This is a genomic window from Pseudomonas sp. F2, assembly GCF_057174385.1.
In genome coordinates this window covers 5,613,418-5,671,088 of record NZ_CM169904.1, presented here as the reverse complement: position 1 = coordinate 5,671,088, position 57,671 = coordinate 5,613,418, and the positions used below count along the sequence as shown (strand labels likewise).

Here is a 57,671-nt window from a genome sequence, read left to right as displayed (position 1 = left end):
GCTGGCGCGGGTGCATGCGACCCGCTCGGGGATGGGGGGCTTCGTCGAAGGCTGGGCACCGGGCGAGCATTACCCGCCGGTCTGGGCACGACGCTTTGCCGTGGACTTCACCGGCGGAGGCCTGGATCGTCTGCCGCAAGGTACCGGGATCGAACCGGTGGTCACCTGCTCCAACGGCAAGGTGCAGGACTTCAGCGTGCTGGTGCTCGATGACATCAAGGGTTACCGGATCCTGTTCGACTGGTACCCGACCAGCGACAGCGTCGACCCGGTGGAACTGCGCCTGTTCATCCGCACCAATGACCGCACGCTGAGCGAGACCTGGTTGTACCAGTACTTCCCGCCGGCGCCGGACAAGCGCAAGTATCCTTGAGGGTTGTCTAGCGTCTGATCGGGCCTCATCGCTGGCAAGCCAGCTCCCACAAGTTCGGTGCCGTACACACATTTCGTGATCGACACCGACCACTGTGGGAGCTGGCTTGCCAGCGATGGCGTCCGTCAGGTCAGCGGCAAATACAAATGGATGTCGCGGGGTTCCAGAGCGAATAACTCCGGATCCGGTTGATCAACCAACCGGCAACCCTGTCGCTGATAAAACTCCACAGTGTTGCGCGATTCAGTCGCTGAGACATACAACGCCTCGGCACCGAACCGCCGCCCCTGTTCACAGGCCAATGCAAACAGTTTCGCCCCCAGTCCCTGCCCCCGGTAGTCGCGGCTGATGTGCAGAAACGTCAATTGCCGCATGCTCAGCCCCTGATTGAGGATAACCCGGTTATCCACAACCACCGCCGCGACCAGCGCCTGCCCGTCGAAAACGCCATACAGCCAACCTCCGCGCCGCAAACACTTTTCCAGCACCCACGCGTTTTCTTCGGCCTCCCCTTCCGGCCAACCACGCATGTCGACATGCACCGGGTACAGAATCAGCGCACCGTTTTCCAAACGATAGTTCGCCTCAACCCGCTCACTGCGGTCGATCTGCGCCAGCAACGGCAAGTCGTGTTCGCTCAGTTCTCGTTCGATCAACATGCTCGACTTCCTTGGCAAATGGCAGGCAAGAAAAAACCCGCCGGTTCAATGGCGGGTTTTATAGACCTTACGCGGTTTTGAAATCAATCGCGCAGGTCAGACTCATGGATCGGCTGATCACGATGGGTTGCGCGCTGATACTGCGCCGGCCACACCGCTTTGCGCCCGCCCAGGTCATCGTCGGCGTGCAGCGGCCAATAAGGGTCACGCAGCAGTTCGCGGGCGAGGAAGATGATGTCAGCCTGACAGGTGCGCAGAATGTGCTCGGCCTGCGCCGGCTCGGTAATCATGCCGACGGTGCCGGTGGCGATGCCTGACTCCTTGCGCACCCGTTCGGCGAAGCGTGTCTGATACCCCGGCCCTACGGGAATCTCGGCGTTGGCGGCGGTACCACCAGACGAGACATCAATCAGATCCGCGCCCAGTGCCTTGAGGCGACGCGCCAGTTCGACGGTTTCATCCGGGTTCCAGCCATCTTCGACCCAATCGGTGGCCGAGACCCGGACAAACACCGGCAACTCTTGCGGCCAGACCTCGCGCACGGCCTCGGTGACTTGCAAGACCAGCCGAATACGGTTTTCGAACGAACCACCGTATTGATCGCGGCGCTGATTGCTCAATGGCGACAGAAACTGATGCAGCAGATAACCGTGGGCGGCATGCACCTCGACCACGCTGAAACCTGCGGTCAGTGCGCGTTTGGCCGCGGCCACGAAGGCCTGGATGACGTCGGCGATCTGCGCTTCATCGAGCTGTTTCGGTTGCGTGTGTTGCGGATCGAAGGCTATCGGCGATGGCCCGACCGGGGTCCAGCCGCCATCCTCCGGTTTGACGCTACCGTGTTTGCCGATCCATGGCCGATGGGTACTGGCCTTGCGCCCGGCGTGGGCCAGTTGAATGCCAGCAACCGCGCCCTGGGCCGTGATGAAACGGGTGATGCGTTGCAGCGGTTCGATCTGTTTGTCGTTCCACAAACCGAGGTCTTCGGCGGTGATTCGCCCGTCGGCGGTGACCGCCGTGGCCTCGGTGAAAATCAGTCCGGCACCGCCCACCGCGCGGCTGCCCAGGTGCACCAGATGCCAGTCGTTGGCCAGACCGTCGACGCTGGAGTACTGGCACATCGGTGACACGGCGATGCGGTTGGGTAGGGTCAGTTGGCGAAGGGTAAAGGGTTCGAGCAGCAGACTCATGGGGCACCTCTCAAATCAGTGGGCAGGCTCCAGGGTTCTGTTTGAAAAGTCGACGAGTGACAAAAAAGGCGCAGCACCCGCCCCCGCGGGCAAAAAATTCGACAAGACGTCACAAGGCCAATCAAGCAGTGCTTAGAGCCTAGTCGACAACGGGGGTTCTCGGGGGGTTCCTGAAAAGATCGCAGCCTGCGGCAGCTCCTGCAATGGAATGCGATCCCCTGTAGGAGCTGCCGCAGGCTGCGATTTTTTGATTTCAGCGTGGTTCGATGTGGGCAATCATCAACTGCACCGTCTCGTTGCCCCGAAACTCGTTGACGTCGAGCTTGTAAGCCAGCTCGACCCACTGAATGGTCGGGTTCGGCCATACATCGCGGTCAATGCCGAAAGCGATGCCATCCAGCTTCACCGACCCGCACTCGCTTTTCAGCACTACTTTCAGATGGCGCTCGCCGACCACGCGCTGCTCGACCAACTGGAACACACCATGGAACAGCGGCTCCGGGAAATGCTGGCCCCAAGGCCCGGCATGGCGCAGGGCGCGGGCCAGTTCGAGGTGGAATTCCTCGACGGCGAGCGTGCCGTCGGAGAGCATCCGCCCGGTCAGGTCTTCTTCGCGGAGTTGCCGACGCACTTCGGCATCGAAAGCCTCGGCGAACAGCGCAAAATTCTCCTGCGGCAAGGTCAGGCCCGCCGCCATCGCGTGACCACCGTATTTGGCAATCAGGTTCGGATGCTGCGCGGCCACCACGCTCAGCGCATCACGAATGTGGAAGCCTTGCACCGAACGCCCAGAGCCCTTGAGCAGCCCGTCGCCAGCATCGGCGAAGGCAATGGTCGGACGGAAATAACGTTCTTTCATGCGCGAGGCGAGAATGCCGATCACGCCCTGGTGCCATTCGGGATCGAACAGGCACAGGCCGAACGGCATCGACTCCACCGGCAAATCCTTGAGCTGGGCCAGCGCCTCGCGCTGCATGCCCTGCTCGATGGATTTGCGGTCCTGGTTCATGCCGTCCAGTTGCGCGGCCATTTCTCGCGCCAGATTGGCGTCGGCGGTGAGCAGGCATTCGATGCCCAGGCTCATGTCGTCAAGGCGCCCCGCCGCGTTCAGGCGCGGGCCGACAATAAAACCCAGATCGGTGGAGGTAATCCGCGCCGCGTCACGCTTGGCCACTTCAAGAATCGCCTTGATCCCCGGCCGTGCGCGCCCGGCGCGAATCCGTTCAAGGCCCTGATGCACCAGAATCCGGTTGTTGGCGTCAAGCGGCACCACGTCGGCGACGCTGCCCAGTGCCACCAGATCCAGCAGTTCACCGATGTTCGGCTGTGGCTTGCTCTCATACCAGCCGAGGCTGCGCAGGCGCGCGCGCAAGGCCATCAGCACGTAGAAAATCACCCCGACCCCGGCCAGCGCCTTGCTCGGAAACTCGCAGCCTGGCTGATTCGGGTTGACCAGTGCATCGGCCAGCGGCAGTTCATCGCCGGGCAAGTGGTGGTCGGTGATCAACACCTTCAATCCCGCGCGCCTGGCAGCAGCCACGCCTTCGACGCTGGAGATGCCGTTGTCGACAGTAATCAACAATTGCGGCTCACGGGTCAGGGCGACTTCGACGATTTCCGGGGTCAGGCCATAGCCGTATTCGAAGCGGTTCGGCACCAGATAATCGACATGTGCCGCGCCCAGCAGACGCAAGCCGAGCACGCCGACCGTACTGGCCGTCGCCCCGTCCGCATCGAAGTCACCGACGATCAGAATCCGTTGACGCTGCTCCAGCGCCGTCACCAGCAGATCCACCGCCGCCTCGATGCCCTTGAGCTGCTGGAACGGAATCAGCCGCGCCAGACTTTTATCCAGCTCTGCCTCGGATTGAACGCCTCGTGCCGCGTACAAACGGGTCAGCAGAGGTGGCAGGTCACCGAGAAACGGCAGCGTGGCAGGCAACGGTCGAGGATCAATACGCATGGGGTAACGGAAACTTCTCTTGAATACGTGGGATTAATCAGCGGACGACGCGGGATCAGCCGCGCTCGCCTGCCAGCCATTCCAGCTGGACTTCGTGCTGACCACGGTCGTCGGTGACGAAAATCGTGCCTTCGCTGATCATCACATCCCACTTGATGACACGCGGCATGTCCTTGGCCAGGGTTTCCAGCACCTCTTGCGGCACGGCGGCGATGTTGACGTTTTTCAGGTTCTTCGCCACCGGCACCACTTTGCCTTCCCATACGCGCAGGCTGCCATAGGCCAGCAGGCTGGTGCGTTCAGTGCGACGCGAGCACCAGGTCAGGCGATCGGCATCCGGCTGGCCGACTTCGATCCAGTGCAGAACGCGGTCGTCCAGGCTTTTTTCCCACAGCGCAGGTTCATCCACATCCGACAGACCACGGCCAAACGACAGCAGTTCGTTGTACCAGAGGGCGTAGGCCAGCAGCCGCACGGTCATGCGCTCTTCAGTTTCCGAAGGGTGACGGGCGATGGTCTGCTTGACGCTCTCGTAGACACCACGGTCGAGGTCAGTGAGGTTCAGTTCGAATTTGTAAGTGGTAGACGGCTGGGCCATGAACGGGCTTCTTGATACGAGGAAAGTCGGCAAGTCTAACCGATGCGGTAGGCAATCATCGAATTGATGGCGATCAAGCTGCGGCGTCTGACAGCCGGCTATGTTAAAACGCTGTATCTGCTCAGCCTTGTCCTACAGGATTCAGTATGCCGTTCGCCAACAAACCGCTCAGCGGTGTGAAAGTCATTGAATTGGGTACGTTGATTGCCGGGCCGTTCGCCTCACGCATTTGCGGCGAGTTCGGCGCCGAAGTGATCAAGGTCGAATCGCCCGACGGCGGCGATCCGTTGCGCAAATGGCGCAAATTGTATGAAGGCACTTCGTTGTGGTGGTTCGTCCAGGCGCGCAACAAGAAGTCGCTGACGCTGAACCTCAAGCACCCCGAGGGTCTGGCGATCCTGAAAAAACTGCTGGGCGAAGCCGACATCCTGATCGAGAACTTTCGCCCCGGCGTCCTGGAAAAACTCGGGCTAAGCTGGGAAACCCTGCATGCCCTGAACCCGAAACTGGTGATGGTGCGTCTCTCGGGCTTCGGCCAGAGCGGGCCGATGAAGGATCAACCGGGTTTCGGCGCGGTCGGTGAATCCATGGGCGGTTTGCGCTACATCACCGGTTTCGAGGATCGGCCACCGGTGCGCACCGGCATTTCCATCGGTGATTCGATTGCCGCGTTATGGGGCGTGATCGGTGCGCTGATGGCCCTGCGTCACCGCGAGGTCAACGGCGGTCTCGGCCAGGTCGTCGATGTCGCGTTGTACGAGGCGATTTTCGCCATGATGGAAAGCATGGTGCCGGAGTTCGACGTGTTTGGCTTCATCCGCGAACGCACCGGCAACATCATGCCGGGTATCACGCCGTCATCGATCCACACCAGTGCCGACGGCAAGCATGTGCAGATCGGCGCGAATGGCGACGCGATCTTCAAACGTTTCATGCTGATCATCGGCCGCGAGGATCTGGCCAACGACCCGACGCTGGCGAGCAACGACGGGCGCGACACTCGCCGTGACGAGCTGTATGGGGTGATCGACCGCTGGGTCAATTCGCTACCGCTGCAAAGCGTGCTCGACCTGCTCAACCAGGCGGAAGTGCCGGCCAGCCGGATCTTCAGTGCCGAAGACATGTTCAGCGATCCGCAGTACCTCGCCCGGGAAATGTTCCTGCAGGCGAAACTGCCGGACGGCAAACCTTTCAAGATGCCGGGCATCGTGCCGAAACTCTCCGAGACGCCGGGCACTTCCGAATGGGTCGGGCCACAGCTCGGTGAACACAATGCGCAGGTGCTGCACGATCTTGGCTACGACGAACAGCAGATCGCCCGGTTGCGCACAGACGGAGCCATTTAAGCTGAAACATCGCCAGACATCGGCCGCCAACCGCGCCCACCCATGGTGGACGTGGCGGCTGTTCGGCCTACTGTTTCTGCTGGCCCTGCCCGCCTGGGCGCAAGCGAAACCCACGCTGATCTGGTTGTTGCGCGACCTGCCGCCCCTGACCATTTTCGAAGGCCCGAAAAAGGGCCAGGGCGTGATCGATCAACTGATGCCGATGCTGATCGCCGGCATGCCGCAATACGAACACACACTGATGCGGGTCAATCGCGCCCGGGGCATGCAGATGCTGCACGAGCCGACCTTCACTTGCGATCCGTCGCTGATCTGGAGCAAGGAGCGCACGCAATGGATCGCCTTCTCTATTCCGGCGTTTCGCGCTGTCAGTAATGGTCTGGTGGTGCGTCAGCAAGATCGCGAGGTACTGGCGCCATACCTGGTCGACGGTGAAGTTGATCTGACGGCATTTCTGGCCAACGGCGAAATCAAGGTCGGCGTCGTCGCAGAACGCAGTTACGGCGAGTATCTCGACACGCTGCTCAAGCAGGCCCCGGACGGTGCGCTGACGCCGCATTATGGCAACGACGCCCTGAGCAGCCTGCTATCGATGCAGCGCCTGGGGCGTCTGCAAGTGGTGTTGGGTTACTGGCCGGAGATCCGCTATCAGGCGCATCAGGCGCAAATCGCCGAAGACCAACTGGTGTTCTATCCGATTCGTGGCACCGGCAAATATCTGTCCGGCTATGTCGGGTGTTCCGATACGCCTCAGGGCCGTCAGGCGATCAGTGAGATCAACCAACTGCTGCGTACCCTGCCCCATGAGCAACTTAACCAGTCGTATGCCGACTGGCTGGACCCCGAAATGCGCACGGATTACCTGCATCAGGCACGGATCTTTTTCGAACAACAGGCCGCGCAATAAAAACCTGCGGGCAAAAAGAAACCCCGAGAAGTGGGGAGACGACTCGGGGTTAAACGCGGTCTACATAAAGACCCGTAGCAGCAAGCGACAAGCACCGGAGCACAATGCTTGATCCTGCTGTTACGGGGTCTGACTGACGGGGATGCAGGAAGGTTCCCACAAAAAATATTTCATCTTTACAGTGCCGCACGCTTATCCAGCGCCGCATTGCGCAAAGCCGCGATGACACAGGGCTCCAGCCGCCCTTCAGCGATCAAGACGTCGCGGTGCAACCCGTCGACCACATCGGTCAGCAGACGTTTGTCGCTCAACTGCGCCTGATTGAATTCGCGCTCGACCACAAGGGCGCCGTTGCTGTTCTTCAGCGTCACCAGGCATTCGCCATGGGCGCCACACGGAGTCAACGTCACCTGATACGGGCTCAGAGCCTCACCGAGCAATAGACTGATACTTTCCATCTCGATCTCCACTCAATAGTCCGAAAACATTGTGCCTGGGGCGTGTTCACATTAAGTGACCACCGGCCCGAGAAGAAAGTTCTGCATGCCGCGCTGCTCACGAAGCCGTTAGCGGTCTGTCAGAGCATGCACGGTGAAGATGACAGAAACATAACCGTCGGTTCAGGCACCGGCCGGATGGGCTGCCGTTTGCAGGTAGCGATCCAGCAGCCCGCGCATCAGCACTGCCGAAACCGGCGTTTGCAAACGCCCCAGCAGCATCAACTCCTGCGTTTGCAGCAGGCTTTCGAGATCGCTCAGCAGGCCCGGTGCTACTCGCCCCAGCAGAATGAGGGCACTGGCCTCCCGCTCGGCCGCCAGATGCCGGATCAGCGCCAGACCCTCCCCGCCTTTCAGTTGCGGATCGCAGATCGCGATGTCGACCCGGGTGCGACGCTCCAGCGAGCAGCGTGCCGCGGCCAGCGATGGCGCCGTGAGTACGTCGTAGATACCGAACGCGTTGAGCATCTGGTGCAACGCCATCATTCGATAAGGATCTGGTTCGAGAATCAGGACTTTTAGCGAGCGCATGGGCGACCTCGGAAACGGCAATCGCGGACTCGTCCGCAGTGGTTGCTCACTTTAGGGGAGCCTCCTTCAGCCCCCCATCGGAAAAAGAGACGTGTGACATAGGAAATTTCCCTATGTCAGTGCGAACCTTATTCCGCCGCCGCATCGCGCTGGGTAATATCTGTCCAGCCCCCGAGCAGGCCGCGCAATTCCCCATTGGCGCTGTAGAACGGCACAGTCCACTGGTAGATTTCCCGACTGCCATCATTGAATTGCAAACGGCGTTTGCTGAAGCGGGTCCTGCGTGTTCTCAACTGGATCATGAACTCCTCATGCAGCGCGGCGGCGGTAGCGCGCGGGAGCGCATCGACATCAATCAACCGGCATCCCTGCACCTGCTCAAAGCGCAGCGACAACGCCTCTTCGTAGCTTTTGTTGCACAGGATCAGGCGCCCTTCCAGATCACGGACGAACACCGGATCAGGCATCGCATCAATCAATGCGCGCTGAAAAACCAGCCGATCGTCGAGCTCGCTTTGCACGTCTCGATGCCGCTTGATCACAGCCGCCATTCGTCGATTCCATAACAGCGACATCACGCAAAAGCCCCCCACCAAAACCACCCCCCAGCAGCTCGAGCGAAGCCAGTGCTGCCAACCGGCGGCTGGTTTAGGTCCGATGCCGCCCAGCCATTTCAGGCGAATGGCGCGCAGCTCGGAGGCAGGGAATGCTTCAAGCGCTTTGTTCAGAATGCTCAATAATTGCGGCTGGCCTCTGCGCACCGCCAACAGATCGGCCTCCCATTTGCCTTCCAGCAGTTCGCCGACTTTCAGCAGACCAGAGGGATAGAGTTGCGCACCGATTTCATTTTCGATGGTGGCATAGGCCTCACCGCTTTCGACCAGCGCCCGCGCCTCGGCATAGGTTTTCACCGAACGTAATTCGATGGACGGATAATCGCGCCGGATCACCCCCTCCAGCGCATGCCGACCCGGCAATACCAGCACCCGTTTGGCCAACTGCTCCAGCGACTGCACCTGCGGCTCGCCGGCGCGGCCGACAAATACCCAACCGGCACCGCCAAAGGCATGACTGAAATCCAGGCTCAATCGGCGTTCATCATTCATCGCCAGGGTTGTGCTGATGTCCGCAGCACCGGTTTCCAGGCGCTCAAGCATTTGCGCGGTGGAAAAGGATTCCCGGTAGATGAACTGCAAGCCGGTCATGGCGCTGATGCGCTTGAGCACATCGCTGTTGAGGCCGCTCCAATGACCGTGCTCGTCGAGAAACAGGTACAACGGGTACTGCTCCGCGGCCACAATCACTGTCGGATTATCGCGAATCCATTGCTGCTCTTCCTCATCCAGCACCACGGTGCCGATGTTCAACTTCTCTTCCTCATACGCCAGATGCGCCGCCGCGCTCATGCGCCAGCCGTACAACAGGCACAACAGCAGAACCTGCTTCAGGGTGTGTTTCCATCCTCTTTCAAACAGCATTGCCACTTCCTTCGTGATCGACTCACCCGTCCTTCATGGGCGGTAACCCGAGCAGTGTGGCAGCAGAAACAAAAAAGCCCGTCAGGAGACGGGCTTCAAAATGTGACAGCTTTTCAGGCTTACAACGGCTTGCCGCGGTTGCCATGCTGGCTGACAAAGGCCTGTACGGCTTTCAGTTCGTTCGGCAGAACGGTGCAACGCTCGTTTCGCTCAAACAAATCAGAAAGATGTGCAGGCAGTTCGAGAGCTTTTCCTACACCAGCTTTCTCCACGGCATCCGGGAATTTCACCGGATGTGCAGTGCCCAGAATCACCATCGGGATGTCCAGGCTGCGACGGCATTCGCGGGCGGCCTTGACGCCGATAGCGGTATGCGGGTCCAGCACTTCACCGCACTGTGCGTAAACTTCAGCGATGGTTTCGCAGGTTTGTGCATCGTCCACGGCCAGTGAGTCGAACAGCTTGCGGGCTTCGGTCCAGCGCTCTTGCTCGACGCTGAAACCACCGCCCTGTTTGAACGAATCCATCAACCCGGCAATCGCCGCACCGTTGCGACCGTGCAAGTCGAACAGCAGGCGTTCGAAGTTCGACGAGACCATGATGTCCATCGACGGCGACAGCGTGGCGTGCAGGGTTTCCTTGACGTACTGATTGCCGCTCATGAAGCGGTGCAGGATGTCGTTGCGATTGGTGGCGACGATCAACTGGTTGATCGGCAGGCCCATGTTGCGCGCCAGGTACCCGGCGAAGATGTCGCCGAAATTGCCGGTTGGCACCGAAAACGCCACCGAACGCGCCGGACCGCCCAGTTGCAGGGCGGCGTGGAAGTAGTAAACGATCTGAGCCATGATCCGCGCCCAGTTGATCGAGTTCACCGCCACCAGGCGCGTGCCCTTGAGGAAGCTCTGGTCGGCGAAGCTGTTCTTGACCATTTCCTGGCAGTCATCGAAGTTGCCTTCGATGGCGATGTTGTGGATGTTCTCGCCGACAATGGTGGTCATCTGCCGACGCTGCACTTCGGACACGCGGTTGTGCGGGTGCAGGATGAAGATGTCGACGTTTTCGCAGTGCTTGCAGCCTTCGATGGCGGCCGAACCAGTGTCACCGGAGGTGGCGCCGACGATCACCACGCGCTCGCCGCGCTTTTCCAGCACGTAATCGAGCAGACGACCAAGCAGTTGCAGGGCAAAATCCTTGAACGCCAGGGTCGGACCGTGGAACAGCTCCAGCACCCATTCATTGCCGTTGAGCTGACGCAGCGGCGCCACGGCGCTGTGCGAGAACACGCCGTAGGTTTCTTCGAGGATCTTTTTGAAATCCGCGTCAGGAATGCTGCCGGTGACAAACGGGCGCATGACCCGGAAAGCCAGCTCGTGATACGGCAGGCCGGCCCAGGAAGCGATTTCTTCCTGGGTGAAACGTGGCAGGTTTTCCGGGACGTACAGACCGCCGTCGGTCGCGAGACCCGCCAGCAGGACGTCTTCGAAATTCAGGGCCGGTGCCTGGCCGCGGGTACTGATGTAACGCATGACTGACTCCAATGCAGAGTGTTCGCAATGCCGGACCCGCGCACGGGCCCGGTCAATGATGGCGACTTAGTTCAGGTGCTCGACGCGGATCCGCACAACCGGACCGTTGACGCCCGCCAGCGCTTCGAGGGCAGCGATCGCGTCGTTGATGCGCTGCTCGACCACGCGGTGGGTCAGCAGGATCATCGGCACCAGACCGTCATGCTCTTCGACTTCCTTCTGCATGATCGACTCGATGTTGATACCGCGCTCCGAGAGGATGCTTGCCACCTGAGCCAGAACGCCCGGATGGTCTTTGGCCTGGATGCGCAAGTAGTAGGCGCTTTCGCAGGCTTCGATCGGCAGGATCGGATGGGCCGACAGCGAGTCCGGCTGGAAGGCCAGGTGCGGTACGCGGTTTTCCGGATCGGAGGTCATCGCGCGAACCACGTCCACCAGGTCGGCGATCACCGACGAAGCGGTCGGCTCCATGCCGGCGCCAGCGCCGTAGAACAGGGTCGAGCCGGCAGCGTCACCGTTGACCATCACGGCGTTCATCACGCCGTTGACGTTGGCGATCAGACGATCGGCCGGGATCAGCGTCGGGTGTACGCGCAGCTCGATACCGGCAGCGGTGCTGCGCGCTACACCGAGGTGCTTGATGCGGTAGCCCAACGCTTCGGCGTAGTTCACGTCAGCGGTGGTCAGCCGGGTGATGCCTTCGGTGTAGGCCTTGTCGAATTGCAGCGGGATGCCGAACGCGATCGACGCCAGAATCGTCAGCTTGTGCGCCGCGTCGATGCCTTCGACGTCGAAGGTCGGATCGGCTTCGGCGTAGCCCAGCGCTTGCGCTTCGGCCAGCACGTCTTCGAAGGTGCGACCCTTCTCGCGCATTTCAGTGAGGATGAAGTTACCGGTACCGTTGATGATCCCGGCCACCCAATTGATGCGGTTGGCGGACAGACCTTCACGGATCGCCTTGATCACCGGAATGCCACCGGCCACGGCCGCTTCGAACGCCACGATCACGCCTTTCTCGCGTGCCTTGGCGAAAATCTCATTACCGTGAACGGCAATCAGTGCCTTGTTCGCGGTGACCACATGCTTGCCATTCTCGATGGCCTTGAGTACCAGCTCGCGGGCAACGGTGTAGCCGCCCATGAGCTCTATGACGATGTCGATCTCAGGGTTCGTGGCCACTTCGAAGACATCGTTGGTAATCGCAATACCGGTCGTCTGGAACTGAGGCTTTGGCGTGCGCATGGCAATTTGTGCCACTTCGATCCCACGCCCGGCACGACGAGCAATTTCCTCGGCGTTGCGCTGAAGTACGTTGAAGGTACCGCCACCGACGGTCCCTAACCCACAGATGCCTACTTTGACCGGATTCACTGTGAACTCCCCATGAAACGGCCGACGCAAGGTCGGCCGGAAAACAACCGCGCATTCGCGGCTCTCTATTAATGGCCCGGCGATGCTGCTGCCGGACCATGATCGTCAACGGCGGACCGTGACGATGCGAATTACTTGGCGCCCAGCGCCAGTTTGGCGACTTGTGGCGCCGGCTGGTAGCCCGGAATGACTTGTCCGTCGGCCAAAACGATGGCCGGTGTACCGTTCACGCCAATCGACTGGCCCAAAGCGAACTGTTTGGAAACCGGGTTGGCGCACTTGGCGGCTTTGATTTCCTTGCCATCGACCATTTTGTCCATGGCGGCTTTCTTGTCGGTCGAGCACCACACGGCCTGCAGTTGCTCGTCACCCGGCGAGCCGAGGCCCTGACGCGGGAACGCCACGTAACGCACTTCGATACCGCGCTTGTTCAGCTCGGGCACTTCGGCGTGCAGTTTGTGGCAGTACGGGCAGGTGGTGTCGGTGAACACGGTGATGTGCGATTTGGTCTCGCCGACAGCCGGATACACCACGGTTTCGGCCACTGGAATGGCATTGATCAGTTTGGAGATGCCCAGGCGTTCGGTTTTCTCGGTCAGGTTGACCGGTTTGCCGTCCTTGAGCTGGAACAGGTAGCCCTGAACGATGTACTGGCCGTCGGCGCTGGCGTACAGCACGCGGCTGCCCTTGAGCTTGACTTCATACATGCCCGGCAACGGGCTGGCACTGATGCTTTCTACCGGAACCTCGAGTTCGAGCTTTTCCAGGCTTTGACGAATGGCTTTGTCGGCCGCGTCATCGGCGACGGCAAAGGTGCTGACCAACGCAATGGCTGCGGCGGCGAAAATCTGGGTCAGACGCATGAGAACTCCTGAAGGCGGACAAATGAAACGGTCAGAACGCCCGTGCCGGAACACCGGGTCATAACCGTCCATCGTGCAAACCGGCAAAGCCTAACACATAAGGTCACGGTGGCCGAATGCGCCTGACACAAGACATGCAGGAGCTGCCGAAGGCTGCGATCTTTTGACTTTGCTTTTGGAATCACAAGCAAGATCAAAAGATCGCAGCCTTCGGCAGCTCCTACAGGGGGGGGCAATCAGCCTCTTGGATGATGTTTGGCATGCAGGTCTTGAAGACGAGCCCGCGCCACATGGGTGTAAATCTGCGTGGTCGACAGATCACTGTGCCCCAGCAGCATCTGCACCACCCGCAGGTCGGCGCCGTGGTTGAGCAGGTGCGTGGCAAACGCGTGACGCAAGGTGTGCGGCGACAGTGATTTGCCGATCCCGGCGACCTTGGCCCAATGCTTGATCCGGTGCCAGAAGGTCTGGCGCGTCATCTGTTCGCCGCGCTGGCTGGGGAACAGCACATCGCTGGGGCGTCCGCCCAGCAGCTCGCTGCGGCCATCACGCAGGTAGCGCTCGACCCAGACAATCGCCTCCTCGCCCATCGGCACCAGGCGTTCCTTGCTGCCCTTGCCCATCACCCGCAGCACGCCCTGACGCAAGTTGACCTGCTCCAGCGTCAGGCTCACCAGTTCGGTCACGCGCAGCCCGCAGGCGTACAGCACTTCAAGCATCGCGCGATCACGCTGACCGATGGCTTCGCTCAGGTCCGGCGCCTTGAGCAGCGCTTCGACGTCCGCTTCCGACAACGATTTGGGCAGTGGTCTGCCCAGTTGCGGCATGTCGACGCGCAAGGTCGGATCGACCGTAATCAGCTTCTCCCTCAGCAGATAGCGATAAAAGCCACGCACACCGGAGAGAAACCGGGCGGTGGAGCGCGGTTTGTAATTCTGCTCCAGACGCCAGGACAGGTGATCGAGGATCAACTCGCGACCAGCATTGATCAGCTCGAGGTTTTTCTCCTGCAGCCAGCCATTGAACAGCGCCAGATCGCTGCGGTAGGCGCCGCGGGTATTGTCGGACAGGCCCTTTTCCAGCCACAGGGCGTCGAGGAATTGGTCAATCAGCGGGTGGTCGATGGCAGGCATGGGCGCTCAAGACACACAACCTCCGGGGCTGCGCGCAAATGTCGAGTGAACTGTAGGAATGGCCGCTAGTCTTTCATAGCCCGCCATTTCAAGGAACAAGGAGCTTCAATGAACGAACAACAAATTCTCTTGGCATTTGGCGGGATCGGCGCCGCTGCGCTGGGTTGCCAGTGGCTGGCGTGGCGCCTGAAGCTGCCGGCCATTCTGTTTTTGTTGCTGACCGGGATTCTCGCAGGCCCTGTGCTCGGCTGGCTCGACCCGCAGGAAATGTTCGGCCCGTTGCTGATGCCGCTGGTGTCGCTGGCGGTCGCGTTGATCCTGTTTGAGGGCAGTCTGACCCTGCATCTGTCGGAATGGCGCGAGATCGGCAGCGTCGTGCATCGCCTGGTGACTATCGGCGCGCTCACGACCTGGGTGGTGATTGCCGTCGCGACTCACTACTTGCTCGGCTTCGACTGGTTGCTGGCAATTCTGTTCGGCAGCCTGACGCTGGTGACCGGGCCGACAGTGATCGTGCCGATGCTGCGGGTGGTGCGACCGAAAGCCTCGATCGCCAACATTCTGCGCTGGGAAGGCATCGTCATCGACCCGATCGGCGCCCTGCTTGCGGTGGTGGTCTACAGCTTCATCATCGCCCGCTCCGAGGGTAACGGCCTCGAACAGAGCCTGTTGACCTTCGGCGGCGTGATTGCCTGCGGCAGCGTATTCGGAGTGGTCGGCGGCTGGGGGCTCGGCACCATCATCCGTCGCCAATGGCTGCCGGAATACCTGCACAACCTCGCCTCGCTGGCAGCCGTGCTGGGGATTTTCATTGCCGCCAATCAGGTGATGCATGAGTCCGGTCTGTTGGCGGTGACGCTGATGGGCATGTGGCTGGCGAACATGAAGGGCGTGGATGTGCGGCACATCCTGCACTTCAAGGAAAACCTCAGCGTGCTGCTGATTTCCGGACTGTTCATTCTGCTCGCAGCGCGGCTGGATCTGCATGCACTGATCAGCCTCGGGCCGTTGGTGCTGATTCTGCTGCTGGTGATTCAACTGATCGCGCGCCCGCTGAACGTGCTGCTGAGCACTGCCGGCTCCAGCCTGAGCTGGCGTGAACGCGCCTTGCTGTGCTGGATCGCCCCGCGCGGGATCGTGGCGGCGGCGGTGTCGGCGATTTTCGCGATTCGCCTGGATCAAGCCGGACACGAAGGCGCGTTGCTGCTGGTACCACTGACTTTCGCGGTAATCATCGGCACTGTGGTGCTGCAAAGCGCAACAGCACGACCCTTGGCACGTTTGCTGAACGTTGCCGAACCGGCGCCGAGCGGCTTCCTGATCGTCGGCGCCAACGGCCCGGCGCGTCTGCTGGGCAAATCGTTGCAGCAACTGGGCAGCCGCGTGCTGTTGACCGATTCGAGTTGGGAAAATATTCGTGCAGCACGCATGGAGGGTTTGCCGACGTACTTCGGTAACCCGGCGTCGCAGCATGCCGATGCGCATCTGGATCTGGTGGGGCTGGGGCATCTATTGGCGCTATCGCCCTCGGGCGAACTGAATACTTTGGCGGCAATGCGCTTTCGCCACGACTTTGGTCACCAGCGTTTGTTCGGTCTGGCCAGCGGTCAGGAAACTCGTCGCACTGACAAGCATCGCGCGAGTCTGGAGCATCGCGGTAATCAGCTGGGCAGCGAGGCGCTGACCTATGCCAAGCTGGCCAGCCTGATCAGCAACGGCGCCGAACTGTACAGCACGACGCTGACCGACGGTTTTGGCTGGGAGGATTACCAGGCATTGCATGGCAATCGGGCGACCCTGCTGTTCATGCGTGATGACAGCGGCTGGGTGCATGTGGTGACGCCGGAGACTGCTGTGAAACCAGGATCAGGATGGACCTTGTTGGCATTGATTCAGCCGGAGGCCAGCGGCGTCTGAGCTGACACCTTCGCGAGCAGGCTCGCTCCCACTGTGATCGGAAATTGTGTCCGAAACAAAACCTGTGGGAGCGATCCTGCTCGCGAATGGCGCGACTCGGTTCCGGATCAGGCAGGAAATCCGGGTAGCACCGGCACCGGCCGCTTGTCATCATCAATTGCCACAAAGCTGAACTGCCCGTGGATCGCTTTCTCGCGGCCGTCACAACTCATGCTCTCGACGAACACCTCAACCTCGACCTTGAGGCTGGTGTTGCCGACTTTGATCACCCGCCCTACCAGCTCGACGATCGAACCAGCCGGGATCGCATGATTGAAGTCAATCCGGTCGGTGGACACAGTCACCAATGGCAGACGGCAGAAGCGTGTGGCGGTGATGAACGACACTTCGTCCATCCACGCCAGCGCGGTGCCGCCGAACAGGGTGTTGTGATGGTTGGTGGTCGGCGGGAAGACGGCTTTGGTCACGCGGGTTACCGAGAGTTCGGTACGGCGCTGGATTTCCTGGTCGCGGGTGGTCATGGGTTATTGCTCGTAAATCGCGGGCTTCCGAATTGAAAGCAAGATCAAAAGATCGTCCGAACGCGGCCCGAGCCTTCGGCAGCTCCTACAGGGGAGGCGGGTTGAATTGCGGGCAACAAAAAAGCAGCCCGTAGGCTGCTTTTTTCTGCATCGGAAGCTGGACTTAAGCCAGTTTTTCCTTGATGCGAGCTGCTTTACCCGACAGGTCGCGCAGGTAGTACAGCTTGGCTTTACGTACGTCACCGCGACGTTTGACAGCCATGCTGTCGATCTGCGGGGAGTAGGTCTGGAAAGTACGTTCTACGCCAACACCGTTGGAGATTTTACGAACGGTGAACGCACTGTTCACGCCGCGGTTACGCTTGGCGATGACAACGCCTTCGAACGCTTGCAGACGGGAACGATCGCCTTCCTTCACTTTCACCTGAACGACAATAGTGTCGCCTGGGGCAAAGGTAGGGATTTCTTTGGTCATCTGCTCTGCTTCGAGTGCAAGGATGATTTTGTTGGTCATGCTGTGCTCCTAAGGTAAATCAACTGATCTACCATCGATACGTTGTTAACTATCGTCCCGCTCGCGGATGTATTCCTCGAGCAGCTTCTTCTCTTCTCCAGAAAGCGAGCGGCTTTCCAGAAGATCGGCGCGTCGTTCATAGGTCCGACCAAGGGACTGCTGTAAACGCCAACGCCGGATATGCGCGTGATTGCCACTTAGCAACACGTCGGGAACACGCTGATCCGCATACACCTCAGGTCGGGTGTAGTGCGGGCAATCCAGCAGACCATCCGTAAAGGAATCTTCCTCAGCGGAATCCGCATGCCCTAAAGCTCCGGGCAGCAGTCGTGTAACCGCATCGATCATGACCATGGCCGGCAGCTCGCCGCCAGACAGTACATAGTCACCAATCGACCACTCTTCATCGACATGAGCCTCAATAAAGCGCTCGTCAATGCCTTCATAGCGGCCGGCAATCAGGATCAATGCATCCGATTTTGCCAGTTCGCGTACCGCCGACTGAGTCAGTTGACGGCCTTGGGGGGACAGGTAAATCACCTTCGCCGCCTCCCCGGCTGCTGCCTTGGCCTGAACCAGAGCATCTTCCAGGGGCTTGATCTTCATCACCATGCCCGGACCACCGCCAAACGGGCGATCGTCCACAGTGTGATGCCGATCCGTCGTGTAATCCCGCGGATTCCAACAGGTCAGCTGCAACAGCCCCTGTTTGACCGCACGACTGGTAATGCCGTACTCACTGATGGCCGAGAACATCTCGGGGAACAACGTTATGACGTCTACGCGCAGGCTGGCCATTGCTTAGAAGTCCGCGTCCCATTCCACCCTCATCACGCCTGCATCCAGATCGATTGTCAGCACGCATTGCTCCGTGTAGGGCAACAACCGCTCACGATCATCCAGGCTGCCCGCGCAGGGCTTGACCACCAATACATCGTTCGCGCCGGTCTCCAACAGGTGATCAACCTTGCCGAACAATTGCTCGTCCTGGTTGATGACGCTCAGACCCTGCAACTGGTACCAGTAGTACTCGTCGCCTGTCAGGTTGGGCAAAAGGCTTCGCGAGATGCAAATCTCATAACCGCTCAGAAGACGGGCTTCATCGCGATCGTCGAGGCCTTTGAGCTTGGCAACCAGATCCTTTTGAGTGGATCGGCCGCTGACCAGCTCGACCTGTTTCACCACGCCTTCACGCCGAAGCGTCCAGTTGCGGTAGTCCAACAGGTTTTCAATCGGATCGGTAAAGGAAAAGACCTTCACCTCGCCGCGAACGCCGTGAACCGAAAAAATCTTGCCGACAACGATCAGGTCATCAGCTTTTTCTGGCGTCGCGCTCATACTGCTCAGGCTGCAGCCTTGGCAGATTCCTTCAGCAACTGAGCAACACGCTCAGAAGGCTGTGCACCAACGCTCAGCCAGTAGGCTACGCGCTCTTGGTTCACGGACAGACGGATTTCCTGACCACGGGCAACAGGGTTGAAGAAACCAACCTGTTCTTTGTGGGAGCCGTCACGCGGGTTACGCGAGTCGGTTACGGTCAGGTGGTAAAACGGGCGCTTTTTGGAGCCGCCAAGGGCAAGACGGATTGTTAGCATGTGAACATCGTTCCTGTAGTCGGTGCTGCAAATCTAAATGCACAGCGGGCATGGGTGCCCGAAAGGCCGCATATTCTAAGGAATATCCGGACTTTTGCAAATGACTTTTTCCGGCGCCTATGGCATGCCGTGCGGATTTGCATATAGAGCCGTCGATGAAAACGGCCGGTCAGCTCCCGCCGAGTGCGGGTTTGCTGTTGATCCTGCGTCCTTGCAGGGTCTGCGCCGGTGCGACGACCGGCGAAGTCTGAGTGTCCTGTATCACATTTTTGGCATGCCGCCGCCGGGCAACATACCGCCCATGCCGCGCATCATTTTCGCCATACCGCCTTTGGCGGTGAATTTCTTCATCATCTTCTGCATCTGCTTGTGCTGCTTGATCAAGCGACCGATGTCCTGCACCTGGGTGCCGGAACCCATGGCGATCCGGCGTTTGCGCGAGCCGCTGATCAGCTCAGGGTCGCGACGCTCGGCCGGGGTCATGGAGTTGATGATGGCTTCCATCTGCTTGAACTGTTTCTCTGCCGCGTTCTGGGCATTGCCCATTTGCGACAGGTTGACGCCGCCAATGCTCGGCAGCTTGTCCATGAGCCCGCCGAGGCCGCCCATGTTCTTCATTTGTTGCAGCTGATCGCGGAAGTCTTCGAGGTCGAAGCCCTTGCCCTTCTTCAGCTTCTTGGCCAGCTTGTCGGCCTTGTCCTTGTCGAGGGTCGCTTCAGCCTGTTCGATCAGGCTGAGCACGTCACCCATGCCGAGGATCCGCGAAGCGATACGCTCAGGATGGAACGGATCGAGCGCTTCGCTCTTCTCGCCCATACCGATGAACTTGATCGGCTTGCCGGTGATCGCGCGTACCGACAGTGCCGCACCGCCCCGGGCATCGCCGTCGACCTTGGTCAGGATCACACCGGTCAGCGGCAGCGCATCACCGAAGGCCTTGGCCGTGTTGGCGGCGTCCTGACCGGTCATGGCGTCGACCACGAACAGGGTTTCGACCGGGTTGATCGCGGCGTGCAGCGCCTTGATCTCGCCCATCATCTCTTCGTCGATGTGCAGACGACCGGCGGTGTCGACAATGACCACGTCGATGAATTTGAGTTTTGCTTCTTTAATAGCCGCGCTGGCGATGTCGACCGGCTTCTGGCTCAGATCGGACGGGAAGAACGTCACGCCAATGTCGTTGGCCAGGGTTTCCAGCTGCTTGATGGCCGCCGGGCGGTAGATGTCCGCCGACACGACCATCACCGACTTCTTCTTGCGCTCTTTAAGGAAGCGCGCGAGCTTGCCGGCGGTGGTGGTTTTACCGGCACCCTGCAGACCGGCCATCAGAATGACGGCGGGCGGCACAGCGCTCAGGTTCAAGTCTTCGTTGGCCGCGCCCATCAGGCTTTCGAGTTCGGCCTGGACGATCTTCACGAATGCCTGGCCCGGCGTCAGGCTGCGCGACACCTCGGTGCCGACAGCGCGCTCCTTGACCGAATTGACGAAGTCCTTGACCACCGGCAGGGCGACGTCGGCTTCGAGCAACGCCATGCGCACTTCGCGCAAGGTGTCTTTGATATTGTCTTCAGTCAGCTTCGCTTTGCCGGTGACATGGCGCAGCGTCTGCGAGAGACGGTCGGTTAAGTTTTCAAACATTGCGCGATCCTTTCAGGCCCTGTGTAGACCGGGATAATGGCGGCCCAGACCGGATTCAACATGTGCTCGGCGAGCCTGCGGCGTGGGCAGGTCGCGGATTATAGCGAAGACTGCGTCGGGCGGACACCTCGCACTTTCGTGGTGTGGCGGTTCTATGCCAAACTCAGCGCCTTTCGGGCCTGCTTAACAGGATTTATGCTCCCCTTGTCACCCAGTTTGCTGACTACCATCGCCGCCGCGCTTCTTTATGCCGCTGCGACCCTTTATCAGGGCACCCGCCTGGCCTCCGGCGCCAAGGCGAACAAGCGCCTGCTGGTTACGCTCGGCATCCTCGCCGTGCTCGCCCACAGCGCCAGCCTGCTCACTCACCTGCTGACCCCGATCGGCCTGGGCCTGGACTTCTTCAGTGCCGCCAGCCTGATCGCCGCGGCCGTCATCGCCCTGACGCTGCTGGCCTGCTCGCGGATCCCGGTGGAAAACCTCCTGGTGCTGCTGTTCCCGCTCGGCGCGGCGACGGTGCTGCTGGCGCAGTTCGCGCCGGCCGGTACGGTGCAGATCATCGACGAAGAGCCGGGCATCCTCGCCCACATCCTGCTGTCGATCCTCGCCTACGGCATGTTCACCATCGCAGTATTCCAGGCCTTGCTGCTGCTGGTGCAGGATCACCAGCTCAAGCACAAGCACCCGTCGGGCCTGATCAAGAACTTCCCGCCGCTGCAAACCATGGAAAGCCTGTTGTTCGGTTTTCTCTGGGCCGGCTGGACGCTGCTGTCGCTGTCGCTGATCTCCGGCTGGCTGTTCGTCGAGAACCTGTTCACCCAGCATCTGGTGCACAAGACCCTGCTGGCGTGTCTGGCCTGGGTGGTGTTCAGCGTGCTGCTGTGGGGGCGCAATCGCCTCGGCTGGCGCGGCCACAAGGCGATCCGCTGGACCCTCGCCGGTTTCTGCCTGCTGATGTTGGCGTATTTCGGCAGCAAACTGGTTCGTGAATACATCCTGCACATCTGACGGGCGGCATAAATGGACGGTTTGCCCATAGGGCCGATGCTCGCGGTATTTGTCCTGCTGATTTTATGGTCGGGACTCTTTACCGCCGTCGAAATCGCGCAGCAGCACTTGCTCGCGCAACGCACCGCCTCGCGCGCCAGCGATAAACCGCTGGCGAAGCTGAGCTTCCCGCTCGACAGTCTGATCCTGTGCAACACCCTGTGCCGCGCCCTTGCGGTGGTCATTGCCACGCTGCTAGCAATCTTCCTTTGCGAAGAAAACGGCCCGTGGGCAGCCTGCCTCGGCGCCGCTGCCGTGTTGCTGGTGTTTGCCGATTACTTCCCGCGCACGGTGGCCCAGCGCTATCCGGAGGCCGTACTGTCCTTCGGCAATACCCTGCTGGCCGTTCCGCTGAAGATTCTTTATCCGCTGGCCTGGCTGCTGAGCCGCATCAGCGGTTTGCTGCTGCGTCCCTTCGCGCGCAAAACCCAAGTGGTGCAGCAAAGCGAAGACGAAGAACCTGCCGACCCGAACGACGCCCCGGAACACCCGTCACGCGCCCACCCGGTTTCCGGGATCCACGCGCTGGACAACATCACGGTCAACGACATTCTGGTGCCGCGCAGCGATGTCGACGGTATCAACCTCGACAACTCGATCGAGGAGATCATCGAACAACTGCGCCACAACAAACGCACGCGCCTGCCGGTGTTCCACAGCGACATCAACCAGGTCGAAGCAGTGCTCAACACCCGACAAATCCGCCATCTGCTCAACGATGGCGAGCTGACCCGCGAAGCGCTGCTGGCCGCCAGCTACGAACCGTACTTCGTTCCGGAAAGCACGCCGCTGCAACTGCAACTGCTCAATTTCCACAAGCAGCAGCGCCGGCTGGGCATGGTGGTGGACGAGTACGGCGAAGTGCTGGGCATCGTTACCCTGGAAGACATTCTCGAAGAGATCGTCGGCGAATTCGAAAGCGAGCACAGTCTCGACAACCCGCACATCCATCCGCAGCCCGACGGGCGCATGGTGATCGACGGCACCGCGTCGATCCGCGAGTTGAACAAATGCCTGGGCTGGCATTTGCCGAGCGACGGGCCGAAAACCCTCAACGGTCTGGTGACCGAGGCGCTGGAGACCATTCCGGAAAGCGCGGTGTGCCTGAAGATCGGGCGTTATCGGCTGGAGATTCTCGAGACCGAGGACAACCGGGTGAGCAAGGTGTTGATCTGGCATACGAGCTCGGTGCCCGCCAAAATCTAAGCGCTTTTGTGGCGAGGGAGCTTGCTCCCGCTGGGTTGCGAAGCAGCCCTGGCTTTTGATTTACCCACAGATTCATGCGGCCGCTACGCGCCTGAGCGGGAGCAAGCTCCCTCGCCACAGAAAGCCCAACGGCTGCGATCCTTTGCTCTTGTTTGATTGTTAGCTCCCTTCCTATAATCGAGCCGCTTACCCAAGCGCTGCCGAGCCCCGTGCTTACCCCGCACGAAAGCGGTTTCGGTAATTTTCCGCACTACTCCGGCGACTGTTCCTACTCGAAACAGCGCCTGTGCCTCATCCCACATCCCTGGGTGTTCAACCATAATAATTCGCTCCAACGGAGCTCATGACTGTCAGGGATCACCGCATGACGACCAGTACCGCTTACAGCGCCACCGCGCCTGCCCAGCCGACCAACTCCACCACCCGCGTGGCAACGGCGAGCTTCATCGGCACCGCCATCGAGTTTTACGACTTCTACGTTTACGCCACTGCTGCCGCACTGGTGATCGGACCGGTGTTCTTTCCACAGACGTCCGGCACCGCGCAAATGCTCTCGGCGTTTCTCACTTTCGGCATCGCCTTCCTCGCCCGCCCCCTGGGTTCAGCATTGTTCGGCCACTTCGGTGACCGCATCGGGCGCAAATCGACGCTGGTCGCTTCACTCTTGCTGATGGGCGTGTGCACCACCCTGATCGGGGCGCTGCCGGGTTACGACAGCATTGGCGCCTGGGCCCCGATTCTGCTGTGCGTGCTGCGTTTCGGTCAGGGGTTGGGGCTAGGCGGAGAATGGGGTGGCGCGGCGTTGCTGGCCACCGAGAATGCGCCGAAGGGCAAGCGGGCGTGGTTCGGCATGTTCCCGCAGCTGGGGCCTTCAATCGGTTTCCTCGCGGCCAATGGGTTGTTCCTGACCCTGGCCATGACCCTCAATGACGAGCAGTTCCGCAGCTGGGGCTGGCGGATTCCGTTCCTGCTCAGCGCAGTGCTGGTGATGGTCGGTCTGTATGTACGCCTCAAGCTTCACGAAACGCCGGTGTTCGCCAACGCGATTGCCCGTCAGGAACGAGTGAAAGTGCCGCTGGTCGAGCTGTTCAGCCAGTACTGGGCGCCCACCCTGCTCGGCGCAGCGTCTATGGTGGTGTGCTATGCGCTGTTTTACATCTCGACGGTGTTTTCCCTGAGCTACGGTGTGTCCACCCTCGGCTACAGCCGTGAGACGTTCCTTGGGCTGCTGTGTTTTGCCGTGCTGTTCATGGCCGCGGCTACACCGTTGTCCGCCTGGGCCAGCGACCGTTACGGACGCAAACCGGTGCTGATCGTCGGCGGTGTGCTGGCGATCCTGTCCGGGTTCCTGATGGAGCCGTTGCTGACACAGGGCTCGACCTGGGGCGTGGCACTGTTCCTGTGCATTGAGCTGTTCCTGATGGGCGTGACGTTTGCCCCGATGGGCGCGCTGCTGCCGGAACTGTTTCCGACCCACGTGCGCTACACCGGCGCATCGGCGGCCTACAATCTGGGCGGCATCGTCGGCGCCTCGGCGGCACCGTTCTTTGCGCAGAAACTGGTGGCGATGGGCGGTTTGAGTTATGTCGGCGGGAATGTGTCGGCGGCAGCGGTGCTCAGCTTGATTGCTGTGCTGTGCCTGAAGGAAACGCGCAATAACGATCTGAATCAGGTTGCCTGACGGAAGATCAAAAGCTTCGCGAGCAGGCTCGCTCCCACAGTGTCCGCGCAGTACACAAAATTTGTGAACACCGCCGAACCTGTGGGAGCGAGCTTGCTCGCGAATGCCGCGCCTCGGTTTACAGCTCTACAACAACAGCCTGAGCCGCACGGGTCGCCTTGGCACGAGCCGCCTCAATCGACTCATCCCGCGCCAACGCCACGCCCATCCGGCGCTGACCGTTGACTTCAGGCTTGCCGAACAGCCGCAGTGCGGTATCCGGCTCGCTCAGCGCTGCGCCAAGGTTGGCGAACGCGGTCTGGGTCGACTGCCCTTCGACCAGAATCACCGCCGAAGCGGATGGGCCGAACTGACGGATCAGCGGCACCGGCAGACCGAGAATGGCGCGGGCGTGCAGGGCGAACTGCGACAGGTCCTGAGAAATCAGGGTCACCAGACCGGTGTCATGCGGGCGCGGCGAGACTTCGCTGAACCACACCTGATCACCCTTGATGAACAACTCGACGCCGAACAACCCGCGACCACCCAGCGCCTCGGTCACGGCTTTGGCCACCCGCTCGGACTCAGCCAGAGCAATCGGGCTCATGGCCTGCGGCTGCCAGGATTCCTGATAGTCGCCCTTTTCCTGACGGTGACCGACCGGTGCGCAGAACGTGGTGCCGCCGATGTGGCGCACGGTCAGCAGGGTGATTTCGTAGTCGAAATCAATGAAGCCTTCGATGATCACCCGACCTTTGCCGGCGCGACCGCCCTCTTGCGCGTAATCCCAGGCTTTCTGCACATCATCGGCGCTGCGCAGCAAGCTCTGGCCTTTGCCCGACGAACTCATGACCGGCTTGACCACGCATGGGAAGCCCAGGTCCAGAACGGCTTTGCTGTAATCCTCGAACGTGTCGGCAAAGTGGTACGGCGAGGTCGGCAGATCCAGCTCTTCAGCGGCCAGGCGACGGATGCCTTCGCGGTTCATGGTCAGTTGCGCGGCGCGGGCGGTCGGGATCACGGTGAAGCCTTCGGCTTCCAGTTCGACCAGGGTGGCGGTGGCAATGGCTTCGATTTCCGGCACGATGAAGTGCGGCTTCTCGGCTTCGATGACTGCACGCAGCGCGGCGCCATCGAGCATGTTGATCACGTGGCTGCGGTGCGCCACCTGCATGGCCGGCGCGTTGGCGTAACGGTCGACGGCAATCACTTCAACGCCCAGGCGTTGCAGCTCGATCACCACTTCCTTGCCCAACTCACCACAGCCACACAGCAATACGCGGGTCGCGGTCGGCGACAATGGAGTTCCGATACGGGTCATCTCAGGTCCTCAAAGAAGCGGATCATCGAGGAAAGCAACGCCAGACGCGCTTTCCATGGGGAGAAAGCGCGGCATTTTACATGAACCGCAGGGTTTGGCTCAGCTGGCGACAGCCTGTTTGCGCTCGCGCCAGGCCATGATCAGCCAGACGGCAGTAACACCCGCGAACTTCGAGGCCAATGCCGTGATGATCACCGGTGGCGTCATCAGGTCGATCATGCCGAAAAAGATGAAGGTATCGAGGGGAATGCTCAGCGCCGAACTGATCCACAGGCGATCCCGCAGCGGCCGTTTGGTGATGCTGAAGACCAGCCAGTCGATGCACTCGGAGATCGCAAACGCCGTGGCGCTGGCCAGGGCGATGGAAGGATCCGAGGTGACGTAGGACAACACCAGCGCCACCAGCATCGCCACGATGGCACCGTGGCCGAAACGGGTTTGCACCATGTCGCGCAACACAAACACCAATCCGCCCCAGGCCGACCAGATGATGTCCAGGTGTGGCGCGGTGGAGAAGGCGAAGTTGATCAGCACGACACTGCTGATGTAGGCGATGAGGAAAATCATGGCGGTGACCTGTCAGATTGGCGCACAGGTTACTTGAGGAGGAGAGTTCGGCCAAGTCGGCAAGTGAACTGTATACAACCGTCGAGCCAAGCGACTTATCTGTGGCGAGGGAGCTTGCTCCCGCTGGGGCGCGAAGCGGCCCCTCTCTTGATCTTGAAAAGCGAGGTCTGCTGCGCAGCCCAGCGGGAGCAAGCTCCCTCGCCACAAAAGCTGTTCAGCCGATCCATCAGCGCTTGGCCGGGATCATCCACACCAACCCACTCGCCTTCGCCCGTTCATGACACAAGCCGAGCACCACCCGCCGCTCGTCGTTGGTCATGCGGCCCCAGCGGGTGATCTCCGCGACCGTGCGCTGGCAACCGGTGCAGATATCGTCCTCATCCAGCGCACAGATATTCACGCACGGCGAGGCAACCGGTCTTTCGGGCGTGCTCATTCTTCCTGCTCTACCAGATCACGCGCATAGCGCTGGGAATTGTGCACATAGTGCGCGGCGCTGGCTTCAAGCATTTTCTTCTGTGGCTCGGTCAGTTCGCGCACGACCTTGCCCGGCGACCCCATCACCAGCGAGCCATCGGGGATTTCCTTGCCTTCGCCGATCAGCGAATTGGCGCCGATGATGCAGTTCTTGCCGATTTTCGCGCCGTTGAGGATCACCGCGTTGATGCCGATCAAGCTGTAGTCGCCAACGGTGCAGCCATGCAGCATGGCGTTGTGGCCGATGGTCACACCGGTGCCGATGGTCAGCGGAAAGCCCATGTCGGTGTGCATCACCGTGCCATCCTGGACGTTGCTGTTTTTGCCGATCAGGATCAGCTCGTTGTCGCCGCGCAGCACGGCGTTGAACCAGACGTTGGCGCCCTCTTCGAGTCTGACCTTGCCCACCAGCACGGCATTGGGTGCAACCCAGCTCTGCGGATGGGTGTCGACGCGGGCGTCGCCCAGGCGGTATTTCATCTTGTTTTCCTCAGGGCTCACGATGACGGGCCATTCGAGCGATGGCTTCAGGTGTTGATATAGCTTTTGGGCGGATGATGCAGGCTGATCTGTTCGTCATAGAGCAGATTGATCAGTTCGACAATCATGATAGCGGTCAAACCCCAGATCTTGAATTCGCCGTAGCGATAACTCGGCACATACCAGCTGCGGCCCTGGTAATCGATACGATGCGTGTGTTCCCGCGGGTCTTTACGGAAGAACTCCAGCGGCACGTTGAAGACGGCAGCGATCTCGGCATCGTTGGCCTGGTATTCGACGAAGTCGGGAATCACCCCGACATACGGCGTGACCTTGATGCCGTGCAGGGAGATCAGCGGGCTGAGCGGGCCGATCACCTCAACCAGCCCCGGTGGCAGGCCGATTTCTTCTTCGGCTTCGCGCAGCGCGGTAAAAATCAGGTCAGGGTCTTCCGGGTCGCGGCGACCGCCGGGAAAGGCCACTTCGCCGCCATGGGTCGAGAGGCCGCTGGCCCGCAGGGTCAGTACCAGCTTGGGCTCGTCACTGCGGGTGATCGGCACCAGAACAGCGGCCTCGGGGAAACGTTTATCGGTCTCCAGCGTGCGCGGTGTGTGGTTGCTTACCCTATGCAGTAGCTCGTCCAGCATGAGTGTTCTCGATCTGTGCCTTACCCTGCATCATGCACCAATCATTGCAGCCGCCCAAGCCCTTCGCCGGGCCATGTCGCGAAACGACAACTTGCCGACCGGCACCGCTGCACGCCAAGATAGGCGCAGCATTCAGGAACCCCAGCATGAAATTTTGCAGCCAGTGCGGCAACCCGGTGACCCAGCGCATTCCCGAAGGCGACTCGCGACTGCGATTTGTCTGTGACAGCTGTCAGACCATTCACTATCAAAACCCCAATATCGTCGCCGGTTGCGTCGCGACCTGGGGTCGCCAGGTGCTGCTCTGCCGCCGTGCCATCGAACCACGCCTGGGTTACTGGACGCTGCCCGCCGGCTTCATGGAAAACGGCGAGACCATCGAACAGGCCGCGATCCGCGAAACCGCCGAGGAAGCCTGCGCCCGAGTGCGCAATCTGAGCATCTATACCCTGATCGATGTGCCGCACATCAGCCAGGTGCATGTGTTCTTTCGCGCCGAACTGGCCGACCTGGACTTCGCGGCCGGCCCCGAAAGCCTCGAAGTGCAACTATTCGACGAAGCCGACATTCCCTGGGACGAGCTGGCTTTCCGCACCGTGGGGCGTACCTTAGAATGCTTCTTCGCTGACCGCCGCGCCGAAACCTACCCGGTTCGCTCCGAATCGATTCCGCCGCTGGCTCAGCCTGCCATTAGCTGACTCAAAAAATCCAAAGATCAAAAGATCAAAAGATCGCAGCCTTCGGCAGCTCCTACACTTAACGTTGCGTCATTCTTTGGGGAATTGTTTCAATGCGCTGGTTGTTTGCTCTGTTTTGCCTGTCATTCGTCTCAGTCTCCCAAGCGTCCTTCGTGACCACCGTGACGCCATCGAACACCCCGCTGATCGAAAAAATCCTGGTGCTCAAATCGGCGCATCAACTGCAGTTGATTGCCGACGGCAAACCGATCAAGACCTATCGGATTTCCTTGGGCAAGGGCGCGAAAAAGGGGCCGAAACTGATTGAAGGCGACAAGCGCACGCCGGAAGGTTTCTATTGGATCGACTGGCGCAAGGTCAGCGAGAAATTCAACCTGGCGATGCACATTTCCTACCCGAACATCAGCGATTCGGCCCGTGCCCGCCGCGAAGGCGTCGAGCCTGGCGGGATGATCATGATTCACGGCACGCCGGATTCGGAAGAAACCCCCGAAGACCTGTTCCACACCCTGGACTGGACCGACGGCTGCATCGCCATGCGCAACATGGACATGCGTGAAGTCTGGGGTCTGGTGCCGGACGGCACGATGATCGAGATTCGTCCTTAACCAGCGACCACTGGTCACCAGAAAAAAAATAAATCAAAAGATCGCAGCCTGCGGCAGCTCCTACAGGGTTGATACCACTTCCCACTGTAGGAGCTGCCGCAGGCTGCGATCTTTTGTTTTTTACAGCCCACCCCTAATACCACTTAAAACCACAAACCCCGAAACCCGCCATTTCATTGGGCTACACGCCAATTCACTGCGTTGACATGGTATTCAAGTGGTATTAATTTCCGCCCCACAAGCGAGCCACAACAATCCTATACTCGCGTCGGAAATGACCTACATGAACGACCTCCAGGCCCTACGCCCAGATGACTCCCAGCCGACGCCGCTGTACCTGCAGCTAGCGCGCAATCTGGAATCGGCGATCCATTCCGGGCAGTGGAAGGCCGAGCAGGCCATGCCCTCCGAGCGCAACCTCAGCGAGCAACTCGGGATCTCCCGGGTCACCGCGCGCAAGGCGCTGGAGGTGTTGCTCGATCAAGGTCTGATCCGCCGCTTGCAAGGTTCCGGCACCTTCATCACCCCACGCCTGGAACAACCGCTGTCACGCCTCTCGGGCTTCAGCGAAATGCTCCGCCTCAAGGGTTTCGTCCCCAGCTCGCAGTGGCTGGAGCGCGAAATCACCCTGCCGACTCACGAAGAACTGATCCGCCTGAGCCTGTCGCCGAACGACAAGGTGGCGCGCATGAAACGCCTGCGCAAGGCCGACGACACGGTGATGGCCATCGAGATGAGCACCCTGCCCGCCTCGATCATGCCCAAGCCGCACCTGGTCGGCGATTCGCTCTACGAGTACCTCGACGGCATCGGCAAACCGATCGTCCGCGCCCTGCAGCACATCCAGGCGATCAACGCCTCGGACGAGTTCGCCGCACTGGTCGGCATCGCCCCCGGCACCGCCATGCTGCTGATGACCCGGGTCGGCTACCTGGAAGACAACACGCCGATCGAAGTCACCGACACCTATTGCCGCAACGACTACTACGACTTTGTTGCAGAGCTTCGCCGCTGACCGGCAGCCAGGCCAAACGAGAGAAGCAAAATGTCCGAAGACAACATCCTCACCGCTCACGGCTGGGTTCGCGGCCGGCTGATCCACGAACACGGCAAAGTCGTGTCGGTCGAAGGCGTGCCCTGCGATCCGGCCGACAATGACCTGCCGTACCTGCTGCCGGGTTTCATCGACCTGCACGTCCACGGCGGTGGCGGCAAAGACATCATGGAAGGCGCCAGCGCCTTCGAAACCATCACCAAAACCCACGTGCGTTTCGGTACCACTTCGCTGCTGGCCACTACCATGACCGCGCCGAGTGCCGAGATTTCCAGCGTGCTGAAAGAGGTCGGCGAGTTCTGCGAACAGCGTCCGCACGGTGCCGCCCGCGTCCTCGGCGTACACCTCGAAGGCCCGTACATCAACCCCGGCAAACTCGGCGCGCAACCGAATTTCGCCCACACCGCGCTGATGGACGAAGTCGAGGAGTACCTGGCGCTGGCGCCGATCCGGGTGATCACCATCGCCCCAGAAATCGCCGGCCACGACGGGTTGATCCGCGAACTCAGCAGCCGCGGCATCCGCATGCAGATTGGCCACACCCTCGGCAGCTACGAGGAAGGCGTCGCCGCCCTCGATGCCGGCGCGACCAGCTTCACCCATTTGTACAACGCCATGAGCCCGCTGCATCACCGCGAGCCGGGCATCGTCGGCGCCGCGCTGGCCCACGCCAAATTCGCCGAACTGATTCCGGACTTGCTGCACGTGCATCCCGGTGCGATCCGCGTGGCCCTGCGTTCGATCCCGTGCCTGTACTGCGTCACCGATTCGACCGCCGCCGCCGGCATGCCCGACGGTGAATACAAGCTCGGCAGCCACACCGTGACCAAATGCCTGGGCGGCGTGCGCCTGCCCGACGGCACGCTGGCCGGCAGCACCCTGACCATGGATCAGGCCCTGCGCAACCTGGTGAAGATCGGTTTGCCGATCGCCGAAGCCTCGCAACGTCTTTCGCAATTCCCCGCCGACTACCTCGGCATCACCGAACGCGGGCGCCTGCAACCGGGCGCCTGGGCCGACTGCGTGCGGCTGGATCGCTCACTCACACTGACCGCCGTCATGGTCGAAGGAGAAGACATTGACTTCAAAAATGCTTGAAGAGGCGCTGTCCTCGTTCGAGGCCGTGCAAGCCCAACTGCAACAGCTCGACCCGCAGATGATCGAGATCGCCGGACGCCTGCGCCGTCAGCCGCCGCAAGTGGCAATGACCGTCGCGCGCGGCAGTTCCGACCACGCGGCGAGCTACTTCGCCTACCTGACCATGCAGCAACTGGGTGTGCCGGTGGCGTCGTTGCCGATGTCGGTGGTGACCATGCAGCAGGCACCGTTGAAGGTCAGCGGTCAGGTGGCGTTCGCGTTCTCGCAATCGGGGCAGAGCCCGGATCTGGTCAACAGCCTGCGTCTGCTGCGCAAGCGTGGCGCGCTGAGCGTATCGATGGTCAATGCCGCCGATTCGCCACTGGAAGCCGCATGTGAATTCAGCTTGCCGCTGCTCGCCGGCACCGAAAGCAGCGTCGCCGCGACCAAGAGTTTCATCGCCACCCTCAGCGCCAGCGCCCGCCTGATCGCGCACTGGAAAGAAGACCGCGAACTGCTGGAAGCGCACAACGCCCTGGCCGAAGGACTGCGCGACGCGGCGCAACAGGACTGGAGCAGCGCGATCGACGCCTTGCGCGACTGTGAACGGCTGATGGTCATCGGCCGTGGCGCCGGTTTTGCCATCGCCCAAGAGGCCGCGCTGAAGTTCAAGGAAACCTCGGCGATTCAGGCCGAAGCGTTCAGCAGCGCCGAAGTCCGTCACGGCCCGATGGCGCTGATCGACGCGCATTACCCGCTGCTGGTATTCGCCCCGCGCGGTGCCGAACAGGCCGGCCTGATCAGCCTCGCGGCAGAGATGCGTCAACGTGGCGCCCGTGTGCTGCTCGCGGCACCGGACGACATCCTCGAGCGCGACCTGACCCTGAGCCGCGCCGAACACCCGGCCCTCGACCCGATTCTGGCGATCCAGAGCTTCTACGTGATGGCCGCTGGCCTGGCCGTGGCCCGCGGCATGAACCCGGATCAGCCGCGCCACCTGAGCAAAGTGACCCGTACGCATTAACTGAAGCAAGCCTGCAGGAGCTGCCGAAGGCTGCGATCTTTTGATTTTGATCCAAAAAACAACATCAAAAGATCGCAGCCTTCGGCAGCTCCTACAGGGACATCGAACCGAGATTTAACCGATGAGACCGAGCCATGCACAACAACAATAAAGAGCTGACCCTCAGCGCCCCGCTCAGCGGCCCGGTGCTCACGCTCGCCAAAGTCCCGGACGCGGTGTTCGCCAGTGGCGCGATGGGCGACGGCATCGCCATCGACCCGTTGAATGACACCCTGTACTCGCCCTGCGCCGGGGAGATCATCCACGTCGCCCGCACCGGCCACGCGCTGACCGTGCGCGCCGACAACGGCGCGGAAATCCTCCTGCACCTGGGCCTCGACACTGTCGAACTGAACGGCGAAGGCTTCTCGATGCTGGTCATGCAAGGCACGCGGGTCGACAAGGGCCAACCGTTGTTGCGCTACGACCTGGACAAGGTCGGCCAGCAGTGCAAAAGCCTGGTCAGCCTGCTGATCCTGACCAACAGCCAGGACTTCCAGGTACGCCCGATCACGCTCAAAGCGGTGAAAGTCGGCGAGCCGCTGCTGCACATCATTGCCCGCACCAGTACGGCGGCGAATGCTGAAGTGCTGGGTGGGCCAGCGGTTCAGGGTCAGGTGTTGGTGGCCCATCGTGGCGGTCTGCATGCACGTCCTGCGGCACTGATTCGCCAGACCGCACAAGGTTTCAATAGCCAGTCGCAGCTGCACTTCGCCGGCCAATCGGCGCCGTGCAACAGCCTGATCGGCCTGATGGGACTGGCCATCGGTGAACGGGATGAAGTGCAAGTCAGCTGCCAGGGACCGGACGCCGAAGCTGCGCTGCAGGCTTTGCTCAATGCGCTGGCGACCGCCCTGCCCGACGATCATCACGCCGCTGCGCCGGCCAGCGCCACACCGCGCAAACGTCCCTCCGAGGCTGGTGTATTGCAGGGTGTGTGCGCCGCACCGGGTCTGGTCGGCGGGCCGCTGTTTCGCTTGAATGCGATCAGCCTGCCGGCAGATACAGGCAGTCATGATCCGCGGGTACAACAGCAGGTGCTGGAGTCGGCGCTGAATCAGGTGCGCGGCGAAATCAACGCCACGCTCGCCCAAGCAAAAAAGCACAAGAACATCGATGAAGAAGCGATCTTCGCCGCGCATCTGGCACTGCTCGAAGATCCGGCCCTGCTCGACGCCGCGCAGCATGCTATCGACCAAGGCACAGCGGCGACCCACGCGTGGAGCCAGTCGATCGATGTGCAGTGCGAAGTGCTGCAACACACCGGCAGCGCGCTGCTGGCCGAACGTGCCAACGACCTGCGCGACCTCAAGCAACGGGTGCTGCGCGCCGTGCTCGGCGAAGCCTGGCATTACGACGTGCCGGCCGGCGCCATCGTTGCTGCGCATGAACTGACGCCGTCGGATCTGCTGCAACTCAGCGCGCAGGGTGTCGCCGGGTTGTGCATGGCCGAGGGGGGCGCGACGTCGCATGTGGCGATTCTGGCGCGCGGCAAAGGCCTGCCATGCCTGGTGGCGTTGGGCGCCGCTCTGCTCGATCAGCCGCAAGGTCAGTCGGTGGTGCTGGATGCCGATGGTGGCCGCCTCGAACTGGCGCCGAGCACCGAACGCCTGACCGAAGTGCAGCAGGCGCAAATGGACCGTCAGCAACGCCGCGATGCGCAACAAGCCCAAGCTCACTTGCCGGCCGAAACCCGCAACGGTGTGCACATCGAAGTGGTCGCCAATGTTGCCTCCTGCCATGAAGCGGCAGACGCCTTTGCCAACGGTGCCGATGGCGTCGGCCTGCTGCGCACCGAGTTTCTGTTCGTCGACCGGCAGACCGCGCCGGACGTCGAAGAGCAGCGCGCCGCCTATCAAGCCGTGCTCGATGCCATGGGCGAGCACTCGGTGATCATCCGCACCATCGACGTCGGCGGCGACAAGCAACTCGACTACCTGCCGCTGCCCGCCGAAGCCAATCCGGTACTCGGCCTGCGCGGCATTCGTCTGGCTCAGGCCCGTCCGGAAATTCTCGATCAGCAACTGCGCGCACTGCTGCAGGTCAGCCCGCTGCGCCGTTGCCGGATCCTGTTGCCGATGGTCACCGAAGTCGATGAACTGCTGCACATCCGCCAACAGGTCGATGCGCTGTGCCTGGAGTTGGGCATCCATCAGCGCCCGGAAATCGGCGTGATGATCGAAGTCCCGGCCGCTGCCCTGCAAGCCGAACAACTGGCCGAACACGCGGACTTCCTGTCCATCGGCACCAACGACCTGTCGCAATACACCCTGGCCATGGACCGAGATCACGCAGGTTTGGCCGCTCGGGTCGATGCCTTGCATCCGGCGCTGCTGCGGCTGATCGCCATGACCTGCGCAGGTGCGGCGGTGCACAAACGCTGGGTCGGCGTCTGCGGCGCCCTCGCCTCCGATCCACTGGCGACGCCGGTACTGATCGGCCTCGGCGTAACCGAGTTGTCGGTGAGCCCGGTGCAAATCGGTGAAATCAAGGATCGCGTGCGCCAGTTGCACGAGGCCGAATGCCAACGCCTCAGCCTCGACCTGTTGAAACTCAACAGCGCCGCTGCGGTTCGTCACGCCTGCCACCAGCATTGGCCTCTGCACTAACAACAAGCTCTCTATAAAGAGCAGGGAGAACCACCATGTACCAACTCTTCATCGAAGGCCTGCAACGCCTCGGCCGCGCGCTGATGCTGCCGATCGCGATCCTGCCGATCGCCGGCTTGCTGCTGCGTCTGGGTGACACCGACCTGCTGAACATCGCGATCATTCACGATGCCGGCCAGGTGATCTTCGCCAACCTGGCAATGATCTTCGCCATCGGCATCGCCGTCGGATTCGCCAAGGACAACAACGGCACCGCAGGCCTGGCCGGAGTGATCGGTTACCTGGTGATGATCTCCACGCTCAAGGTGCTCGACCCGAGCATCAACATGGGCATGCTCGCCGGGATCGTCAGCGGCCTGATGGCCGGGGCGCTGTACAACCGCTTCAAAGACATCAAGCTGCCGGAGTACCTGGCGTTCTTCGGCGGCCGGCGCTTCGTGCCGATCGTCACCGGGTTCGCCGCCGTCGGGCTGGGCGTAGTGTTCGGCTACATCTGGCCGCCGATCCAGCACGGCATCAATGCCTTCGGCGCGCTGATGATGGAAAGCGGCAGCATTGGTGCGTTCGTCTTTGGCGTGTTCAACCGCCTGCTGATCGTCACCGGCCTGCACCACATCCTCAACAACATGGCGTGGTTCGTGTTCGGCAACTTCACTGATCCGACCACCGGTGCTTTGGTGACGGGTGATCTGTCGCGTTACTTCGCCGGTGATCCAAAGGGCGGCCAGTTCATGACCGGCATGTTCCCGATGATGATCTTCGGTCTGCCTGCTGCGTGCCTGGCGATGTACCGCAACGCGCTGCCGGAGCGGCGCAAGGTCATGGGCGGGATCTTCCTGTCGATGGCCCTGACGTCGTTTCTGACCGGGGTGACCGAGCCCATCGAATTCGCCTTCATGTTTCTCGCCCCGCTGCTGTATCTGCTGCATGCGCTGCTGACCGGCCTGTCGATGGCGATCACCAATGCGCTGAACATCCACCTCGGTTTCACCTTCTCCGGCGGCTTCATCGACATGGTGTTGGGTTGGGGGCGCTCGACCAATGGCTGGCTGGTGATTCCGGTCGGGCTGGCGTACGCCGTGGTGTATTACGCGGTGTTTGATTTCTGTATTCGTCGCTTCAATTTGAAGACGCCGGGGCGTGAGGATGTGGCAGCGGCGGACAAGGCTGTTCTCACCGAGAATGAGCGCGCCGCGGCTTACATCAAGGCACTCGGTGGTGCGCAGAATCTGGTGACTGTCGGTGCCTGCACCACCCGTTTGCGTCTGGAAATGGTTGATCGCAACAAGGCTTCCGACGCTGACTTGAAGGCATTAGGCGCGATGGCCGTGGTACGCCCGGGCAAAGGCGGCAGCTTGCAGGTGGTGGTCGGGCCATTGGCCGACAGCATCGCCGACGAAATCCGCCTCGCCATGCCAGCGCTGGGGCGTGCGTTGGCGGCGGCGCCTGCTGCGGTGGTCGAAGAATCGAAAGCTGTATTGGTCGCTGCACCGGAAGCTCAACAATGGCTGACTGCGTTGGGCGGTAGCGAGAATATGCTGCAGCTGGACTGCATCGCACTGACGCGTATTCGTGTGCAACTGGCCGATGGTAAAGCGTTGTCCGAGGCTCAGTTGAAAGAGCTGGGTTGCCAGGGTGTCAGCCCGTTGGAAGGTGGGGTCTGGCATTTGTTGATTGGTGAGAAAGCGGCGAGTTTGAGTGGGGCGATTGAGGCGTTGGTTAATCGGAGTGAGGTCAGCGCCAAGGTTTGACTCGCCGGCGTCTGGGCGGGCCTCTTCGCGAGCAAGCTCGCTCCCACATTGACCTGTGTACGCCGGTCAAATGTGGGAGCGGGCTTGCTTGCGAAGAACGATAACGCGGTGATCCTGAGAGATCAGGTCTGTGGATCGACTCGATCCAGCGCGCGGTTTACCGCGAGTTCGGCGAGCATGACGATTTGCTGGATCGCCAGTGCGGTGCTGCGTTGCAGACCGCTGAGTTCGTTGGCGAAGTTGCTGGCCATGGCACTGGCGCAGGCCAACGATTCGTAGGCGTGGGCTAGCAGGGTTTCTGTGTCGATGCTGGGGTTGACCAGGAACATCGTGCTGGGCTGATGCGCCTCAGCGGATTGCGGGGTGAAGTAGAAATCGACAGCGCGCTTGATGGCTTCACGGTCTTTTGTCAGGTCTTCGACGCGGATGGCGTCGGCGGGTGGAGATGTGGCTCTGTGGGGTGGGTCGGGGATCAGTTTGTCCATCGAACAAGTCCTTTTAAGTGTTGTAGCCACTTGCTCCCGATCTCACTCGGAGAAGAGGTGGCAGCCATGTACGGAGTGAGATTACCGGTAAGGACCCCAAATCCGGCCGGACCGAAGTCCGCCCGTACATAGCCGCCATAAGGAATTGCTGACAGCGAAAGCTGGCCGCAATTATGGGGGCACTTGTCTGGGGATCCAAATCGGGTATCTCACCTCCCGATCGCTGAATTGGCAGCGACAGACAAAGCCTAGAGACCGGACGTCCGAGGGACAACCTGAAAACCTTGTGGGAAGGTTCTGGTAGTTCCACACACTCTTAAACACAAAACATCCCGTGTAGGAGCTGCCGAAGGCTGCGATCTTTTGATCTGGCCTTTGACTGTAAAAAACCAAAGTCAAAAGATCGCAGCCTTCGGCAGCTCCTACAGGTGAGTACTGCACCCGATAGAAATTGGTCGTTTTTCAGGCCGCCATCGCTGGCAAGCCAGCTCCCACAGTTTTGATTTGTGTATACCCCATGCGGCGCAGCCGCCCACTTAACACGATGAGCGTTAGCTCGAGTACCGCTTTTGATCTTGATCCACGGGCGACATCGGAAGGCTGAGCGGAGGGATTGATCCGGGGGTGGGAGCGCAGCGACCGTTTGGCGCAGCCAAACACAGCGAGAGGAGGTGCAGCGAAGCAAACCGTAGGCGCTGCCCCCGGATCGATCCCGCAGCGAAGGGACCCCGAGCCCCAGCGAGCGGGCCGAACGCAGGAGCAAGCGTTTTTTTGCTTACTTTTTTTAGGCGTTTGTAAAAAAAGTGAGTCGCCGTAAGGGCGAAACCGCCAGCCGCCGCACCCGAAGCAACGGATACTCACTCAATCAGACAGAGCATGGTCGCCTATAAGGGCGCCATCGCTGGCAAGCCAGCTCCCACAATGAAACGCAGTCCCCCCTCAAATCGCAGGTAACAAAAAACCCGCAGACAATCACTCATCTGCGGGTTTCCCGTTCCAGCGGCAGAAAGATCAGAAATCCTCCAGCCGCCACACCTCATAAGCCGGCGTCTCGTAAGGGTGACTCAACTTCAAAGCCGCCACCACCTCACGAATCAGCTCATCACAAACCACAAGCTCAACCTTCCATTCCTCGACCCGCTCAACCCGCCCCGCCTCGCCAATGAACGGCTGACTGCCGTCCAAAGGCCGAAACTGACCAGACCCAAGCACCTGCCACGCACAGTGGTCATAGTCCCCGATCCGCCCACCACCGGCAGCGAATACAGCGTCCTTGACCACCTCGACATGACTGTCGGGAACAAAAAACGCGAGCTTGTACACAGGCCTCAGTTCACCCAGACGCGCGCGTTACGGAACATGCGCATCCAAGGAGCATCTTCGGTCCAGTCCTCCGAACGCCACGAGTTCTGCACCGCGCGGAATACCCGCTCCGGGTGCGGCATCATGATCGTCACACGACCGTCGCGGCTGGTAAGGCCGGTGATCCCGCGCGGCGAACCGTTCGGGTTGGCCGGGTAGGCTTCGGTGACCTTGCCGTGGTTGTCGACGAAACGCATCGCCACGCAACCGGACAGATCGGCTTCCAGCAAGGCTTCTTCGCTGGAGAACTCGGCATGGCCTTCACCGTGCGCGATGGCGATCGGCATGCGTGAACCGGCCATGCCCTGCAGGAAGATCGAGTTCGATTCCTGGATCTGCACCATCGCCACGCGCGCTTCGAACTGCTCGGAGCGGTTGCGCACGAAGTGCGGCCAGAACTCGCTGCCCGGGATCAGCTCGTGCAGGTTGGACATCATCTGGCAGCCGTTGCACACGCCGAGGGTGAAGCTGTCGTTACGCTCGAAGAAGCCCTGGAATGCATCGCGGGCACGGCTGTTGAACAGTGCCGACTTGGCCCAGCCTTCACCGGCGCCGAGGACGTCGCCGTAGGAGAAACCACCGCAGGCCACCAGGCCTTTGAACTCGTTCAGGTCAACACGGCCGGCGAGAATATCGCTCATGTGCACGTCGATCGCGTTGAAACCGGCGCGGTCGAACGCCGCCGCCATTTCCACCTGACCGTTGACGCCCTGCTCACGCAGCACGGCAACCTGTGGGCGGATGCCTTTCTTGATGTAAGGCGCGGCGATGTCCTGGTTGATGTCGTAGCTCAGCTTGACGCTCAGGCCCGGGTTGTCCTCTTCCAGCAGCGCATCGAACTCTTGCTCGGCGCAGTCGGCGTTGTCGCGCAGGCGCTGGATCTGGTAGCTGGTTTCAGCCCAGGTACGTTGCAGCAGACGACGCTGGCCTTCGAACACGGTGTCACCGTTGAAGGTGATGTTGATCTGGCCATTGTTGATCGGCTGACCGATCACGGAAACGCAGTCACCCAGACCGGCAGCGCTGAATTGGGCGAGGATGTCCGGGGTCGCGTCCTGGCGAACCTGGATCACGGCACCCAGTTCTTCGTTGAACAGGATGGCGGCGATTTCTGCCGAGGATTCAGCAACGCTGTCGAGGTTCAGGCTCAGACCGCAGTGGCCGGCGAAGGCCATTTCCACCACGGAGGTCAGCAGACCACCGTCGGAACGGTCGTGGTACGCCAGCAGGTGACCGTCGGCGTTGAGGCCCTGGATCACCGCGAAGAAGGCTTTCAGGTCTTCGGCGTCATCGACGTCCGGTGCCTGCTTGCCGAGCTTGCCGTGAACCTGAGCGAGGATCGAGGCGCCCATGCGGTTCTGGCCGCGACCGAGGTCGATCAGGATCAGATCGGTGGTGCCTTTGTCCATGCGCAGTTCCGGGGTCAGGGTCTGACGGATGTCAGCCACTGGGGCGAAACCGGTCACGATCAGCGACATCGGCGAGGTCACGGTTTTTTCTTCACCGTTGTCGTTCCAGCGGGTGGCCATGGACATCGAGTCCTTGCCGACCGGAATGGTGATGCCCAGCTCAGGGCACAGTTCCATGCCGACCGCTTTCACGGTGTCGTACAGACGCGCGTCTTCGCCCGGGTGGCCGGCAGCGGACATCCAGTTCGCCGACAGCTTGATGTCGGAGAGCTTGTTGATGCGCGAGGCGGCAATGTTGGTCAGGGTTTCGCCGATGGCCATGCGGCCCGACGCCGGAGCGTCCAGCAGCGCCAGCGGAGTACGCTCGCCCATCGCCATCGCTTCACCGGTGTAGACGTCGAAGCTGGTGGCGGTGACGGCCACGTCCGCCACCGGAACCTGCCAAGGGCCGACCATCTGGTCACGGGCCACGAGGCCGGTGATGGTGCGGTCGCCGATGGTGATCAGGAAGCTTTTGCTCGCCACGGCCGGATGGTGCAGGACGCGCTCGATGGAATCGGCGATGTCGAGGTTCGACGGATCGAAATCATCGCCCAGCTCGGCTTCGCGCACCACCGAACGGTGCATGCGCGGCGCCTTGCCCAGCAACACTTCCAGCGGCATGTCCACCGGGTTGTTGCCGAAGTGGCTGTCGGTCACGGTCAGTTGCGGTTCAGCGGTGGCTTCACCAACAACGGCAAACGGGCAACGCTCACGTTCGCAGATCGCCTTGAAGCGCTCAAAGTCAGCCGGGCCGACTGCCAGAACGTAACGTTCCTGGGATTCGTTGGACCAGATTTCGTGCGGGGCCATGCCCGGCTCGTCGTTTGGAATGTTGCGCAGTTCGAAACGGCCACCGCGGTCGCCGTCGTTGACCAGTTCCGGGAAGGCGTTGGACAGACCGCCCGCGCCCACGTCGTGGATGAAGCTGATCGGGTTCTTGTCGCCCAGCTGCCAGCAACGGTCGATGACTTCCTGGCAGCGACGCTCCATCTCAGGGTTTTCACGCTGTACGGAAGCGAAGTCGAGATCCGCCGAGCTGGTGCCGGTGGCCATCGAGGACGCGGCGCCGCCGCCCAGACCGATCAGCATCGCCGGGCCGCCGAGCACGATCAGCTTGGAGCCGACGACGATCTCGCCTTTCTTGACGTGCTCTTCACGGATGTTGCCCATGCCGCCAGCCAACATGATCGGCTTGTGGTAACCGCGAACTTCGTCACCGTGCGGAGTAGTGATCGACTGTTCGAAGGTACGGAAGTAGCCGGTCAGGGCCGGACGGCCGAATTCGTTGTTGAACGCGGCGCCGCCGAGCGGGCCTTCGATCATGATGTCCAGCGCATTGACGATGCGCTCAGGCTTGCCGTACGGCACTTCCCATGGCTGTTCGAAGCCCGGGATCTGCAGGTTGGACACGGTGAAACCGGTCAGGCCGGCCTTTGGCTTGGCGCCACGACCGGTGGCACCTTCGTCGCGGATCTCGCCACCGGAACCGGTGGAGGCGCCCGGGAACGGGGCGATCGCGGTCGGGTGGTTGTGGGTCTCGACCTTCATCAGGATGTGCACCGGCTCCTGCACCGCGCCGTACTGGCGGGTTTCCGGATCCGGGAAGAAGCGGCCGGCGACGTTACCGACGATCACCGAAGCGTTGTCCTTATAAGCGGACAGCACGCCTTCGTTGTGCATCTGGTAGGTGTTCTTGATCATGCCGAACAGGCTTTTTTCCTGGCTCTCGCCGTCAATATCCCAACTGGCGTTGAAGATCTTGTGGCGGCAGTGCTCGGAGTTGGCCTGGGCGAACATCATCAGTTCGATGTCGTGCGGGTTGCGCTTGAGACCGTTGAAGGCGTTGACCAGATAGTCGATTTCGTCTTCGGCCAGGGCCAGGCCCAGTTCAGTGTTGGCTTTTTCCAGCGCGGCGCGGCCGCCACCGAGGATGTCGATGGCGGTCAGCGGCTTCGGTTCGGCGTGGCTGAACAGACCGGCGGCCTGTTCCAGATTGCCCAGGACGATCTGGGTCATGCGGTCATGCAGCACGTCGGCAATCTGCTGGGCTTCGGTGTCGCTGAACTGGCCGGCCACGTAGAACGCGATGCCGCGCTCCAGACGCTGAATCTTGCTCAGGCCGCAGTTGCGGGCGATGTCGCTGGCCTTGCTCGACCATGGCGAGATGGTGCCGAAACGCGGCAACACCAGGAACAGACGGCCGGTCGGCTCTTGTACCGGAACGCTTGGGCCGTACTTCAGAAGGCGCGCAAGCACCTGCTGTTCGTCGCCGGTCAGGACGCCGGTGACTTCGGCGAAGTGAGCGAATTCAGCATACAGGCCATTGACAGCTGGAACCTTCTGGCTCAGTTGCTCAAGGAGTTTGCTGTGGCGAAAGGCAGAAAGGGCAGGAGCGCCGCGCAGGATCAACATCTTCGGGACAGCCTCGGGAAGGGGTGTGCTTTGAGGCCGTGCATTCTAGCCTAAACCGCCCTCAACATCACCCGAAACGCTACGCACGGTTGCACTCGGATATCAATCTGTGTTTCTGCCTTTGAAGTCAAATTTCGAGCGTGTGCGGGCCACGCTTATTTTTTCTGTCACAAAATGCCGTTCAGCCCCATTCCTGCGGGGTTTCGTGCGGTTTTGTGATCTCTAGCAGACAAGCCCCTCACTGTCGAGATATGGCGCCCGCAGCCGTTTGCGTATACTGCGCACATGTTTTTCCCAACGGCTTTGCGTCCGCGGTACGCCAAATGGCTGATCGCAACCGGACTCTTCCTGATGCTCGGCGGCTGTGTTGATAAACCCAACACACTCGAGCGCGTAAAGGAGGATGGTGTGCTGCGGGTGATTACCCGTAACAGCCCCGCCACCTACTTTCAGGATCGCAGCGGTGAAACCGGCTTCGAATACGAGCTGGTGAAGCGCTTCGCCGACGATTTGGGGGTCGAACTGAAGATCGAGACCGCCGACAACCTCGACGACCTGTTCAACCAGATCGGCAAGCCGAACGGCCCGGTACTGGCGGCGGCGGGCCTGGTCAGCAGCGAGGAGCGCAAGAAGCAGGTGCGGTTCTCCCACTCCTACCTCGAAGTCACCCCGCAGATCATCTATCGCAACGGCCAGTCGCGGCCTACCGACCCGGGCGATCTGGTCGGCAAGAAGATCATGGTGCTCAAGGGCAGCACCCACGCCGAACAGCTAGCGGAGCTGAAAAAGAAATTCCCCGGCATCGAATACGAAGAATCCGACGCCGTGGAAGTGGTCGACCTGTTGCGCATGGTCGATGAAGGCCAGATCGACCTGACGCTGGTTGATTCCAACGAAGTGGCAATGAACCAGGTGTACTTCACCAACATCCGTGTGGCCTTCGACCTCGGGGATGCGCGCAGCCAGAGCTGGGCGGTGGCCGCCGGCGAAGACAACAGCCTGCTCAACGAGATCAACGCCTACCTCGACAAGGTGCAGAAGAACGGCACCCTGCAGCGCCTGAAAGACCGTTACTACGGCCACGTCGATGTCCTCGGCTACATGGGCGCCACCACCTTCGCCCAGCACCTGCAGCAGCGCCTGCCCAAATACGAACAGCACTTCAAGGCCTACGCCAAGAAAGAGAAAATCGACTGGCGCCTGCTCGCGGCCATCGGTTATCAGGAATCGCTGTGGCAACCGGCGGTCACTTCGAAAACCGGCGTGCGCGGTTTGATGATGTTGACCCAGAACACCGCTCAGGCGATGGGCGTGTCGAACCGGCTCGATCCCAAGCAAAGCATCATGGGCGGCGCCAAGTACCTGGCCTACATGAAGGATCAGCTCGACGAGTCGATTCAGGAACCGGACCGTACCTGGTTTGCGCTGGCGGCGTACAACGTCGGCAGCGGCCACCTCGATGACGCGCGCAAACTGGCATCCCGCGAAGGCCTGAACCCGGACAAGTGGCTGGACGTGAAGAAGATGCTGCCGCGCCTGTCGCAGAAGCAGTGGTACAGCAAGACCCGCTACGGCTATGCCCGGGGCGGCGAGCCGGTGCATTTCGTGGCGAACATCCGTCGCTACTACGACATCCTGACCTGGGTGACCCAGCCGCAGCTTGAGGGCGATCAGGTGGCCGAAGGCAATCTGCATGTGCCGGGGATCGACAAGTCAAAACCGGCTCAAGAGCCTGCCCCGCTCTAAAAGCAAAAGATCGCAGCCTTCGGCAGCTCCTACAGGGTTTTGCGTACATCTGTAGGAGCTGCCGAAGGCTGCGATCTTTTGATCTTCAGCCTTTGAGCGCAGCTGCCAGAATCAGCGCCTTCATCTCGGCCACCGCAGATTTGAAGCCCACGAACAACGCATGTGCCACCAGCGCATGGCCGATGTTCAATTCGTTAATGCCCTTGATCGCTGCCACTGCTTCGACGTTGTGATAATGCAGGCCATGCCCGGCATTGACGATCAGGCCCTGCGCCAGACCAAATGCTACGCCGTCCGCCACACGCTTCAATTCCTCAGCAACTTCGGTCGGGGTTTCGGCATCGGCGTAACGCCCGGTGTGCAGCTCGATGGCCGGTGCACCAACGCGCTTCGACGCAGCGATCTGGCGCTCGTCGGCATCGATGAACAGCGACACTTCGCTGCCGATCTTCGACAGGCGCGCGACCGCCGCCTTGATCCGCTCTTCCTGCCCCGCTACATCCAGACCGCCTTCAGTGGTCAGTTCCTGACGGGTCTCCGGGACCAGGCAGATGTGCGCCGGACGGATGCGCTCGGCGAACGCCATCATTTCTTCGGTGACGCCCATTTCGAAGTTCATGCGGGTCTGCAGCACATCCTTGAGCAGCAACACGTCGCGCTCCTGAATGTGCCGGCGGTCTTCACGCAAGTGCACGGTGATGCCGTCGGCGCCCGCCTCTTCCGCGTCCAGCGCTGCCTTGACCGGATCCGGGTAGCGTGTGCCACGGGCCTGACGCAGGGTGGCGACGTGGTCGATGTTCACGCCAAGAAGAATGCGATTGCTGGTGGTCACGGATGCGCTCCTGAAGGGAAAGATTCGGCGCACAGCATATCAGGGCTTGCGAAATAGCTCGCGGCTGACGAGGGGCCGACCGCCCAAATGAACGGCCAGTGCCTGACGCATCAGACGCTTGGCCGCCGACAGTGCACCGGGCGCGGTCCAGTCGGCTTCAGCCATGGCCAGTAACTCGACGCCGTTGAACAGACCCGGCTGCAACAGGAAGACGCGCTCTAGCCCGGCATCCACTTGCAGGCGATAGAGGCCGTCCGCAGCCACTGGCTCGCCGTGGATGTCAGTGCTCATCGAGAAGCCGTAACCGAGATCGTCCAGCAGGCGCCATTCGAACGAGCGCAACAACGGCTCCAGCGGGCGGCCTTCGGCCAGGGCCAGCAGGGTTGCAGCGTAGTGATCGAACACCGCCGGGTGCGGATCTTCGGCGGGCAGCAGGCGGATCAGCAGCTCATTGAGATAGAGGCCGCTGAACAGTGCATCACCGACCATCCAGGTCGCGTTGCCGGCACTTTCCATGCGCCCGACATTCTTCAACTCACCCTTGCCACGAAACTCGACTTCCAGCGGCACGAACGGTCGCGCCAATGTCCCGGCCTTGCCCCGCGCACTGCGCAACACCGCCCGCAGCCGACCTTGCGGCGTGAGGAAATCGACCAGCGCGCTGGTTTCGCGGTAGGCGCGCGAATGCAGGACGTAGGCGGGTTGGGCAGGAGGTGGGGTTTGCGACATGGAGTTCTCGATGAAGAAACGCAGTCTTGAGATCAACATAAACCAAATGTGGGAGCGGGCTTGCCCGCGATGGCGGATTCACATTCAACATCTCTGTTGAACATTACATCCTCATCGCGGGCAAGCCCGCTCCCACAGGGTTCTCTGGTTTAAACAGGAACCGAGATTTTTTACAGGTCGCCGTAACCCAGCGAACGCAGAGCACGCTCGTCGTCGGACCAGCCGCCCTTCACCTTCACCCACAGGTTGAGCATGATCTTGGCGTCGAACAGCAACTCCATGTCCTTGCGCGCTTCGGTGCCGATACGTTTGATGCGCTCGCCCTTGTCGCCAATGATGATCTTCTTCTGGCCGTCACGCTCAACGAGGATCAGCGCATGGATGTGCAGGGTCTTGCCTTGCTGCTTGAACTCTTCGATCTCGACGGTGATCTGGTAAGGCAGTTCGGCGCCCATCTGACGCATGATCTTCTCGCGCACCAGTTCGGCAGCGAGGAAGCGGCTGCTGCGATCGGTGATCTGGTCTTCCGGGAAGAAATGATCGTTCTCCGGCAAGTGATCGGCGATGACCTTTTCCAGCGCGTCGAGGTTGTGCCCTTGCTGCGCGGAAATCGGGATGATCTGCGCGTTCGGCAACTGTTCCTGCAACCACGACAGGTGTGGCATCAGCTCGGCCTTGTCTTCGATGCGGTCGGTCTTGTTCAGCGCGACGATCAGCGGACCGGTCACGTACTGTACGCGCTCCAGCACCATCTGGTCTTCTTCGGTCCACTTGGTGCGATCGACCACGAAGATCACCACGTCGACGTCTTTCAGCGCCGCCGAGGCGGTTTTGTTCATGTAGCGGTTCAGGGCCTTTTCGCCACCCTTGTGCATGCCGGGGGTGTCGACGTAGATCGCCTGCACGTCACCTTCGGTCTTGATCCCGAGCATGTTGTGACGGGTGGTCTGCGGCTTGCGCGAGGTGATCGCGAGCTTCTGGCCGAGGATGTGGTTGAGCAACGTCGACTTGCCGACGTTGGGACGGCCGACGATGGCAACGTAGCCACAGCGAGTTGCGTTTGTATCAGTCATTGCCATTCTCCACGCCCAGGGCAATCAGTGCTGCGGCGGCCGCTACCTGTTCGGCAATACGACGGCTCACACCCTGACCTCGGCTTTTTTCATTCAATAAGACCACTTCGCACTCGACGAAGAAGGTACGGCAGTGCGGCTCACCCTGGATGTCCACCACTTCATAGCGCGGCAGTTCACAACCGCGCGATTGCAGGTGTTCCTGCAGACGGGTCTTCGGATCCTTGTTGGTGTCGACCAGCGTCAGGCCTTCGAACTCACCGGCCAGCCAGGCCAGCACGCGCTCACGAGCGACGTCCATGCCAGCATCCAGGTAGATCGCGCCGATCAGCGCTTCGAGGGCGTCGGCCAGAATTGATTCGCGACGGAAACCACCGCTTTTCAGTTCGCCCGAACCCAGACGCAGGTAGTCACCCAGATCGAAACCACGGGCCAGCACGGCCAGTGTCTCACCCTTCACCAGGCGTGCGCGCAAACGCGACAACTGGCCTTCGCGAGCCAGCGGGAAGCGATCGAACAGCGCCTCGCCGGCGACGAAGTTGAGGATGGCATCGCCAAGGAATTCCAGGCGTTCGTTGTTACGCCCGGCAAAGCTGCGGTGCGTGAGGGCCAGCAGCATCAGCTCCTGATCCTTGAAGGTGTAACCGAGCTGGCGCTCGAGACGGCTTAGAGAAACGCTCACGGTTTACCCACGCTGAGTTCGTGGCTGGATTCCACTGCCATCGCCGGGGTACGGCGCAGGCCTGGGACAATTAACGCTGTGTTCAAAAATGACGTCCTGAATATCGTGGCTTCATGCCCTGGCGCCAATTTGTGTCGACGCCAGAAATGCATTCGGCGCTGTGGTCAACAGCGCCGTGATTGATTACTTGATCAGGCCAACCCGCGAGAAATTCGGCAGGTGGCTGAGTTTCGGTTCCGGCCAGCTCATCCAGACAGCGAAGGCTTTGCCGACGATATTCTGGTCGGGAACCATGCCCAGCAGATCCTTGGGAATGTTCGGGTCGTCCCAGTAGCGACTGTCGTTGGAGTTGTCGCGGTTGTCGCCCATCATGAAGTAGTGCCCGGCCGGCACGGTCCAGGTATGGTCCGGCGTCGCGCGGTAGCGGCTCATTTCCTTGCGGATCAGATGCTCGGCGGCGCCGAGTTTTTCCTTGTAGAGTTCCGCGCTGCCCAGCGTGCCCGGCTCGGAGCCGACCAGTTGCTCGGCAATCGACTCGCCGTTGACGAACAGACGCTTGTCGGCGGTGTAACGCACCGTGTCGCCCGGTACGCCGACTACACGCTTGATGTAGTTGACGTTCGGATCGCTCGGGTAGCGGAATACCATCACATCGCCACGCTGTGGATCACCGACTTCGATGATTTTCTTGTCGATCACCGGCAGGCGGATCCCGTAAGAAAACTTGTTCACCAGAATGAAGTCGCCGACGTCCAGCGTCGGTTTCATCGAGCCGGACGGAATCTGGAACGGTTCCACCAGGAACGAACGCAGCACCAGCACGATGAACAGCACCGGAAAGAACGACTTGCCGTATTCAACCAGCAACGGCTCTTTGTTCAGCTTCTCGACCACCACGGGCTCCGGCTGGCTGACACTGCCTTGATAAGAGGCAATCGCAGCACGCCGACGCGGCGCCAGGAACAGCAGATCGAGCAACGCCAACAGGCCGCAGACGAACACGGCGATGACCAGCAACAGCGGGAAATTTAGTGACATAGGACCTGACTATTCCAACCTGAGCACGGCGAGGAAGGCTTCTTGTGGAATTTCCACGTTGCCGACCTGCTTCATGCGTTTCTTACCGGCCTTTTGCTTTTCAAGCAGCTTTTTCTTACGGCTTACGTCACCGCCGTAGCATTTGGCCAATACGTTCTTTCTGAGTGCCTTGACGGTGGTCCGGGCGACGATCTGACCGCCAATGGCAGCCTGAATCGCCACGTCGAACATCTGACGAGGAATCAGTTCTTTCATCTTCTCGGTCAACTGGCGACCTTTGAAGTGCGAATTGTCACGGTGCACGATCAACGCGAGGGCGTCGACCTTGTCACCGTTGATCAGCACGTCCAGTTTCACCAGATTAGCCGATTGGTAACGATCGAAATGGTAATCCAGCGAAGCATAGCCGCGGCTGGTGGATTTGAGACGGTCGAAGAAGTCCAGGACCACTTCGTTCATCGGCAGGTCGTAGGTCACTTGGACCTGATTGCCGAGGAACAGCATGTCGACCTGTACGCCGCGTTTCTCGATGCACAGGGTGATGACGTTGCCCAGGTGTTCCTGCGGAACCAGGATGTTGGCGCGCACGATTGGTTCGCGCATGTCTTCGATGGCCGACACATCCGGAAGCTTGGACGGGTTGTCGACGTAAATCGTTTCACCGGTTTTCAACACCAACTCGAAAATTACCGTTGGCGCGGTGGTGATCAGGTCCAGGTCGTATTCGCGCTCCAGGCGCTCCTGGATGATCTCCATGTGCAGCATGCCGAGGAACCCGCAACGGAAGCCGAAGCCCAGGGCGTCGGAGCTTTCCGGGGTGTACTGCAGCGAGGAGTCGTTCAGGGTCAGTTTCTGCAGCGCTTCGCGGAAGTCCTCGAAGTCGTCGGAACTGACCGGGAACAGACCGGCGTAAACCTGTGGCTGGATGCGTTTGAAGCCGGGCAGCACTTCAACGTCCGGGGTCGAACTCAGGGTCAGGGTGTCACCGACCGGTGCACCGTGAATGTCCTTGATGCTGGCGATGATGAAGCCCACTTCGCCGGCCTTGAGGTCGGCAGTGGCAGTGTGTTTCGGGTTGAACACACCGACGCTGTCCACCAGGTGGATCTTGCCGGTGGATTTCACCAGGATCTTGTCGCCTTTCTTCACGCGGCCATGACGCACGCGCACCAGGGAAACAACGCCCAGGTAGTTGTCGAACCAGGAGTCGATGATCAACGCTTGCAGCGGATCTTCGATGTTGCCGGTCGGCGCAGGAATGGTCGCGACCAGACGCTCGAGCACTTCGTCGACACCCAGGCCGGTCTTGGCACTGCAGGTAACGGCGTCGGTGGCGTCGATGCCGATGATCTTCTCGATCTCGTCCTTGACGCGGTCCGGCTCGGCCTGTGGCAGGTCGATCTTGTTCAGCACCGGCATGACCTCGAGGCCTTGCTCGATGGCGGTGTAGCAGTTGGCCACGGACTGGGCTTCAACACCCTGACCGGCATCGACCACCAGCAATGCGCCTTCACACGCGGCCAGGGAACGGCTGACTTCGTAGGTGAAGTCGACGTGACCCGGGGTGTCAATGAAGTTCAGCTGGTAGGTGACGCCGTCTTTGGCTTTGTAATAGAGGGTAACGCTGTGGGCCTTGATGGTGATCCCGCGTTCGCGCTCCAGATCCATGGAATCCAGTACCTGGGCTTCCATTTCACGCTCGGCCAGGCCACCGCACATCTGGATGAAACGGTCAGCCAGCGTCGACTTGCCATGGTCAATGTGGGCGATGATGGAGAAATTGCGGATATGACTCAAATCACTCACGGATCAACACTCAAAAAGGCTGCAGGCTTGGCCCGCCGAAAAATAGCCGGGAATTGTACCTGATACACGGCGCAAGCGTCACGTTCGCCTGTCACCCGGATTGCATACGAAAACGCCCCGATCTGTCGATCGAGGCGTTTTCGCGGTTAAAGCATTGGCAACAACGCGGTCATCAACCGGCGCGTCGCAGCAACCAGACACCCGCCAGCGCACAGACCGTGGCCGGTACCAGCACCGCGAACAGCGGCGAGAAGCCAAACACCAGGCTCGACGGGCCGAGCAGATCCTGGACGATGCGGAAGGTGAAGCCTACCAGCACACCAGTGAACACCCGCTGACCGAGGGTCACCGAGCGCAACGGGCCGAAGATGAAGGAAATCGCCATCAGCACCAGCGCAGCGGTGACCAGCGGCTGCAACACCTTGACCCAAAATGCCAGCCAGTAACGACCGTTGCTCAGGCCTTGATCCGCCAGATAGTGGATATAGCCCCAGAGACCGGAAATCGACAGCGACTCAGGCGCCATCACCACCGTGTTGAGCAATTGCGGGCTCAGCGACACGTCCCACTCCTCGCTCGGCGCATTCACCACTTCGGTGCTGCGCTCGTGGAACACCGTGGTGGTCACGTCAGTGAGCAGCCAGCGCTTGCCGTCGAACTCCGCACGCTTGGCGAAGCTGGAGCTGAGCAGGTGGCGCTCTTTGTCGAAGTGATAGCGGGTCACGCCATACAGCAGGCCGTCGGGTTGCACGGCGTTGACATGGATGAACTCCTCGCCCTGACGGTGCCACATACCGTGTTTGGCGCTCTGCGCATCGCCGCTGCCTTGCGCCAGCGAGCGATTGGCCTGCGCCATGCTTTCGGTGGCCGGGGCCACGTATTCACCGATCAGCACACCGGCCAGCATCAGCACCAGCATGGGCTTCATGACCGCCCAGACAATGCGCCCGATGGACACACCCGCGGCACGCATCACCGTCAGCTCGCTGCTGCTGGCCAGACTGCCGAGGCCGATCAGACAGCCGATCAGCGCGGCCATCGGCAGCATTTCATACAGACGGCGTGGCGCCGTGAGCAGGACGAAGCTCAGCACATCGGTCAGGGTGTAGGTATCGCTGACGTCGCTCATCTCGTCGATGAAGGCAAACAGGGTCGCCAGACCCAGAATGATCGCCAGCACCGCGATGATCGCCACGAATACGCTGCTGCCGATGTAGCGGTCGAGTTTAACCACGGGCCACCTCCAGCGCAGCGCTGCGACGACTGGCCAGCTTCAGGCGCAACGGTTCCCAGTACAACAGGCCGAGACCGATGAACAGGAAGATCCCGTGCACCCACCACAGGCCAAGGGCCGGTGGAATCTTGCCTTTTTCGAGGGCGCCGCGGGCGGCAATCAGGATGGTCAGGTAAGCCATATAAAGAAGAATCGCCGGCAGCAGCTTCAGGAAACGGCCCTGACGCGGATTGACCCGCGACAGCGGCACCGCCATCAGGGTCACGATGAATACCAGCAACGGCAGCGAAATCCGCCATTGCAGTTCGGCCCTGGATCGCTCGTCGTCGGCGCTCAGCAGGGTCGAAGTCGGGATCGCATCACGGTCGGTAACTTCGTCGCTGGCATCGGGCTTGGGCAGCAATACACCGTAGGTGTCGTATTTGATCGCGCGGTAATCGGCCTGACCCGGGCTGCCGTCATAGCGATAGCCGTTGTGCAGGATCAGGTAGCGGTTGCCGTCCGAGTGGACTTCCTGCCGCCCCTTCTCGGCCACCAGTACGGAAATCCCGCGGTCTTTCTGATCCGAGCCGAGGTTCTTCTGCGAGATGAACACGCCGCCGAGGTTGACGCGATCGTCGGTCAGGCTTTCGGTGTAGGTCACCCGGGTACCGTCACGCAATGCCTGGAAACGGCCGGGTTCGAGGGTGTCGAACTCGGTCAGCGCGTCCTGCTTGTTCAGCAGCAGCTGAAACTGATTGGCGCCCTGCGGGGCCAGGCTCAGGCTCAGCCACGCGACGGCCAGTGCCACCAGCGTTGCCGGGAACAGGGTCATGCGCAGCAGACGCTGCTGACTCATGCCGGTGGCCGAGAGCACGGTCATTTCGCTTTCGAGGTACAACCGGCCGTAAGCCAGCAGGATCCCGAGAAACAGGCCCAACGGCAGGATCAGCTGCATGAAACCCGGCAGGCGGTAACCCATGATCAGGAACAGCGATCCCGGATCGAGTTGGCCCGCAGCGGCCTGGGCAAGGTATTTGATGAAGCGACCGCTCATGATGATGACCAGCAGCACGGCGCTGACGGCGCTCAGGGTCAACATCACTTCACGGGACAGATAACGGAAGACGATCAAACCAGACACTCCAGGGTTGTCAGGCTAAGGCGGCCAAACAAGCAAACGTTTCGAGCGACCCGCAAGGCAGAGCCGTCGAAAAAAGATGCGGCATTATCCTGTGATTGAGGGCGCCTGTCACTGCGCACACTCACCCAAGCGTAGATTCCGTTGAAGATCGCACAACCGAGGGTTGTCAGGCGCGGTGAGCGAGGTTCAAACTGCCGCCTTCGTCGCAGGCACAGACCTGCGCCTCTTCTATCTATAGGCAGGCGACTGCGGACACCGTCGAACGCCTGCGTGTTGACCATTCATTCAGGGATCCGGACATGGAACTGGTTGTAAAAAGCGTTAGCCCAGAAACGTTGAAAACCGCCACCCTGGTGGTTGCCGTTGGCGAAGGCCGCAAACTCGGCGTTGCCGCCCGACAGGTCGACGAGCTGAGCGGTGGCGCGATCAGCGCCGTACTCAAGCGTGGCGATCTGGCCGGCAAGGTCGGTCAAAGCCTGCTGCTGCACAGCCTGCCGAACCTCAAGGCCGAGCGCGTGCTGCTGGTCGGCGTGGGCAAGGATGAAGAACTGGGTGACCGTCCGTTCCGCAAAATCGTTGCCGGCATCCTCAACACCCTGAAAGGTCTGGGCGGCAGCGACGCCGTACTGGCCCTGGATGAAATCATCGTCAAGAACCGCGACAGCTACGGCAAGACCCGCCTGCTGGCCGAAACCCTGGTGGATGGCGAATACACGTTCGACCAGTTCAAGAGCCAGAAAGCCGAACCGCGCGCCCTGAAGAAAATCACCCTGCTGACCATCAAAGCCGCCCAGGCCGAAGTGCAGCGCGCGGTGAACCACGCGACCGCGATCGCCAACGGCATGGCGTTCACCCGCAATCTGGGCAACCTGCCACCCAACATCTGCCATCCGACCTTCCTTGGCGAACAAGCCAAGAACCTGGGCAAAGAGTTCAAGGATCTGAAAGTCGAAGTCCTCGACGAGAAGAAGATCAAATCACTGGGCATGGGTTCGTTCTACGCCGTCGGTCAGGGCAGCGCCCAGCCACCGCGCCTGATCGTCATGCAATACAACGGTGGCAAGAAGTCCGAGAAGCCTTACGCGCTGGTCGGCAAAGGCATCACCTTCGACACCGGCGGTATCAGCCTCAAGCCTGGCGCCGGCATGGACGAAATGAAGTACGACATGGGCGGCGCGGCCTCCGTGTTCGGTACCCTGCGTGCCGTCCTTGAGCTGAAGCTGCCGATCAATCTGGTGTGCATCCTCGCCTGCGCGGAAAACATGCCGAGCGGCACTGCGTCGCGTCCGGGCGACATCGTCACCACCATGAGCGGCCAGACCGTGGAAATCCTCAACACCGACGCCGAAGGCCGTCTGGTGCTGTGCGACGCGCTGACCTACTCCGAGCGCTTCAAGCCGCAAGCGGTGATCGACATCGCCACCCTGACCGGTGCCTGTGTGGTTGCACTCGGTGCACACACGTCTGGCCTGCTGGGCAACAACGACGAGCTGATCGAGCAACTGCTCAGTGCCGGCAAGGCCGCTGACGACCGCGCCTGGCAACTGCCGCTGTTCGACGAATACCAGGAGCAGCTGGACAGCCCGTTCGCCGACATCGCCAACATTGGCGGGCCGAAGGCCGGCACCATCACCGCCGCATGCTTCCTGTCGCGCTTCACCAAGAACCTTAACTGGGCGCACCTGGACATCGCCGGCACCGCATGGACCAGCGGCGGCAAGGACAAAGGCGCCACTGGCCGTCCGGTTCCGCTGCTGACCCAATACCTGCTGGACCGCGCCAAAGCCTGAAACCGATGAACCTGGGCGGCGTCACTCTACGGTGACGCCGTTCCAGGCTCAGGAACCGCAATGACCAAAGTCGACTTCTATATCCTGCCCAGCGCCGATCCTTCGGCTCGCCTGGACTTTGCCTGCAAGCTCACCGAAAAAGCCTGGCGCATGGGCCACCGCATCTACCTGCATTGCAGCGATGCTGCTCAGCGTGATGATCTCGATGCGCGCCTGTGGGCATTCAAGGGCGAAACCTTCGTCCCTCATGGCCCTGCCGATAGCGAACCGGACGGTTTGATTGTGCTGGGAGTCGGCGCGGACTGCGGCGCGCATCAGGATCTGCTGGTCAACCTCGACCTGAAAGTCCCGGCCTTTGCCAGCCAATTTGCCCGTGTGGCGGAAGTGGTGGTGGAAGATCCGACGATTCGCGCGGCGGCACGGGAGAGTTTCCGTTTCTACCGCGAACAGGGCTATCCTCTGCAAGATCACCGTTTACAGCGACTCTGAGTACGCCGATGGACACTCCAAAACCGCTGCAAAAGCCTGCGCACCTGCTGGACGATCTCGAATCGATCCGCCAGTTGCTCGGCGATGACAACCTGCAACCGCCACTGCTGACCGACACGGTCGATGACGGTGAACAGGAACAGATTCCTATGCTGTTCGAGGCCGTCGACGCCACGCCGCCGACCATCGAACCGACACCTGCTCCGGCTCCGGCACCCGCTGCCGCACCTGTGGATAAAGGCCCGGACGCCCTGCTGCACCTGGACAGCGAACTGCGCGCCGCCGCGCAATTGATCATGCAGGACGTGATCGACGACTTCGCACCGCACATTGAAACCGAAATCAAACGCCGCCTCGAGGCGCGGATGGAACGGTTGCTCAGCCAGTACGAATAACCCGGATAGATCCCCTTGTGGCGAGGGGATTTATCCCCGATCGGCTGCGCAGCAGTCGTGAACCCTGCGAATACGCAGCGTGATTGAGTTATTTGGGGCTGCTGCGCGGCCCATCGGGGATAAATCCCCTCACTACAAGGGTTCCCCCCAACATTAGTGTCCGCCCAGCCTCCCCCCGCTCGCCCTCGGCCCCATGCCCCGCTATACTTCCCGGCTTTTCCTGAATAAATGCCAATAGGGTCCCGCCGCGCATGGATAAGACCTACCAGCCGCACGCCATTGAAACTTCCTGGTACAACACCTGGGAGTCCGAGAACTATTTCGCACCGCAAGGCGCGGGCGATTCCTACACCATCATGATCCCGCCGCCGAACGTCACCGGCAGCCTGCACATGGGTCACGGTTTCAACAACGCGATCATGGACGCCCTGATCCGTTTCCGCCGCATGCAGGGTCGCAACACCCTGTGGCAGCCGGGCACCGACCACGCCGGTATCGCCACGCAGATGCTGGTGGAGCGCCAACTGGAAGCCACCGGCCAGAACCGCCACGACCTGGGCCGCGAAAAATTCCTCGAGAAAGTCTGGGAGTGGAAGGATCAGTCCGGTGGCAACATCAGCCGTCAGATCCGTCGCCTCGGTTCGTCCGTGGACTGGAGCCGCGAGCGCTTCACCATGGACGACGGCCTCTCGGAAGCGGTCAAGGAAGCCTTCGTACGCCTGCACGAAGACGGTCTGATCTACCGCGGCAAGCGTCTGGTCAACTGGGACACCAAGCTGCACACGGCGATTTCCGACCTCGAAGTGGAAAACCACGACGAAAAAGGTTTCCTGTGGAACCTCAAGTACCCGCTGGCCGACGGCGCGAAAACCGCTGAAGGCAACGATTTCCTGATCGTCGCGACCACCCGTCCGGAAACCATGCTCGGCGACTCCGCCGTCGCGGTTAACCCGAACGACGAACGCTACAAAGCCCTGATCGGTAAATTCGTCGAGCTGCCACTGGTCGGCCGCCGTATCCCGATCATCGCCGACGATTACTGCGACCCTGAATTCGGCACCGGCTGCGTGAAGATCACCCCGGCCCACGATTTCAACGACTACGAAGTCGGCAAGCGCCACAACCTGCCGCTGCTGAACATCTTCGACAAGAACGCCAACGTGCTGCCCGCAGCCCAGGTGTTCAACCTTGACGGCACGTTGAACGACAGCATCGACGGCAAGATCCCGGCCGAGTACGCCGGTCTCGAGCGTTTCGAAGCGCGCAAGCAGATCGTCGCTGCGTTCGACGCCGCCGGCCTGCTGGTCAGCGTCGACGATCACAACCTGAAAGTGCCGAAAGGCGACCGTTCCGGCACCGTCATCGAGCCGTGGCTGACCGACCAGTGGTACGTGTCGACCAAGCCTCTGGCCGAGCCGGCGATTGCCGCCGTTGAAGACGGCCGCATCCAGTTCGTGCCCAAGCAGTACGAAAACATGTACTTCTCGTGGATGCGCGACATCCAGGACTGGTGCATCAGCCGTCAACTGTGGTGGGGCCACCGGATTCCGGCGTGGTACGACGAGTCGGGCAAGGTCTACGTCGGTCGCGACGAAGCCGAAGTGCGTGCCAAGCACAACCTCGGCCCGGACGTTGCGCTGCAACAGGACAACGACGTGCTCGACACCTGGTTCAGCTCGGGCCTGTGGACGTTCTCCACTCTGGGTTGGCCGGAAAAGACCGAGTTCCTGAAGAAATTCCACTCCACCGACGTGCTGGTCACCGGTTTCGACATCATTTTCTTCTGGGTCGCCCGGATGATCATGCTGACGATGCACCTGATCAAGAACGAGGACGGCACCCCGCAGGTACCGTTCAAGACCGTTTACGTGCACGGCCTGGTGCGTGATGGCCAGGGCCAGAAGATGTCCAAGTCCAAAGGCAACGTCCTTGACCCGCTGGACATCATCGACGGTATCGAGCTGGAAGCCCTGGTGCAGAAACGCACCTCCGGCATGATGCAGCCGAAACTGGCGAAGAAGATCGAGAAGCAGACCCGCGACGAGTTCGCCGACGGCATTGCCAGCTACGGCACCGACGCCCTGCGCTTCACCTTCTGCTCGCTGGCCTCGACCGGTCGCGACATCAAGTTCGACA

52 protein-coding genes (2 of these 52 only partly in view) are annotated in these 57,671 nt (G+C 60.9%); 19 read left to right on the top strand and 33 right to left on the bottom strand.

What is annotated here, in order from left to right:
* Window positions 1-373: the final stretch of a glucan biosynthesis protein D gene (locus AC193Q_RS25450; protein WP_121183858.1), read on the top strand. The gene continues 1,256 nt to the left of window position 1, outside the view; the window shows 373 of its 1,629 coding nt (coding positions 1,257-1,629); its start codon lies off the left edge, out of view; it ends in the stop codon at window positions 371-373.
* 125 nt (window positions 374-498) lie between these two features.
* Here AC193Q_RS25450 and AC193Q_RS25445 read toward each other — a convergent pair whose 3' ends face one another.
* From AC193Q_RS25445 to AC193Q_RS25430, 4 genes are all read right to left on the bottom strand, one after another.
* On the bottom strand, window positions 499-1,032 hold the full coding sequence (locus tag AC193Q_RS25445; RefSeq protein ID WP_121183856.1) for a GNAT family N-acetyltransferase: 534 nt from the start codon (window positions 1,030-1,032) through the stop codon (window positions 499-501).
* Between the two features lie 83 nt (window positions 1,033-1,115).
* Window positions 1,116-2,222 (bottom strand): NADH:flavin oxidoreductase/NADH oxidase, encoded by a 1,107-nt coding sequence (locus AC193Q_RS25440; protein WP_121183854.1) that lies wholly within the window; start codon window positions 2,220-2,222, stop codon window positions 1,116-1,118.
* A 253-nt stretch (window positions 2,223-2,475) separates the two neighbouring features.
* The gene (gene recJ, locus AC193Q_RS25435) at window positions 2,476-4,185 is read right to left on the bottom strand and encodes a single-stranded-DNA-specific exonuclease RecJ (RefSeq protein WP_121183852.1); all 1,710 of its coding nucleotides are present in this window, start codon (window positions 4,183-4,185) and stop codon (window positions 2,476-2,478) included.
* Window positions 4,186-4,240: 55 nt separating this feature from the next.
* Window positions 4,241-4,783 carry a YaeQ family protein gene (locus AC193Q_RS25430; RefSeq protein WP_041063193.1) on the bottom strand — a complete coding sequence of 181 codons (543 nt, stop codon included), beginning with the start codon at window positions 4,781-4,783 and terminating at the stop codon, window positions 4,241-4,243.
* A 146-nt stretch (window positions 4,784-4,929) separates the two neighbouring features.
* Here AC193Q_RS25430 and AC193Q_RS25425 point away from each other — a divergent pair, with 146 nt between their 5' ends.
* On the top strand, window positions 4,930-6,129 hold the full coding sequence (locus AC193Q_RS25425) for a CaiB/BaiF CoA transferase family protein (RefSeq protein ID WP_047292761.1): 1,200 nt from the start codon (window positions 4,930-4,932) through the stop codon (window positions 6,127-6,129).
* Window positions 6,077-7,036 (top strand): TIGR02285 family protein, encoded by a 960-nt coding sequence (locus AC193Q_RS25420; protein ID WP_306287244.1) that lies wholly within the window; start codon window positions 6,077-6,079, stop codon window positions 7,034-7,036. Before AC193Q_RS25425 ends, AC193Q_RS25420 begins: the two co-directional genes overlap by 53 nt.
* A gap of 176 nt (window positions 7,037-7,212) precedes the next feature.
* On the opposite strand, the gene AC193Q_RS25415 is transcribed toward AC193Q_RS25420, so the two are convergent.
* From AC193Q_RS25415 to xerD, 7 genes are all read right to left on the bottom strand, one after another.
* Window positions 7,213-7,494 (bottom strand): DUF3509 domain-containing protein, encoded by a 282-nt coding sequence (locus tag AC193Q_RS25415; protein WP_027610974.1) that lies wholly within the window; start codon window positions 7,492-7,494, stop codon window positions 7,213-7,215.
* Between the two features lie 162 nt (window positions 7,495-7,656).
* A complete protein-coding gene (locus AC193Q_RS25410) occupies window positions 7,657-8,064 on the bottom strand; it encodes a response regulator (RefSeq protein WP_121183850.1) in 408 nt (135 codons plus the stop codon).
* Between the two features lie 128 nt (window positions 8,065-8,192).
* Window positions 8,193-9,542, bottom strand: coding sequence for a transporter substrate-binding domain-containing protein (locus AC193Q_RS25405; RefSeq protein ID WP_121183848.1), 1,350 nt, complete (start codon window positions 9,540-9,542; stop codon window positions 8,193-8,195).
* Between the two features lie 119 nt (window positions 9,543-9,661).
* Complete coding sequence (gene thrC, locus AC193Q_RS25400; RefSeq protein ID WP_027610971.1) at window positions 9,662-11,071, bottom strand: threonine synthase; 1,410 nt, start codon at window positions 11,069-11,071, stop codon at window positions 9,662-9,664.
* 66 nt (window positions 11,072-11,137) lie between these two features.
* Window positions 11,138-12,442, bottom strand: coding sequence for a homoserine dehydrogenase (locus AC193Q_RS25395; RefSeq protein WP_095667423.1), 1,305 nt, complete (start codon window positions 12,440-12,442; stop codon window positions 11,138-11,140).
* Between the two features lie 131 nt (window positions 12,443-12,573).
* A complete protein-coding gene (gene dsbC / locus AC193Q_RS25390; RefSeq protein ID WP_007967782.1) occupies window positions 12,574-13,305 on the bottom strand; it encodes a bifunctional protein-disulfide isomerase/oxidoreductase DsbC in 732 nt (243 codons plus the stop codon).
* 236 nt (window positions 13,306-13,541) lie between these two features.
* Window positions 13,542-14,438 carry a site-specific tyrosine recombinase XerD gene (gene xerD, locus AC193Q_RS25385; protein ID WP_041063163.1) on the bottom strand — a complete coding sequence of 299 codons (897 nt, stop codon included), beginning with the start codon at window positions 14,436-14,438 and terminating at the stop codon, window positions 13,542-13,544.
* 108 nt (window positions 14,439-14,546) lie between these two features.
* Here xerD and AC193Q_RS25380 point away from each other — a divergent pair, with 108 nt between their 5' ends.
* Window positions 14,547-16,355: a cation:proton antiporter gene (locus AC193Q_RS25380; RefSeq protein ID WP_121183846.1), complete on the top strand. Its 1,809-nt coding sequence runs from the start codon at window positions 14,547-14,549 to the stop codon at window positions 16,353-16,355.
* Window positions 16,356-16,462: 107 nt separating this feature from the next.
* On the opposite strand, the gene AC193Q_RS25375 is transcribed toward AC193Q_RS25380, so the two are convergent.
* From AC193Q_RS25375 to ffh, 6 genes are all read right to left on the bottom strand, one after another.
* Window positions 16,463-16,876, bottom strand: coding sequence for an acyl-CoA thioesterase (locus AC193Q_RS25375; protein WP_108181783.1), 414 nt, complete (start codon window positions 16,874-16,876; stop codon window positions 16,463-16,465).
* Between the two features lie 163 nt (window positions 16,877-17,039).
* Window positions 17,040-17,390, bottom strand: a complete 351-nt coding sequence (gene rplS / locus AC193Q_RS25370) for a 50S ribosomal protein L19 (RefSeq protein WP_003175895.1) — start codon at window positions 17,388-17,390, stop codon at window positions 17,040-17,042.
* Window positions 17,391-17,435: 45 nt separating this feature from the next.
* A complete protein-coding gene (trmD, locus tag AC193Q_RS25365) occupies window positions 17,436-18,188 on the bottom strand; it encodes a tRNA (guanosine(37)-N1)-methyltransferase TrmD (protein ID WP_003221981.1) in 753 nt (250 codons plus the stop codon).
* Between the two features lie 3 nt (window positions 18,189-18,191).
* The gene (rimM, locus tag AC193Q_RS25360) at window positions 18,192-18,728 is read right to left on the bottom strand and encodes a ribosome maturation factor RimM (protein WP_047292745.1); all 537 of its coding nucleotides are present in this window, start codon (window positions 18,726-18,728) and stop codon (window positions 18,192-18,194) included.
* A 5-nt stretch (window positions 18,729-18,733) separates the two neighbouring features.
* The gene (gene rpsP, locus AC193Q_RS25355) at window positions 18,734-18,985 is read right to left on the bottom strand and encodes a 30S ribosomal protein S16 (protein WP_003185073.1); all 252 of its coding nucleotides are present in this window, start codon (window positions 18,983-18,985) and stop codon (window positions 18,734-18,736) included.
* Between the two features lie 261 nt (window positions 18,986-19,246).
* Window positions 19,247-20,623, bottom strand: a complete 1,377-nt coding sequence (gene ffh, locus AC193Q_RS25350) for a signal recognition particle protein (RefSeq protein ID WP_121183844.1) — start codon at window positions 20,621-20,623, stop codon at window positions 19,247-19,249.
* A 195-nt stretch (window positions 20,624-20,818) separates the two neighbouring features.
* Here ffh and AC193Q_RS25345 point away from each other — a divergent pair, with 195 nt between their 5' ends.
* The 3 genes from AC193Q_RS25345 to AC193Q_RS25335 all read left to right on the top strand — a co-directional run bounded on the left by AC193Q_RS25345 (window position 20,819) and on the right by AC193Q_RS25335 (window position 24,557).
* A complete protein-coding gene (locus AC193Q_RS25345; RefSeq protein ID WP_483878951.1) occupies window positions 20,819-21,631 on the top strand; it encodes a cytochrome C assembly family protein in 813 nt (270 codons plus the stop codon).
* A gap of 12 nt (window positions 21,632-21,643) precedes the next feature.
* Window positions 21,644-22,876, top strand: a complete 1,233-nt coding sequence (locus tag AC193Q_RS25340) for a CNNM domain-containing protein (protein ID WP_121183841.1) — start codon at window positions 21,644-21,646, stop codon at window positions 22,874-22,876.
* Between the two features lie 364 nt (window positions 22,877-23,240).
* Complete coding sequence (locus AC193Q_RS25335) at window positions 23,241-24,557, top strand: MFS transporter (RefSeq protein ID WP_121183839.1); 1,317 nt, start codon at window positions 23,241-23,243, stop codon at window positions 24,555-24,557.
* A 118-nt stretch (window positions 24,558-24,675) separates the two neighbouring features.
* Here the strand turns inward: AC193Q_RS25335 and purT are convergent, their stop codons facing one another.
* The 5 genes from purT to AC193Q_RS25310 form a co-directional block, all read right to left on the bottom strand.
* Window positions 24,676-25,857 carry a formate-dependent phosphoribosylglycinamide formyltransferase gene (gene purT / locus AC193Q_RS25330; protein ID WP_047292735.1) on the bottom strand — a complete coding sequence of 394 codons (1,182 nt, stop codon included), beginning with the start codon at window positions 25,855-25,857 and terminating at the stop codon, window positions 24,676-24,678.
* 99 nt (window positions 25,858-25,956) lie between these two features.
* Window positions 25,957-26,424 (bottom strand): preQ0 transporter, encoded by a 468-nt coding sequence (locus AC193Q_RS25325; protein ID WP_086792211.1) that lies wholly within the window; start codon window positions 26,422-26,424, stop codon window positions 25,957-25,959.
* Window positions 26,425-26,650: 226 nt separating this feature from the next.
* Complete coding sequence (locus AC193Q_RS25320; protein ID WP_064586112.1) at window positions 26,651-26,860, bottom strand: DUF1289 domain-containing protein; 210 nt, start codon at window positions 26,858-26,860, stop codon at window positions 26,651-26,653.
* Window positions 26,857-27,381: a gamma carbonic anhydrase family protein gene (locus tag AC193Q_RS25315; RefSeq protein ID WP_047292730.1), complete on the bottom strand. Its 525-nt coding sequence runs from the start codon at window positions 27,379-27,381 to the stop codon at window positions 26,857-26,859. Before AC193Q_RS25315 ends, AC193Q_RS25320 begins: the two co-directional genes overlap by 4 nt.
* Before the next feature lie 47 nt (window positions 27,382-27,428).
* A complete protein-coding gene (locus AC193Q_RS25310) occupies window positions 27,429-28,028 on the bottom strand; it encodes a CoA pyrophosphatase (protein ID WP_483878950.1) in 600 nt (199 codons plus the stop codon).
* Between the two features lie 146 nt (window positions 28,029-28,174).
* Here AC193Q_RS25310 and AC193Q_RS25305 point away from each other — a divergent pair, with 146 nt between their 5' ends.
* The 7 genes from AC193Q_RS25305 to nagE all read left to right on the top strand — a co-directional run bounded on the left by AC193Q_RS25305 (window position 28,175) and on the right by nagE (window position 36,888).
* On the top strand, window positions 28,175-28,726 hold the full coding sequence (locus tag AC193Q_RS25305; RefSeq protein WP_047292729.1) for an NUDIX hydrolase: 552 nt from the start codon (window positions 28,175-28,177) through the stop codon (window positions 28,724-28,726).
* Window positions 28,727-28,818: 92 nt separating this feature from the next.
* Window positions 28,819-29,334, top strand: coding sequence for a L,D-transpeptidase family protein (locus tag AC193Q_RS25300; RefSeq protein WP_041063109.1), 516 nt, complete (start codon window positions 28,819-28,821; stop codon window positions 29,332-29,334).
* Window positions 29,335-29,617: 283 nt separating this feature from the next.
* Window positions 29,618-30,349 (top strand): GntR family transcriptional regulator, encoded by a 732-nt coding sequence (locus AC193Q_RS25295; RefSeq protein WP_027610964.1) that lies wholly within the window; start codon window positions 29,618-29,620, stop codon window positions 30,347-30,349.
* Between the two features lie 30 nt (window positions 30,350-30,379).
* Window positions 30,380-31,486: an N-acetylglucosamine-6-phosphate deacetylase gene (gene nagA / locus AC193Q_RS25290; RefSeq protein ID WP_121183835.1), complete on the top strand. Its 1,107-nt coding sequence runs from the start codon at window positions 30,380-30,382 to the stop codon at window positions 31,484-31,486.
* On the top strand, window positions 31,479-32,489 hold the full coding sequence (locus AC193Q_RS25285; RefSeq protein WP_047292722.1) for an SIS domain-containing protein: 1,011 nt from the start codon (window positions 31,479-31,481) through the stop codon (window positions 32,487-32,489). The genes nagA and AC193Q_RS25285 overlap by 8 nt, the downstream gene beginning before the upstream one ends.
* A gap of 134 nt (window positions 32,490-32,623) precedes the next feature.
* Window positions 32,624-35,137: a phosphoenolpyruvate--protein phosphotransferase gene (gene ptsP / locus AC193Q_RS25280; protein WP_483878949.1), complete on the top strand. Its 2,514-nt coding sequence runs from the start codon at window positions 32,624-32,626 to the stop codon at window positions 35,135-35,137.
* 35 nt (window positions 35,138-35,172) lie between these two features.
* Window positions 35,173-36,888 (top strand): N-acetylglucosamine-specific PTS transporter subunit IIBC, encoded by a 1,716-nt coding sequence (gene nagE / locus AC193Q_RS25275; protein ID WP_483878948.1) that lies wholly within the window; start codon window positions 35,173-35,175, stop codon window positions 36,886-36,888.
* Window positions 36,889-37,010: 122 nt separating this feature from the next.
* On the opposite strand, the gene AC193Q_RS25270 is transcribed toward nagE, so the two are convergent.
* The 3 genes from AC193Q_RS25270 to purL form a co-directional block, all read right to left on the bottom strand.
* Window positions 37,011-37,373 (bottom strand): DUF6124 family protein, encoded by a 363-nt coding sequence (locus AC193Q_RS25270; protein WP_121183826.1) that lies wholly within the window; start codon window positions 37,371-37,373, stop codon window positions 37,011-37,013.
* A 1,011-nt stretch (window positions 37,374-38,384) separates the two neighbouring features.
* The gene (locus AC193Q_RS25265) at window positions 38,385-38,696 is read right to left on the bottom strand and encodes a YqfO family protein (protein ID WP_108181771.1); all 312 of its coding nucleotides are present in this window, start codon (window positions 38,694-38,696) and stop codon (window positions 38,385-38,387) included.
* A gap of 5 nt (window positions 38,697-38,701) precedes the next feature.
* The gene (gene purL, locus AC193Q_RS25260; RefSeq protein ID WP_483878947.1) at window positions 38,702-42,598 is read right to left on the bottom strand and encodes a phosphoribosylformylglycinamidine synthase; all 3,897 of its coding nucleotides are present in this window, start codon (window positions 42,596-42,598) and stop codon (window positions 38,702-38,704) included.
* Window positions 42,599-42,883: 285 nt separating this feature from the next.
* On the opposite strand from purL, the gene mltF reads away from it, so the two are divergent.
* Window positions 42,884-44,344: a membrane-bound lytic murein transglycosylase MltF gene (mltF, locus tag AC193Q_RS25255; RefSeq protein WP_080963251.1), complete on the top strand. Its 1,461-nt coding sequence runs from the start codon at window positions 42,884-42,886 to the stop codon at window positions 44,342-44,344.
* 85 nt (window positions 44,345-44,429) lie between these two features.
* Here mltF and pdxJ read toward each other — a convergent pair whose 3' ends face one another.
* From pdxJ to lptF, 8 genes are all read right to left on the bottom strand, one after another.
* On the bottom strand, window positions 44,430-45,176 hold the full coding sequence (gene pdxJ, locus AC193Q_RS25250; protein ID WP_121183820.1) for a pyridoxine 5'-phosphate synthase: 747 nt from the start codon (window positions 45,174-45,176) through the stop codon (window positions 44,430-44,432).
* Between the two features lie 39 nt (window positions 45,177-45,215).
* Window positions 45,216-45,905 carry a DNA repair protein RecO gene (gene recO, locus AC193Q_RS25245; protein WP_315438193.1) on the bottom strand — a complete coding sequence of 230 codons (690 nt, stop codon included), beginning with the start codon at window positions 45,903-45,905 and terminating at the stop codon, window positions 45,216-45,218.
* Window positions 45,906-46,075: 170 nt separating this feature from the next.
* Window positions 46,076-46,978 carry a GTPase Era gene (gene era / locus AC193Q_RS25240; protein WP_041064729.1) on the bottom strand — a complete coding sequence of 301 codons (903 nt, stop codon included), beginning with the start codon at window positions 46,976-46,978 and terminating at the stop codon, window positions 46,076-46,078.
* On the bottom strand, window positions 46,971-47,660 hold the full coding sequence (gene rnc / locus AC193Q_RS25235) for a ribonuclease III (protein WP_024011703.1): 690 nt from the start codon (window positions 47,658-47,660) through the stop codon (window positions 46,971-46,973). Before rnc ends, era begins: the two co-directional genes overlap by 8 nt.
* A 183-nt stretch (window positions 47,661-47,843) precedes the next feature.
* A complete protein-coding gene (gene lepB / locus AC193Q_RS25230; protein ID WP_041064734.1) occupies window positions 47,844-48,698 on the bottom strand; it encodes a signal peptidase I in 855 nt (284 codons plus the stop codon).
* A gap of 9 nt (window positions 48,699-48,707) precedes the next feature.
* Window positions 48,708-50,504 carry a translation elongation factor 4 gene (lepA, locus tag AC193Q_RS25225; protein WP_041064736.1) on the bottom strand — a complete coding sequence of 599 codons (1,797 nt, stop codon included), beginning with the start codon at window positions 50,502-50,504 and terminating at the stop codon, window positions 48,708-48,710.
* A 172-nt stretch (window positions 50,505-50,676) separates the two neighbouring features.
* Complete coding sequence (gene lptG, locus AC193Q_RS25220) at window positions 50,677-51,738, bottom strand: LPS export ABC transporter permease LptG (RefSeq protein ID WP_483878946.1); 1,062 nt, start codon at window positions 51,736-51,738, stop codon at window positions 50,677-50,679.
* Window positions 51,731-52,852, bottom strand: a complete 1,122-nt coding sequence (lptF, locus tag AC193Q_RS25215; protein WP_047292707.1) for an LPS export ABC transporter permease LptF — start codon at window positions 52,850-52,852, stop codon at window positions 51,731-51,733. The genes lptG and lptF overlap by 8 nt, the downstream gene beginning before the upstream one ends.
* Window positions 52,853-53,160: 308 nt before the next feature.
* Between lptF and AC193Q_RS25210 the strand changes: the two genes are divergently transcribed.
* The 4 genes from AC193Q_RS25210 to AC193Q_RS25195 all read left to right on the top strand — a co-directional run.
* Window positions 53,161-54,651: a leucyl aminopeptidase gene (locus AC193Q_RS25210; RefSeq protein ID WP_047292705.1), complete on the top strand. Its 1,491-nt coding sequence runs from the start codon at window positions 53,161-53,163 to the stop codon at window positions 54,649-54,651.
* 60 nt (window positions 54,652-54,711) lie between these two features.
* Window positions 54,712-55,140: a DNA polymerase III subunit chi gene (locus AC193Q_RS25205; protein WP_047292703.1), complete on the top strand. Its 429-nt coding sequence runs from the start codon at window positions 54,712-54,714 to the stop codon at window positions 55,138-55,140.
* Between the two features lie 8 nt (window positions 55,141-55,148).
* Window positions 55,149-55,535 carry a hypothetical protein gene (locus AC193Q_RS25200; RefSeq protein ID WP_047292702.1) on the top strand — a complete coding sequence of 129 codons (387 nt, stop codon included), beginning with the start codon at window positions 55,149-55,151 and terminating at the stop codon, window positions 55,533-55,535.
* Between the two features lie 251 nt (window positions 55,536-55,786).
* A protein-coding gene (locus tag AC193Q_RS25195) for a valine--tRNA ligase (protein ID WP_007965170.1) crosses the window boundary here: on the top strand, window positions 55,787-57,671 show its 5' portion. It continues 962 nt past the right edge of the window; 1,885 of the gene's 2,847 nt are visible here — the first part of the coding sequence; the start codon lies at window positions 55,787-55,789; the stop codon falls past the right edge of the window.

Excerpts from the sequence above, each read along its gene's own strand:
- AC193Q_RS25445 (WP_121183856.1), bottom strand. The coding sequence starts at position 1,032 with ATGTTGATCGAACGAGAACTGAGCGAACACGACTTGCCGTTGCTGGCG.
- AC193Q_RS25440 (WP_121183854.1), bottom strand. The coding sequence starts at position 2,222 with ATGAGTCTGCTGCTCGAACCCTTTACCCTTCGCCAACTGACCCTACCC.
- recJ (WP_121183852.1), bottom strand. The coding sequence starts at position 4,185 with ATGCGTATTGATCCTCGACCGTTGCCTGCCACGCTGCCGTTTCTCGGT.
- AC193Q_RS25430 (WP_041063193.1), bottom strand. The coding sequence starts at position 4,783 with ATGGCCCAGCCGTCTACCACTTACAAATTCGAACTGAACCTCACTGAC.
- AC193Q_RS25425 (WP_047292761.1), top strand. The coding sequence starts at position 4,930 with ATGCCGTTCGCCAACAAACCGCTCAGCGGTGTGAAAGTCATTGAATTG.
- AC193Q_RS25415 (WP_027610974.1), bottom strand. The coding sequence starts at position 7,494 with ATGGAAAGTATCAGTCTATTGCTCGGTGAGGCTCTGAGCCCGTATCAG.
- AC193Q_RS25410 (WP_121183850.1), bottom strand. The coding sequence starts at position 8,064 with ATGCGCTCGCTAAAAGTCCTGATTCTCGAACCAGATCCTTATCGAATG.
- AC193Q_RS25405 (WP_121183848.1), bottom strand. The coding sequence starts at position 9,542 with ATGCTGTTTGAAAGAGGATGGAAACACACCCTGAAGCAGGTTCTGCTG.
- thrC (WP_027610971.1), bottom strand. The coding sequence starts at position 11,071 with ATGCGTTACATCAGTACCCGCGGCCAGGCACCGGCCCTGAATTTCGAA.
- dsbC (WP_007967782.1), bottom strand. The coding sequence starts at position 13,305 with ATGCGTCTGACCCAGATTTTCGCCGCCGCAGCCATTGCGTTGGTCAGC.
- xerD (WP_041063163.1), bottom strand. The coding sequence starts at position 14,438 with ATGCCTGCCATCGACCACCCGCTGATTGACCAATTCCTCGACGCCCTG.
- AC193Q_RS25380 (WP_121183846.1), top strand. The coding sequence starts at position 14,547 with ATGAACGAACAACAAATTCTCTTGGCATTTGGCGGGATCGGCGCCGCT.
- AC193Q_RS25375 (WP_108181783.1), bottom strand. The coding sequence starts at position 16,876 with ATGACCACCCGCGACCAGGAAATCCAGCGCCGTACCGAACTCTCGGTA.
- rplS (WP_003175895.1), bottom strand. The coding sequence starts at position 17,390 with ATGACCAACAAAATCATCCTTGCACTCGAAGCAGAGCAGATGACCAAA.
- trmD (WP_003221981.1), bottom strand. The coding sequence starts at position 18,188 with ATGGCCAGCCTGCGCGTAGACGTCATAACGTTGTTCCCCGAGATGTTC.
- rimM (WP_047292745.1), bottom strand. The coding sequence starts at position 18,728 with ATGAGCGCGACGCCAGAAAAAGCTGATGACCTGATCGTTGTCGGCAAG.
- rpsP (WP_003185073.1), bottom strand. The coding sequence starts at position 18,985 with ATGCTAACAATCCGTCTTGCCCTTGGCGGCTCCAAAAAGCGCCCGTTT.
- ffh (WP_121183844.1), bottom strand. The coding sequence starts at position 20,623 with ATGTTTGAAAACTTAACCGACCGTCTCTCGCAGACGCTGCGCCATGTC.
- AC193Q_RS25345 (WP_483878951.1), top strand. The coding sequence starts at position 20,819 with ATGCTCCCCTTGTCACCCAGTTTGCTGACTACCATCGCCGCCGCGCTT.
- AC193Q_RS25340 (WP_121183841.1), top strand. The coding sequence starts at position 21,644 with ATGGACGGTTTGCCCATAGGGCCGATGCTCGCGGTATTTGTCCTGCTG.
- AC193Q_RS25335 (WP_121183839.1), top strand. The coding sequence starts at position 23,241 with ATGACGACCAGTACCGCTTACAGCGCCACCGCGCCTGCCCAGCCGACC.
- purT (WP_047292735.1), bottom strand. The coding sequence starts at position 25,857 with ATGACCCGTATCGGAACTCCATTGTCGCCGACCGCGACCCGCGTATTG.
- AC193Q_RS25325 (WP_086792211.1), bottom strand. The coding sequence starts at position 26,424 with ATGATTTTCCTCATCGCCTACATCAGCAGTGTCGTGCTGATCAACTTC.
- AC193Q_RS25320 (WP_064586112.1), bottom strand. The coding sequence starts at position 26,860 with ATGAGCACGCCCGAAAGACCGGTTGCCTCGCCGTGCGTGAATATCTGT.
- AC193Q_RS25315 (WP_047292730.1), bottom strand. The coding sequence starts at position 27,381 with ATGAAATACCGCCTGGGCGACGCCCGCGTCGACACCCATCCGCAGAGC.
- AC193Q_RS25310 (WP_483878950.1), bottom strand. The coding sequence starts at position 28,028 with ATGCTGGACGAGCTACTGCATAGGGTAAGCAACCACACACCGCGCACG.
- AC193Q_RS25305 (WP_047292729.1), top strand. The coding sequence starts at position 28,175 with ATGAAATTTTGCAGCCAGTGCGGCAACCCGGTGACCCAGCGCATTCCC.
- AC193Q_RS25300 (WP_041063109.1), top strand. The coding sequence starts at position 28,819 with ATGCGCTGGTTGTTTGCTCTGTTTTGCCTGTCATTCGTCTCAGTCTCC.
- AC193Q_RS25295 (WP_027610964.1), top strand. The coding sequence starts at position 29,618 with ATGAACGACCTCCAGGCCCTACGCCCAGATGACTCCCAGCCGACGCCG.
- nagA (WP_121183835.1), top strand. The coding sequence starts at position 30,380 with ATGTCCGAAGACAACATCCTCACCGCTCACGGCTGGGTTCGCGGCCGG.
- AC193Q_RS25285 (WP_047292722.1), top strand. The coding sequence starts at position 31,479 with ATGCTTGAAGAGGCGCTGTCCTCGTTCGAGGCCGTGCAAGCCCAACTG.
- ptsP (WP_483878949.1), top strand. The coding sequence starts at position 32,624 with ATGCACAACAACAATAAAGAGCTGACCCTCAGCGCCCCGCTCAGCGGC.
- nagE (WP_483878948.1), top strand. The coding sequence starts at position 35,173 with ATGTACCAACTCTTCATCGAAGGCCTGCAACGCCTCGGCCGCGCGCTG.
- AC193Q_RS25270 (WP_121183826.1), bottom strand. The coding sequence starts at position 37,373 with ATGGACAAACTGATCCCCGACCCACCCCACAGAGCCACATCTCCACCC.
- purL (WP_483878947.1), bottom strand. The coding sequence starts at position 42,598 with ATGTTGATCCTGCGCGGCGCTCCTGCCCTTTCTGCCTTTCGCCACAGC.
- mltF (WP_080963251.1), top strand. The coding sequence starts at position 42,884 with ATGTTTTTCCCAACGGCTTTGCGTCCGCGGTACGCCAAATGGCTGATC.
- recO (WP_315438193.1), bottom strand. The coding sequence starts at position 45,905 with ATGTCGCAAACCCCACCTCCTGCCCAACCCGCCTACGTCCTGCATTCG.
- era (WP_041064729.1), bottom strand. The coding sequence starts at position 46,978 with ATGACTGATACAAACGCAACTCGCTGTGGCTACGTTGCCATCGTCGGC.
- lepB (WP_041064734.1), bottom strand. The coding sequence starts at position 48,698 with ATGTCACTAAATTTCCCGCTGTTGCTGGTCATCGCCGTGTTCGTCTGC.
- AC193Q_RS25210 (WP_047292705.1), top strand. The coding sequence starts at position 53,161 with ATGGAACTGGTTGTAAAAAGCGTTAGCCCAGAAACGTTGAAAACCGCC.
- AC193Q_RS25205 (WP_047292703.1), top strand. The coding sequence starts at position 54,712 with ATGACCAAAGTCGACTTCTATATCCTGCCCAGCGCCGATCCTTCGGCT.
- AC193Q_RS25200 (WP_047292702.1), top strand. The coding sequence starts at position 55,149 with ATGGACACTCCAAAACCGCTGCAAAAGCCTGCGCACCTGCTGGACGAT.